This is a genomic window from Acinetobacter sp. LUNF3, assembly GCF_022699605.1.
Lineage (GTDB): Bacteria > Pseudomonadota > Gammaproteobacteria > Pseudomonadales > Moraxellaceae > Acinetobacter > Acinetobacter johnsonii.
Map to the genome: position 1 here is coordinate 3,112,031 of NZ_CP093968.1, position 57,671 is coordinate 3,169,701.

47 protein-coding genes, 3 pseudogenes and 1 riboswitch (2 of these 51 running past the window's edge) are annotated in these 57,671 nt (G+C 43.0%); of the genes and pseudogenes, 18 read left to right on the top strand and 32 right to left on the bottom strand.

Annotated features, from left to right (window positions below; all coding sequences use genetic code 11):
- On the top strand, positions 1-184 hold the end of the coding sequence (omp33-36, locus tag MN200_RS15235; protein WP_058870480.1) for a porin Omp33-36. It extends 701 nt beyond the left edge of the window; only the last 184 of its 885 coding nucleotides appear in the window; its start codon lies beyond the left edge, outside the window; it ends in the stop codon at positions 182-184.
- Between the two features lie 50 nt (positions 185-234).
- Here the strand turns inward: omp33-36 and betT are convergent, their stop codons facing one another.
- From betT to MN200_RS15255, 4 genes are all read right to left on the bottom strand, one after another.
- Complete coding sequence (gene betT / locus MN200_RS15240) at positions 235-2,202, bottom strand: choline BCCT transporter BetT (RefSeq protein ID WP_058870481.1); 1,968 nt, start codon at positions 2,200-2,202, stop codon at positions 235-237.
- A 157-nt stretch (positions 2,203-2,359) separates the two neighbouring features.
- Positions 2,360-3,049, bottom strand: a complete 690-nt coding sequence (locus MN200_RS15245; RefSeq protein WP_004691682.1) for an ion channel — start codon at positions 3,047-3,049, stop codon at positions 2,360-2,362.
- A 252-nt stretch (positions 3,050-3,301) separates the two neighbouring features.
- Positions 3,302-5,017, bottom strand: a complete 1,716-nt coding sequence (locus tag MN200_RS15250; RefSeq protein ID WP_058870482.1) for a cation acetate symporter — start codon at positions 5,015-5,017, stop codon at positions 3,302-3,304.
- Positions 5,017-5,349 carry a DUF485 domain-containing protein gene (locus tag MN200_RS15255; RefSeq protein ID WP_058870483.1) on the bottom strand — a complete coding sequence of 111 codons (333 nt, stop codon included), beginning with the start codon at positions 5,347-5,349 and terminating at the stop codon, positions 5,017-5,019. The genes MN200_RS15250 and MN200_RS15255 overlap by 1 nt, the downstream gene beginning before the upstream one ends.
- Positions 5,350-5,535: 186 nt before the next feature.
- On the opposite strand from MN200_RS15255, the gene MN200_RS15260 reads away from it, so the two are divergent.
- Together MN200_RS15260 and MN200_RS15265 are read left to right on the top strand one after the other, a co-directional pair.
- Positions 5,536-9,033, top strand: coding sequence for a PAS domain-containing hybrid sensor histidine kinase/response regulator (locus MN200_RS15260; RefSeq protein WP_058870593.1), 3,498 nt, complete (start codon positions 5,536-5,538; stop codon positions 9,031-9,033).
- A 403-nt stretch (positions 9,034-9,436) separates the two neighbouring features.
- Positions 9,437-10,204 (top strand): hypothetical protein, encoded by a 768-nt coding sequence (locus MN200_RS15265; protein ID WP_058870484.1) that lies wholly within the window; start codon positions 9,437-9,439, stop codon positions 10,202-10,204.
- Positions 10,205-10,263: 59 nt separating this feature from the next.
- Here the strand turns inward: MN200_RS15265 and MN200_RS15270 are convergent, their stop codons facing one another.
- Positions 10,264-10,914 (bottom strand): response regulator transcription factor, encoded by a 651-nt coding sequence (locus MN200_RS15270; RefSeq protein ID WP_004691689.1) that lies wholly within the window; start codon positions 10,912-10,914, stop codon positions 10,264-10,266.
- A 377-nt stretch (positions 10,915-11,291) separates the two neighbouring features.
- On the opposite strand from MN200_RS15270, the gene msuE reads away from it, so the two are divergent.
- The 5 genes and pseudogenes from msuE to MN200_RS15295 all read left to right on the top strand — a co-directional run bounded on the left by msuE (position 11,292) and on the right by MN200_RS15295 (position 15,198).
- A complete protein-coding gene (gene msuE / locus MN200_RS15275; RefSeq protein WP_058870485.1) occupies positions 11,292-12,020 on the top strand; it encodes an FMN reductase in 729 nt (242 codons plus the stop codon).
- 26 nt (positions 12,021-12,046) lie between these two features.
- The gene (gene sfnG / locus MN200_RS15280; RefSeq protein ID WP_242759803.1) at positions 12,047-13,153 is read left to right on the top strand and encodes a dimethylsulfone monooxygenase SfnG; all 1,107 of its coding nucleotides are present in this window, start codon (positions 12,047-12,049) and stop codon (positions 13,151-13,153) included.
- Positions 13,154-13,280: 127 nt separating this feature from the next.
- Positions 13,281-13,691 carry a DoxX-like family protein gene (locus MN200_RS15285; RefSeq protein ID WP_058870487.1) on the top strand — a complete coding sequence of 137 codons (411 nt, stop codon included), beginning with the start codon at positions 13,281-13,283 and terminating at the stop codon, positions 13,689-13,691.
- Positions 13,688-14,521 carry an SDR family oxidoreductase gene (locus MN200_RS15290; RefSeq protein ID WP_058870488.1) on the top strand — a complete coding sequence of 278 codons (834 nt, stop codon included), beginning with the start codon at positions 13,688-13,690 and terminating at the stop codon, positions 14,519-14,521. Before MN200_RS15285 ends, MN200_RS15290 begins: the two co-directional genes overlap by 4 nt.
- Before the next feature lie 61 nt (positions 14,522-14,582).
- Positions 14,583-15,198: pseudogene (locus MN200_RS15295) on the top strand (riboflavin synthase).
- Positions 15,199-15,314: 116 nt separating this feature from the next.
- Here MN200_RS15295 and acs read toward each other — a convergent pair.
- Positions 15,315-17,258 (bottom strand): acetate--CoA ligase, encoded by a 1,944-nt coding sequence (acs, locus tag MN200_RS15300; protein ID WP_242759805.1) that lies wholly within the window; start codon positions 17,256-17,258, stop codon positions 15,315-15,317.
- A 453-nt stretch (positions 17,259-17,711) separates the two neighbouring features.
- Here acs and MN200_RS15305 point away from each other — a divergent pair, with 453 nt between their 5' ends.
- On the top strand, positions 17,712-18,683 hold the full coding sequence (locus tag MN200_RS15305; protein WP_058870491.1) for a mechanosensitive ion channel family protein: 972 nt from the start codon (positions 17,712-17,714) through the stop codon (positions 18,681-18,683).
- On the opposite strand, the gene MN200_RS15310 is transcribed toward MN200_RS15305, so the two are convergent.
- The 5 genes from MN200_RS15310 to prfB all read right to left on the bottom strand — a co-directional run bounded on the left by MN200_RS15310 (position 18,669) and on the right by prfB (position 23,615).
- Positions 18,669-19,379, bottom strand: coding sequence for a 16S rRNA (uracil(1498)-N(3))-methyltransferase (locus tag MN200_RS15310; protein WP_058870492.1), 711 nt, complete (start codon positions 19,377-19,379; stop codon positions 18,669-18,671). The genes MN200_RS15305 and MN200_RS15310 overlap by 15 nt on opposite strands.
- Before the next feature lie 213 nt (positions 19,380-19,592).
- The gene (locus tag MN200_RS15315) at positions 19,593-20,873 is read right to left on the bottom strand and encodes a 3-deoxy-D-manno-octulosonic acid transferase (RefSeq protein WP_242759807.1); all 1,281 of its coding nucleotides are present in this window, start codon (positions 20,871-20,873) and stop codon (positions 19,593-19,595) included.
- A gap of 99 nt (positions 20,874-20,972) precedes the next feature.
- Complete coding sequence (locus MN200_RS15320; RefSeq protein WP_242759809.1) at positions 20,973-22,052, bottom strand: alkene reductase; 1,080 nt, start codon at positions 22,050-22,052, stop codon at positions 20,973-20,975.
- Positions 22,053-22,079: 27 nt separating this feature from the next.
- Positions 22,080-22,379, bottom strand: a complete 300-nt coding sequence (locus MN200_RS15325; protein WP_004691709.1) for a metalloregulator ArsR/SmtB family transcription factor — start codon at positions 22,377-22,379, stop codon at positions 22,080-22,082.
- 140 nt (positions 22,380-22,519) lie between these two features.
- Positions 22,520-23,615 (bottom strand): peptide chain release factor 2 gene (gene prfB, locus MN200_RS15330; protein WP_100222790.1). Its coding sequence is split into 2 segments (ribosomal slippage): positions 22,520-23,542 and positions 23,544-23,615, totalling 1,095 coding nucleotides; the frame shifts between segments, so codons are not numbered across the junction.
- A gap of 480 nt (positions 23,616-24,095) precedes the next feature.
- Here prfB and MN200_RS15335 point away from each other — a divergent pair.
- From MN200_RS15335 to MN200_RS15350, 4 genes and pseudogenes are all read left to right on the top strand, one after another.
- Positions 24,096-24,878 (top strand): putative porin, encoded by a 783-nt coding sequence (locus MN200_RS15335; RefSeq protein WP_242759810.1) that lies wholly within the window; start codon positions 24,096-24,098, stop codon positions 24,876-24,878.
- Between the two features lie 174 nt (positions 24,879-25,052).
- Positions 25,053-25,313: pseudogene (locus tag MN200_RS15340) on the top strand (putative porin); the annotation flags it as partial.
- A gap of 94 nt (positions 25,314-25,407) precedes the next feature.
- Positions 25,408-26,567, top strand: a protein-coding gene (locus tag MN200_RS15345) for an IS3 family transposase (RefSeq protein ID WP_087514482.1) whose coding sequence is annotated in 2 segments (ribosomal slippage) — positions 25,408-25,642 and positions 25,642-26,567 — 1,161 coding nt in all. Because the reading frame shifts where the segments join, the coding sequence is not laid out codon by codon here.
- A 5-nt stretch (positions 26,568-26,572) separates the two neighbouring features.
- Positions 26,573-27,172 (top strand): annotated as a pseudogene (locus MN200_RS15350) (putative porin); the annotation flags it as partial.
- Positions 27,173-27,217: 45 nt separating this feature from the next.
- On the opposite strand, the gene recJ reads toward MN200_RS15350, so the two are convergent.
- The 12 genes from recJ to MN200_RS15410 all read right to left on the bottom strand — a co-directional run bounded on the left by recJ (position 27,218) and on the right by MN200_RS15410 (position 42,623).
- A complete protein-coding gene (recJ, locus tag MN200_RS15355) occupies positions 27,218-28,924 on the bottom strand; it encodes a single-stranded-DNA-specific exonuclease RecJ (protein WP_242759811.1) in 1,707 nt (568 codons plus the stop codon).
- 437 nt (positions 28,925-29,361) lie between these two features.
- Positions 29,362-30,113, bottom strand: a protein-coding gene (locus tag MN200_RS15360; protein ID WP_149931241.1) for an IS5 family transposase whose coding sequence is annotated in 2 segments (ribosomal slippage) — positions 29,362-29,777 and positions 29,777-30,113 — 753 coding nt in all. Because the reading frame shifts where the segments join, the coding sequence is not laid out codon by codon here.
- A 250-nt stretch (positions 30,114-30,363) separates the two neighbouring features.
- Positions 30,364-30,603: a hypothetical protein gene (locus MN200_RS15365; RefSeq protein WP_058870499.1), complete on the bottom strand. Its 240-nt coding sequence runs from the start codon at positions 30,601-30,603 to the stop codon at positions 30,364-30,366.
- 200 nt (positions 30,604-30,803) lie between these two features.
- Complete coding sequence (gene pdxH, locus MN200_RS15370) at positions 30,804-31,460, bottom strand: pyridoxamine 5'-phosphate oxidase (protein WP_242759812.1); 657 nt, start codon at positions 31,458-31,460, stop codon at positions 30,804-30,806.
- Between the two features lie 14 nt (positions 31,461-31,474).
- Positions 31,475-32,806 carry a phosphoglucosamine mutase gene (gene glmM / locus MN200_RS15375; RefSeq protein ID WP_242759813.1) on the bottom strand — a complete coding sequence of 444 codons (1,332 nt, stop codon included), beginning with the start codon at positions 32,804-32,806 and terminating at the stop codon, positions 31,475-31,477.
- 121 nt (positions 32,807-32,927) lie between these two features.
- Positions 32,928-34,394, bottom strand: a complete 1,467-nt coding sequence (guaB, locus tag MN200_RS15380) for an IMP dehydrogenase (protein WP_004691717.1) — start codon at positions 34,392-34,394, stop codon at positions 32,928-32,930.
- Positions 34,395-34,619: 225 nt separating this feature from the next.
- A complete protein-coding gene (locus MN200_RS15385) occupies positions 34,620-34,985 on the bottom strand; it encodes a YkgJ family cysteine cluster protein (protein WP_078388319.1) in 366 nt (121 codons plus the stop codon).
- 94 nt (positions 34,986-35,079) lie between these two features.
- Positions 35,080-35,877 carry an MBL fold metallo-hydrolase gene (locus MN200_RS15390; RefSeq protein ID WP_004691719.1) on the bottom strand — a complete coding sequence of 266 codons (798 nt, stop codon included), beginning with the start codon at positions 35,875-35,877 and terminating at the stop codon, positions 35,080-35,082.
- 182 nt (positions 35,878-36,059) lie between these two features.
- Positions 36,060-36,635 (bottom strand): TMEM165/GDT1 family protein, encoded by a 576-nt coding sequence (locus MN200_RS15395; RefSeq protein WP_004691720.1) that lies wholly within the window; start codon positions 36,633-36,635, stop codon positions 36,060-36,062.
- A gap of 75 nt (positions 36,636-36,710) precedes the next feature.
- Positions 36,711-36,849: riboswitch (yybP-ykoY riboswitch) on the bottom strand.
- Between the two features lie 149 nt (positions 36,850-36,998).
- Complete coding sequence (locus MN200_RS15400; protein WP_058870503.1) at positions 36,999-38,957, bottom strand: 2-oxo acid dehydrogenase subunit E2; 1,959 nt, start codon at positions 38,955-38,957, stop codon at positions 36,999-37,001.
- A 2-nt stretch (positions 38,958-38,959) separates the two neighbouring features.
- Positions 38,960-41,662 (bottom strand): pyruvate dehydrogenase (acetyl-transferring), homodimeric type, encoded by a 2,703-nt coding sequence (aceE, locus tag MN200_RS15405; RefSeq protein WP_058870504.1) that lies wholly within the window; start codon positions 41,660-41,662, stop codon positions 38,960-38,962.
- Between the two features lie 277 nt (positions 41,663-41,939).
- Positions 41,940-42,623, bottom strand: a complete 684-nt coding sequence (locus tag MN200_RS15410) for a M23 family metallopeptidase (protein WP_058870505.1) — start codon at positions 42,621-42,623, stop codon at positions 41,940-41,942.
- A 108-nt stretch (positions 42,624-42,731) separates the two neighbouring features.
- On the opposite strand from MN200_RS15410, the gene MN200_RS15415 reads away from it, so the two are divergent.
- Positions 42,732-43,172 (top strand): hypothetical protein, encoded by a 441-nt coding sequence (locus MN200_RS15415; protein WP_058870506.1) that lies wholly within the window; start codon positions 42,732-42,734, stop codon positions 43,170-43,172.
- 97 nt (positions 43,173-43,269) lie between these two features.
- Here the strand turns inward: MN200_RS15415 and lpxC are convergent, their stop codons facing one another.
- From lpxC to MN200_RS15460, 9 genes are all read right to left on the bottom strand, one after another.
- Complete coding sequence (gene lpxC / locus MN200_RS15420; protein WP_004691725.1) at positions 43,270-44,172, bottom strand: UDP-3-O-acyl-N-acetylglucosamine deacetylase; 903 nt, start codon at positions 44,170-44,172, stop codon at positions 43,270-43,272.
- A 123-nt stretch (positions 44,173-44,295) separates the two neighbouring features.
- Positions 44,296-45,492, bottom strand: a complete 1,197-nt coding sequence (gene ftsZ, locus MN200_RS15425; RefSeq protein ID WP_004691726.1) for a cell division protein FtsZ — start codon at positions 45,490-45,492, stop codon at positions 44,296-44,298.
- 163 nt (positions 45,493-45,655) lie between these two features.
- Entirely contained in the window at positions 45,656-46,918 is a 1,263-nt protein-coding gene (gene ftsA / locus MN200_RS15430) for a cell division protein FtsA (RefSeq protein ID WP_058870507.1), read from the bottom strand.
- A gap of 66 nt (positions 46,919-46,984) precedes the next feature.
- Positions 46,985-47,839 (bottom strand): cell division protein FtsQ/DivIB, encoded by an 855-nt coding sequence (locus MN200_RS15435; protein WP_058870508.1) that lies wholly within the window; start codon positions 47,837-47,839, stop codon positions 46,985-46,987.
- Positions 47,840-48,769, bottom strand: coding sequence for a D-alanine--D-alanine ligase (locus MN200_RS15440; RefSeq protein WP_242759814.1), 930 nt, complete (start codon positions 48,767-48,769; stop codon positions 47,840-47,842).
- Between the two features lie 56 nt (positions 48,770-48,825).
- Positions 48,826-50,274 (bottom strand): UDP-N-acetylmuramate--L-alanine ligase, encoded by a 1,449-nt coding sequence (gene murC, locus MN200_RS15445; protein ID WP_242759815.1) that lies wholly within the window; start codon positions 50,272-50,274, stop codon positions 48,826-48,828.
- Between the two features lie 12 nt (positions 50,275-50,286).
- On the bottom strand, positions 50,287-51,384 hold the full coding sequence (murG, locus tag MN200_RS15450) for an undecaprenyldiphospho-muramoylpentapeptide beta-N-acetylglucosaminyltransferase (protein ID WP_242759817.1): 1,098 nt from the start codon (positions 51,382-51,384) through the stop codon (positions 50,287-50,289).
- 482 nt (positions 51,385-51,866) lie between these two features.
- Positions 51,867-52,811 (bottom strand): glutathione synthase, encoded by a 945-nt coding sequence (gene gshB, locus MN200_RS15455; RefSeq protein ID WP_183173468.1) that lies wholly within the window; start codon positions 52,809-52,811, stop codon positions 51,867-51,869.
- Between the two features lie 216 nt (positions 52,812-53,027).
- Positions 53,028-53,510 carry a glutathione peroxidase gene (locus MN200_RS15460; RefSeq protein WP_114392646.1) on the bottom strand — a complete coding sequence of 161 codons (483 nt, stop codon included), beginning with the start codon at positions 53,508-53,510 and terminating at the stop codon, positions 53,028-53,030.
- 181 nt (positions 53,511-53,691) lie between these two features.
- On the opposite strand from MN200_RS15460, the gene MN200_RS15465 reads away from it, so the two are divergent.
- The 4 genes from MN200_RS15465 to MN200_RS15480 all read left to right on the top strand — a co-directional run.
- Positions 53,692-54,144, top strand: a complete 453-nt coding sequence (locus MN200_RS15465; RefSeq protein ID WP_062031940.1) for a MarR family transcriptional regulator — start codon at positions 53,692-53,694, stop codon at positions 54,142-54,144.
- Complete coding sequence (locus MN200_RS15470; protein WP_087526674.1) at positions 54,145-54,342, top strand: DUF3565 domain-containing protein; 198 nt, start codon at positions 54,145-54,147, stop codon at positions 54,340-54,342.
- A gap of 197 nt (positions 54,343-54,539) precedes the next feature.
- Positions 54,540-56,777, top strand: a complete 2,238-nt coding sequence (locus tag MN200_RS15475) for a TonB-dependent siderophore receptor (RefSeq protein ID WP_242759819.1) — start codon at positions 54,540-54,542, stop codon at positions 56,775-56,777.
- 188 nt (positions 56,778-56,965) lie between these two features.
- Positions 56,966-57,671, top strand: partial view of a methylated-DNA--[protein]-cysteine S-methyltransferase gene (locus MN200_RS15480; RefSeq protein WP_159152745.1) — the 5' portion only. 143 nt of this gene lie beyond the right edge of the window; 706 of the gene's 849 nt are visible here — the first part of the coding sequence; it begins with the start codon at positions 56,966-56,968; the stop codon falls past the right edge of the window.

A 57,671-nucleotide genomic window follows, 5' to 3' on the forward strand; every position in this document is an offset into this window, starting at 1 on the left:
TGGCGCTTCTTATGTTGAATCAAGCTTTGCTGGTACTCCAGATTCAGCTTGGGGTGCAAACGTTAACTACTTCATCACTCCAGCAGTTGCTGTAGGCGCAAGCTATGTAAATGCTAACGCTAAAGACAATACTGAGAATCTTGATACTCAAACTGTTGGCGTAAACGCTAAATTCCGCTTCTAATTTCATTTAGAAACTGAATATAAAAAAGGACGCTTTTAAGCGTCCTTTTTTTAGTTTGTGGCTCTGACTAAATTTAAGAAATGTAAATGACGCTCATATTGGTCAATAATATCTTGCAAGAGATCATCTAAAGTCCAATCCATCACATCATAATTCTGTCCACCTTCTCTTAAGAAAACTTCAGCTTGATAAAACTGCTGTTCTTCGAGTCGATCCGCCATAAAACTGGGTGGCTGGGTTTCACGGGCAACCACCTGATAGATGAAGTTAATTTCATTATGGTGATCCACGCGTAACTGCAAGCCATGCTCAATCGGTTGAATAGTCACGTCTAGCTGACGGCGCTGAAATTCCTTTTGTACTGCTGAAAAAGCATGTTGTACCTGCTGGCCAATGAACTCTTCGACCTCAGACTGGGTATGCGGATAATGCATAATCAGACCTAGACGCTGTTGCCAACTGCGTGGATTTTGAATCGCACGTGGCGTGATTCGCGCATCTTGTAGTGCACGCATTTTGGTGACATCCAAACGCAATGCTTTCAGTAAGCCCCAACAGACCAGTAACATAATCAGAGTAAAGGGCAAGGCACTCATAATTGTGGCCGATTGCAAGGCTGAAAGTCCGCCTGCCATCAGTAAGATAATCGACAGTAACGCAATCAAAATGGTCCAAAATAGCCGTTGCCACAAAGGTGAGTTTTCTGTTTCTGCGGTTAAGTAATCAATCACCAATGAGCCTGAGTCGGCTGAAGTCACAAAGAATAGCACCACCAGAACGGTCGCAATCAGGCTCGATATTTGAGAGAAAGGTAAATGGGTCAAAAATTCAAACAGTGCGACGGATGAATCTTGTTGTACCGCTGAGATTAAAGAAGTGTGCCCATCTTGAATAATACTCAACAGCGCTGCATTCCCCATGAAGCCCATCCAAATCAGGGTAAAACCTGTTGGAATGAACAACACCCCGACAATGAACTCGCGAATGGTTCGACCTTTAGACACTCGGGCAATAAACATTCCAACAAAAGGCGACCACGAAATCCACCAGGCCCAATACATAATGGTCCAACCACCAATCCAACCATTGGGTTGATAGGCATAGAGGTTGAAAGTCATCGTGAACAGATTGGATACGTATTGCCCTGCGTTTTGAATGCTGGTTTGTAAAATATAAATAGAAGAACTAGCAAAAAACACAAATAACAGTAAAACCACTGCCAGCACTAAGTTCAATTCAGACAGCCGTTTAATACCTTTGTCCAAACCAAACCCGACTGAGAGCGAAGCTAGAAAAGTGACAAAAATAATCAGCCCGACCTGAATACCAATACTTTGCTGAATGCCAAAAAGATAATTCAGTCCCGAATTAATTTGGGTCACCCCAAAACCAAGTGTGGTCGCAACCCCGAAAATGGTGCCTAAGGTTGCAAAGGTATCAACCGCATCTCCCGTTGCACCATAGATTTTTTTGCCCACCAAAGGATATAAAGCGGAGCGAACCTTTAAAGGCAAATTATGTCGGAAAGAGAAATAGGCGAGTGACAAGCCCACAAGTGCATAAATGGCCCATGCATGTAATCCCCAGTGGAAAAAGGTGATCCGCATCGCTTGTTGTGCGGCATCTAAGGTTTGCCCTTCCCCTGTTGGCGGGTTGACATAATGCATCACGGGTTCAGCGACACCGAAGAACATCAAACCAATCCCCATCCCTGCGGTAAACAGCATGGCGAACCAAGAACCACTGCTATATTCAGGCAGACTATGATCAGGGCCGAGTTTGATTTTACCCATATCGGAGAGTGCAATAAAGATCAGTAAGATCAGAAATAACGCGACAGATAAAACGTAAAACCAGCTAAATGAGTCAATAATCCATTGATTTAAATGTTTGGTTAAAGCCTCAAAACCACTTGGGTCAAAAAGAATCAAGGCCAGAAAAAGCACCAGAATCACGACAGTGCTGAGAAATACATTCTGTTTGATGTTTGCAAACAGCGATGGCTTTATGGAAGGCATAATTCCCCCAGAAAATTATTTTTAGTACAAAGATATAACCAAAATGGTTAATTAGACGAGTCTAATAAAGAGTGAAGAATGAATAGCTTAAAATTTAACGATTCTGTTCCATCATAATTTATGTTTAAAAATAAGGCAGTGCGAATCCTGTAACAGTTTAATTTTCTTTATGATCATTGGGTCGGTGCTGAATATACTGCAAGGCAATCAAGCGTGAGACGACTAAAGCCAAATACATCACCCCACAAAACATCTGCAACATTGCAATCATACGGGCCAGCGGTGTCAGTGGCATTAAATCGGACAAACCTGTCGCCGACTGCAAACTAAAGCTTAAAAATAATAAATCGAGCCATGACTGTGCGCCTGCCACATTAGGATTTAAAAAGCTATTGGGTTCTAAAATCTGACAAATGCTATATAAAAAGGCAAAACCCCATGCAATAAGCGTAAACACTGCCCCGGCAGCAAATAGCTCATCCTTAGTCAAATAACGGTCTGCAAACATATAGCGCAGCAAGCCATAGGCCGCAATAAAATAGGCCATCGCCTCAAAGGCATGACTAATCACCAACAGCATTGGATCTCGCGCACCCAGCAAAATCAGTAAGGAAAAGAACAATGCCCCACCAACAAAACTCAAGCCGAGAATGGTGAACACGGGGGTTTGGCGAATGACCTTGGCAATGAGCAACAGGACCAAAACACCTAAGCCCCAAACCAATACACGTAAGGACAGGCTATGGCCGCTCAACAGCGCCAAAATCAGCATAATAAATTGCAACAGCAGTAACCATGCTGAAGGCAGTAGACGGAAGCCTTTCCAAAATTCGACAAATACTTGCATATGCAGCCTGTTGTTTTTAAAGCCAAGTTTGATTGGTTCTTGTTCTAGCTTTTTTAACTTAGCATAAATGGCCACTGAAACCGATGCTTTTTATTCGTGTCAGTCGATTCATTTTGCCCAAAAATTTGAGTACTGCTTGAGTACTAAATAGCACAATCTAGGTCTTTCAGCATTCAAAGCCAACACAGTTAAGAGCGTCAACACCATAAAAAAAAGCCCCGATGAAGGGGCTTTTTTTATTTCAGGTTCAGATTAGTGATCTGAAGCACCTGAGATACCAATACCTGTTTGCGAACGTACATACTGCGCATCAAATGCTTTACGTTCTGCTTGTGCACGTGCTGAGTTATCAGTCACAGAGAACAACCAGCAGCAGAAGAACGCCAATGGCATTGCAAAGATTGCTGGACCATTGAATGGATTCACTGGGGTTTCAGAAATACCCAATGTATCGACCCAAACGGCTTTAGATAAGATAATGAGTACCACCGCAGTCGTTAGACCAATCACACCACCAATCACCGCACCACGTGTGGTTAAACCTTTCCAGAACATTGACAGTACAAGTACTGGGAAGTTCGCACATGCTGCTACAGAGAATGCTAAACCGACCATGAAGGCAACATTTTGTTTCTCGAACAGAATCCCTAAAATCATTGCAAAAATAGCAAGACCTAAAGTCGCGATTTTAGACATACGAAGTTCAGATTCAGGAGTCGTTTGACCTTTCTTGAATACGTTTGCGTACAAGTCATGCGAGATTGCTGAAGCACCTGACAAGGTCAGACCTGCAACAACAGCAAGAATCGTTGCGAACGCCACTGCTGAAATGAAGCCCATGAACAAGTCACCGCCCAATGCATCAGACAAGTGAACCGCTGCCATGTTGTTACCACCAACAAGCTCTAGCTTGCCAGTTACTGCCATTTTCGCGACATCAATGAACTGTGGGTTATTCGATACATAAAGGATCGCACCAAAACCAATGATGAAAGTTAAAAGGTAGAAGTAACCAATGAAACCTGTTGCAACAACCACTGATTTACGTGCTTCTTTAGCATCTTTAACGGTAAAGAAACGCATTAAGATGTGTGGTAAACCCGCTGTACCGAACATTAATGCCAAACCTAAAGAAATGGCATCAATTGGGTTCGCTGCAAGTTTACCTGGGCCCATGATATTGCCCGCTTCGGCTAAAGAAATGTCATGTACTTTAGAGAAAACTTGAATTGACTGCGTGAACATTTCAGAGAAGCTGAAGCCCACGCCTTTCATCACCATGAAAGCCATGAATGTCGCGCCAGACAAAAGCATTACAGCTTTAATAATCTGTACCCAAGTCGTTGCCAACATTCCACCGAAGATCACGTAAGCCATCATCAGAAGACCAACAATTACTACAGCAATGTTGTAGTTCAAACCAAATAACAGTTTGATCAGCTGACCTGCACCCACCATCTGAGCGATCAGATAGAATGCAACGACAACCAATGAACTTACTGCTGCAAGCGTACGTACTGGTTTTTCCGCTAAACGGAATGACACTACGTCAGATAAGTTGAACTTACCTAAGTTACGTAGACGTTCAGCCACCAAGAACAATACGATTGGCCAACCAACCATGAAACCCAATGAATACAGCAAGCCGTCGAAGCCTGAACTGAAAACCATTGCGGAAATTCCCAAGAATGACGCTGCGGACATATAGTCACCCGCAATCGCTAAACCATTTTGGAAACCTGAAATCCCGCCACCTGCTGTGTAGAAGTCAGCAGTGTTGGTGGTTTGTTTTGCTGCCCATTTGGTGATGAGCAAAGTAAATCCGACAAAGATACCAAACATGATAATGGCATGCCAGTTTGTCGCTTGTTGTTGAGCCTCACCCAAATCTGGGCCTGCAAGTGCTAGGCTCGAAGCCAACAGTGCTGTAGCAGCGACTGTAAGCGCTTTCAATGAATTCCATTTCATTAGTGCTGTCCTTTCTCTTGCGCAATGGCTTCGACTTCACGCATTGCTTCTTCATTTAATGCGTCGAGTTTGTTATTCGAGATATACGAATACACACCACATAAAAGGAAAGACAATACAATAATGCTTAGACCCAATGGCATGCCAATCGTGGTCACCCCACCACTGACTGAAGTCATTAAAAATTCTTTGTTGTAGCCGACCAACAACATGAAACCAACGTATACAACCAACATAATAGTTGTCAGTGTCCAGCTCAGTTTACTTTTACGACTAACCATTTCCTTGAATTTGGGATTTTGTAGAATCTGTTCTACTTGTCTCTCATCCATAACCATACTCCTGTGCGTATCCAACCGTAGATACAATTTTTTAATTCGAATTATTACATTTGCTAAAGTAGCAAGCTTCTGTATGGGTTGTAATTTAGACTTTGGTCTGTAAATTTTAAACAAGCTCAGCAGCCTCTATCCCAGATGCGCTATGATGGCCGAGATGATGGAAAAACTTTAGGTAAAATGAACAGCTGGCTCATTATCGGGGTATTGGCCCTCTATATCGTCTTACTCTTTATCTGCGCCTTTTTTGGTGAGAAACACGCCAGCCGCCTGAGCACGCGTGGGCGCATGCTATTGTTTAGTTTAACTTTAGGGGTCTACTGTTCATCTTGGACCTTTTATGGCGCAACAGGTGCAGCAGTTCGTGAAGGCATTATCTTTCTGCCGATCTACCTTGGCCCACTACTTTTCGTCGCACTGGGCTATGACATTTGGCGTCGTTTAGGCCGCGTCCGTCAGCACCATGCTATTTCATCGATTGCCGATTTTGTCGCTGCACGCTATGGTAAAAGTGGGCCTTTGGCCTCAATGGTGACTATCCTCGCCGTCATTGCGATTATTCCTTACTTAGCCCTGCAGCTACGTGCCATTGCACTCAGTGCCGCGGTGATTTTAGAACCTACCGCAGGCAGCATCGCCTCAACCACCAACGGCGTGCTATTCCTCACTGGTATTTTGGCCATTTTAGCCATGATTTTCGGGACCAGACAGATTGCCAATACAGAACAGCATGGCGGTCTGATGTTGGCGGTTGCCTTCGAGTCTTTTGTCAAACTGTTTGCTTTGCTGTGTGTCGCGCTCTTTTTCGTGTTTGCTGCACCTGAAAACATCCATCAAATCTCTAAGGATGTTGCAGAGACTTTCCATCAAGTACAACTCATTGGTGTACCCGATACATTTTGGATTCAAACCTTGTTGGCTGGACTTGCGATCATTTGCTTACCGCGTCAGTTCCACGTCGCTGTGGTCGAATTACGTGATGAAAAACATATTCGTGGGGCACGGCGCTGGTTCGCAGTTTATTTAGTTTTAACCATCATTGCTATTATCCCGATTGCCAGTTGGGCACTGCATGCAACGCCAGGTTACTTAGCGATCCCCGATGTCGCGGTTTTGTCTTTGCCTTTAAGTTATGGCCAAGACTGGTTAACCCTATTGGCCTTTTTAGGCGGCTTCTCTGCCTCTACGGGTATGCTGTTGGTGTCTTCAGTGGCCCTGTCGATCATGCTCAGTAATGACTTGATCATGCCTGCCTTATGGCGTACCAATTTACTGTCCCGCCATGATAAACGCTTACCCTTGGTGCTTAAATTTACCCGCCGGGTCTGTATTTTAGCCGTCATGCTACTGGGCTTTTTGTTCTTCCATTTTTTTAATGACATTGACCAACTTTCAGTCTTTGGCTTGTTGGCCTTTAGTGCGGTGGCTCAGTTCTCACCTGCCCTCATTGGTGGTCTATACTGGCGTGGCGGCAGTAAACAAGGCGTCTATGCAGGTTTATTGGCTGGTTTTGGCATGTGGGCCTACACACTGTTGTTACCGACTGTGCTGCGCAGTTTGCCTACTGAATATTCACACTTTACCGAAAGTTTTCTTAATGTCGGGCCCATGGGCATTAACTGGTTACGTCCTGAAGCCCTGCTCGGTTTTGAATCCTTTGCCGCACTCACTCATGGGGTGGTATGGGCACTCGGTCTGAATATTATTTTATACATTTGGATTTCCCGCGTTTTCCGCCCCAGCGTGGCCGAACAAATTCAAGCAGAAAGCTTTTTCTATTATGAAACTAAGCCACTGCCGACACAGAGCACGTCTACAGACATCAACTACATTCATCACGATGTTGCACGTTTAAAAGTTGGTGATTTAATCACCTTAGCCAAACGGATTACTGGTGATGGTGCAACTATGCGCGCTTTCCAACAGTTCTGTGCCCAGAACAATGTAGTGCTGAATGAAAACAGCAATGCCAACGGCATGTGGTGGCGTTTTACCGAACAATATTTGGCAGGCACTATTGGTGCTGCATCGGCGCGTACCCTGCTCACCACCGCAATGGTCAACAATGGCCTCGCTTTGGGGCAAGTGGCAAACATTCTAGACCAAGCCTCACAGTGGCAACGTTTTAATCAAAACCTGATCATGACCATGATTGACCACATGACCCAAGGGGTGAGTGTGGTCGATGAAAATATGTGTTTGGTGGCATGGAATAACCAATATTTAAAACTGTTTGATTATCCAAAAGACATTGTCTATGTCGGTTGTCCGATTTCGGATTTGATTCGGTATAACGCAGAGCGCGGCGAATGTGGCCCGGGTTCGGTCGAAGAACATGTACGGAAACGGATGCACTGGATGCAAGTCGGTAGTGCGCACGAGTTTGAACGCATTCGTAAAGATGGTCGTGTCATTCAAATGCGTGGCAATCCAATTGAAGGCGGCGGCTTTGTCACCACCTTCGCCGACATTACCGCCTTCCGTGAAAATGAAGCCATGCTGGAGGCGCGTGTCCAAGACCGAACTCAACAGTTAGCAGATGCATTGACTGAACAACAACTGGCACGTGAACAAGCCGATAAAGCCAATATGTCGAAAAGCCGCTTTATTGCCGCGGCCAGTCATGACTTATTGCAACCGATGCATGCTGCGCGTCTGTTCAGTACAGCTTTAGAACAAAGCGTACAAAGTGAAGAAGACCGTAAAACCTTACAACAGCTTGATCGTGCCTTACACGGTGCAGAAAGTATGTTGTCTGCCCTGTTGGATATTGCCCGTCTTGAAGGTGGCACCATTCAACCCAACCGTCAGGCTTATCCGCTGCATGATTTACTCAGTGACCTCGAATTGCAGTTTAAATCCATTGCCGCACAGCGCGGTATTCGTTTTAGCGTACATGATGCTCAGTTCTGGATAGATACCGACCCACAATGGATTCGCCGTATTATTCAGAACTTTGTCAGTAATGCCCTACGCTACACTGCCAAAGGCAAAGTGGTGGTGGGCGTACTCCGCTCCACGGACAAACCACGCCATATTCGAATTGGAGTGTGGGATACAGGACCCGGGATTGCAGAAGAACAACGAATCAAACTATTCCAAGAGTTTGAGCGCTGTGGCCATACCTCACCGTGGGGTGAGCAAGGGCTTGGCTTAGGCTTAGCCATCGTACAACGGATGACCAGCCTGCTCGACTACCCAGTGCATGTCTATTCAGAGTATGGCAAAGGGTCATGCTTTATGATTGAAGTACCAATCATTGACCCACCAAAAGTCGTGGCAGCGCCTGTACAAGCGGTTCCACTCAAAACCAAAGCCTATAAAATTTTGTGCTTGGACAATGACGAAACCATTTTAGAAGGGATGTCGACTTTACTGACCAAATGGGGCTATCAAGTGTTTAAGGCAACTGAACCTGAACAGGCTTTTGAGATGATTCAACAAGAAAATATTCAGGTTTGGTTGGTTGATCAGCACTTAAACCATGACAAAATTGGCTTGGACTTTATTTTAGCCAATCGTCAAGAAAATGTCCCCGTCGCTTTGATTACCGCAGACTCAGATCCTGAACTGCCACAACGGGTCAAAGATATGAATATCGTGCTTTTGAAAAAACCATTAAAACCTGCTTCTTTACGAGCATGGTTATCGGGTTTAAAAATTTCAAATCCTGAATAAATTCACTACATTTACTCACAAAACCCAAGCCATATGACTTGGGTTTTTGTCTTTTTTAGGCCCTGTATATACGGCAAACTGACTAAAGTTTTAAAGGTTTCGACCAAAGTGCTCATTTTCAGCTCTTTGAAGCCCAATAATATTGACTAAAAATTACACATCCATTTTTACTATGGCAAAATACACCACTTACATTAGTGAACACTTGTATACTTAGTTACAATTTTTCAAGTATTTGTTTTATTTAAACTAAATATGCATAAAAACACAAAATACGACTTTAGTCGTATTCATCTCCACAGGGGATTGGCAGATAACTAGGACTAAGAAAAGATCAGTTTTTCTACCTATATACCTCTTCCTTCGCTGAAGAAACTGATCATCCTTCTCTTGGAGTTTTATGATGAACATTTCTAAAGCAATGCCACATGGCTCAGATCAATCACAACAATTTTTGCGCCAGTATAGTGCCAATGCCTTTTTACCCAGTATTGACTGGGTCGAACTCTTTAAACAAAGTAGACTCAAAGAGACTCATGTTCAGGCCTTAGATACGCTGTATCACACCGCTATTCCCCTCGCATTACAAGTGTTTGAACAACTCGACTTTGATGTGTTTCGCCCCGCGGCTTACCAACCGCAAGGTTTAGGTCTATTTGAAAAACTTCAGCAACAAGAAGACCCGTTCTTGCTGGCATTGGAAGCCGAATCCAGCGGACTCAGTGCAGATGTGCGCCATCAAATTTGGAGCATGCTCCTTCGCGGCGGTGCAGTTTTGGTGTTTAAAGCATGGCTCGGTAAAGTCAAAACCGATCAGGATCAACTCGACACCACCCAGTTTGACCAATTGTCGGATCTGCTCTTTATTAAAACACCACCGCAAGTCTTGGCGGATCGCTTAAGTATTGATGCGCAAGGAACACAAGACCATATTTTCCTCATGTATGACAACGAAATCTACTTAGACCGTTTCAACAGCTTGGAAACGGCGGCTTTATTTGTCGATCTTGGCGTGTATGACGCAGCTTTTTTAAGTCTGCGCGATGACCGCGTTGCCGCTTATTTGAAACAACAGGGCTATGTCTCTGAAGAGCAAATTGATGACTTGCAATGCGCTTTAAATCCTTTATTTTGTACCGATGTCACCAGCAAACAAAACTGCTTGGCTTAAACTTAAGACCGAAAAAAAGCGCTGATGATTCAGCGCTTTTTTTAATTCAATAGATCAGCTTACATGCGTTTTTCTTCAATATTTAAAGCATTGATCGCAAGGACCGCTTGAGTTCGGTTCTGTACTCCAAGCTTACGGAAAATCGCAGTCACGTGCGCTTTAATCGTCGCTTCTGAAACATCAAGTTCATAAGCAATCTGCTTATTCAGCAAACCTTCTGCCACCATCATCAAAACACGGAACTGCTGCGGTGTTAAGGATTGAATTCGCTCAGCCAGTGCAGTTTCATCGGCAGCACGTGGGTCAAAGTTCATGTTAGCGGGTAAATTTGGTGGCAACCAAATTTCACCATCTAAGACTTCGCGAATTGCTTCGCCAATATGACTTGGATGTGCCGACTTTGGAATATACCCCATCGCTCCATGCGCAATTGAACGCTGAATGATCGACGTCTCTTCATGCGCTGAAACGACAATGATCGGTAATGATGGATACTGGGCACGAACGTGTACCAATGCAGAAAAACCTGAAGCACCTGGTAAGTTTAAGTCCAATAGCACCAAATCAGGTTCAGGACCTTTTTCAAGGCGTTCATAAAACTCGTTTACTGCGGCTGTTTCATGAATTTGAGCTTGCGGTAAGCTATAACGAACAGCTTGGATTAACGCATGGCGAAACAGCGGATGGTCATCAACGATTAATATATTCATAAGCAACGAGAGATTTCGAGTGCACTAGTCTTGACTATTCTAACCATACAAGTGCCGATAAGGATATGCAAAGTCTAACTTTTTTTCACTTTATCACGCTTTATTCAGAAAAATAGCCTCAATTCCAAGTCGATCTTGAAATATAAATAACTAATCACATTTTGATATAAAATTTATCAGCACATCGAAAAAGGTTATTTAATTTAAATATATATAAAAAATACAACCATTTAATAAAAATTTAGATAGTCTTTTTCAGCATCAACAGATATATCTGAAAATCAGATAACTTAACTCTATTTCTTTATTTTACAGCCTTCATTCAGATATTAGATAAATAAGCCCATTCCGAGATACAACACTTTAGGGCTTTCCTTATGTCTACTTTACTGCAAAAACCACTCAATATTGTCGCTGTGTCAGGCGGTTTAAATACCCCGTCTAAAACTGAGGCATTGGTACAAGAAATATTAAATGAACTGGGCGATGCAACCCCAATCAATGTACATTTCATTAAATTTAGCGAAATTGGCCATTTACTCGGTGGCGCGATTTACCGCAACCAACTGCCACAACGTGTGCAAGATGACTTAGCAGCGGTCGAAGCTGCCGATGCGTTGATTGTTGGAACACCAGTTTACCGTGCTTCATTTACTGGTTTATTCAAACACTTTTTCGACTTTGTTGAGCAAACGGCGCTGGTCGATGTACCGGTACTACTTGCAGCCTCAGGCGGCAGTGAGCGTCATGCGTTGGTACTGGAGCATCAACTTCGCCCACTATTTAGTTTCTTCCAAGCGCAAACTTTACCTATTGGAGTCTATGCCACAGACAAAGACTTTACACCCGCGTATACCATCCAAAGTGAATTATTACGAGATCGGATTACTCTTGCGGTAGCTCGTGCTTTACCCATCCTAGAATGGGCACCTGCGAAAGGTCAGCGTGCAGAAGTGGTGAAAGAAAAGACCCAACTTGCGAATCAGAACTTGGGTATCAACACGCAAATTGAACAAGACGATGTACTGCCTTCAGCGGCAGTTCCAAATTTAGATGCAGCCGAGTCTCGCTTGCATCAGAAAAAAGCCAAACCACAAGTCGCTTAACGCAAAAGCATTGAGAGGGTTTTCACATGTCACAACAGAATAAAAATATTACGTTTGCTTATTGGGTACCCAATGTCAGCGGTGGCTTAGTGGTGAGTAATATTGAGCAGCGCACAGACTGGAGTTATGACTATAACGTCCGTTTAGCACAGGCTGCGGAAAAAAATGGCTTTGACTATGCTTTAACTCAGATTCGTTTTACTGCGGGTTATAACGCAGAAAACCAACATGAGTCGGTCAGCTTTAGTCACGGTATCTTAGCCAAAACCAGCAAACTCAAAGTGATTGCCGCTATTTTACCTGGCCCGTGGAAACCCGTGCTTGCCGCAAAACAGCTTGCAACCATCGACCACTTAACCCAAGGACGTATTGCGATTAATGTGGTTAGTGGTTGGTTTCGCGGCGAATTTGATGCCATTGGTGAAGCATGGCCTGAACATGACCAACGCTATGCTCGCTCAGAAGAATTTATTCGTGCATTAAAAGGTGTTTGGACCCAAGACAACTATAGTTTTGATGGAAAATACTACCAGTTCAAAGACTACACCTTGTCCCCCAAACCTGTGCAAAAGCCGCATATTGAAATTTTCCAAGGCGGCAGTTCGCGCGCTGCACGAGATATGGCATCACGGGTTTCAGACTGGTATTTTACCAATGGCAATACCCCTGATGAACTCAAAAAACAGATTGATGATATTCGTGCAAAAGCTCAACAGAATGGCCATCAGGTCAAAATTGGGGTGAATGCTTTTATCATTGCCCGAGATACCGAGGAAGAAGCGAAAACGGTTCTGCAAGAAATTATTCATAAAGCCAATATTCAAGCGGTTCATGCCTTTGGCGAGGCCACCCGTGAAGCGGGTGCAGCAACACTGGAAGGTGAAGGCAATTGGGCCAAATCGAGCTTTGAAGATTTGGTTCAATACAATGATGGCTTTAAAACCAATTTGATTGGTACACCACGCCAAATTGCTGAACGTATTGTGGAATTAAAAGCCGTTGGTGTGGATTTAATCCTTTCAGGTTTTTTACATTTTATCGAAGAGGTTGAATACTTCGGTGCCAAAGTGTTGCCATTGGTTCGTGAGTTGGAAGCTCAACAGCAATCCGTTGAGACTGCCAAATCTGCTTAGCTCGGTAAGCAACAGACACGAACTAAAAAATAATAATGATAGGTGACTCTATTCTTCCCTCAGGGCTCGGCTTGAGGGTTTTTTTATTGGTGTATAATCCGCACAAAGTAAAAAATAACCATTTTATATGAACAACAGCCAACCCTCTAAATTCATTAATCTTTCTTTGGCCTTTTTATGGGGCTATCAAGGTCTAATTCCTAAAATCCTCTTTATCAATCCCGATGAGATTACCATTTGGCAAACTTTTGGACTTTCCTATGCACAGGCCCAACTGGCAGGTCAGGGCTCAGGTGTGCTTGAGTGTGTTTTTGCTTTATTGTTCCTATTTAGCTCCAGTAAATATCTGCATTACCTCAGTATCTTTAGCTTAGTGTTTTTATTCACACTGGTCGCTTTTCTAATACCAGACAGTCTCATTCGTGCTTTTAATCCTGTGGTCATGAACCTTGCAATGATCAGTCTATCCATTTGTTATTGCATGCTTCACAACCAAGAAGCGACGTCCTTTAGTTCACAAAGTAAAGGATCCATATGAATTCAAAATCAGGTTGCATCGTCATTACAGGCAGTTCTAAAGGTATCGGCTTGGGTTTAGCTCAAGCCTTCTTGGAACAACAACAAGCTGTCGTGATTTCTGGGCGAAACAGCACAGATTTGCACAGCGCCCTGCAACAGCTACGGCATCGCTTTCCCGCTGCGCTGATTCATGCTGTCACTTGTGATGTCACGCAAATCCATGAAGTACAAACGCTTTGGGATGAAGCCATTCAACAATTTGGTGCTGTTCAGATTTGGATTAATAATGCAGGCAGTTGTACAGCGACACTAGACTTTAAAGATCTCACAGCAGCAGACATACAAACTGTAGTTCAAACCAATATTCTAGGCAGTATGTTCGGCTCACAAGTGGCCTTAAATGGCATGCTAGCACAAGGCTATGGTCAAATTTTCAATATGGAAGGTTGGGGTACTCGAGGCGAATGGAGTGCAGGCATGACCGCCTATGCCACCACCAAACGTGCCGTAGGTTACTTTAGTCTAGCCCTGTTTAAAGAAACCAAACAGACCCACATTCAAGTCGGCACACTCAGCCCTGGAATGGTGGCAACCGACCTACTGGTATCCTCTTGGCAAAATGGCAATATTCAGCACTGGAACAAAATGAAACGGCTTTTTTTGTTTATTATCGATCCTCCCGAAGTGGTCTGTCGCTATTTGGCTCAACGTATTTTAGAGAATAAGCGTCGCCATACCCGAATCGTATGGATGACGCCCTTACGTCTGTTGCTCCGATTTTTGCGACCCTATTATTGGCGTCGAAATCCAATCAAAGGTACAGCTTTAGCACATCTCAACTCAAAATAATGCCACATCGAGTGATAGATCATTTACATTAAACATCCCCCCCGAATTAGGAAGACTTCTAATGTACACAGGTATCGTACAAGGCTTAGAGAAAATTCTAGATGTCCGTCAAGGCGACGGTTTTAGCACCCTTGTGGTTTCAAATACACACAACTTTTTTTCACGATGTCTTCATCGGTGCAAGTGTAGCCATCAATGGCACCTGCTTAACTGCAACGCGCATCGATCTGACCGCCAATCAAGTCCATTTTGATGTCTCAGATTTGACTCGACGCCTGACCACTTTAGGCACTTTACAGGCAGGTGATGAGGTGAATATAGAACGTTCAGCCAAAGTCGGGATGGAAAATGGGGGGCATAACTTGTATGGACATATCGAAGGAACGGCTACAGTAAAGCATCTGAGCCATCACGGCGAGACTCTGCATGTGGATCTTCACATTCCAGAAGGCAATATCAAATACTTTTTCTTAAAAGGTTTTATTGGTCTGAATGGTTGTAGCCTCACCGTCAACCGTGTTGATCGTAACAGCCATGAAATTTCAGTTGATTTGATTCCTGAAACTTTGCGTCTGACCACGTGGGCATCGGTACAAGTCGGCGATGCCGTCAATTATGAAATTGATCAGATGACACGGACGATGGTGGATACCTTAGAAAGCATCCATCAACGTTAAGATGGTTTGATTTTTGTGCTTCCTATCATACATAACTCTCTAGCCTCATGCATGCATCAAGACTTTCCCTCAAATAAAAATACCGTCTGCTTAAGACGGTATTTTTTAGACCAATTTTAGCCGTTTGGATAAACTTCTTTAATCAACACTTCGACCACTTGTGGTTCAGCCAGCGTCGATGTATCACCCAAACTATCTAACTCGTTCGCCGCAATTTTTCTTAAAATACGGCGCATAATTTTACCTGAACGTGTTTTCGGTAAAGATGGTGCCCAATGTAAGGCATCTGGTGTCGCCACAGGACCGAGTACCTTTCTTACCCACTGAATCAGCTCTGCACGGAGTTCTTCCGTTTGCGCTGTGCCCGCTTGTAAAGTAACAAAAGAACAAATTCCCTGCCCTTTGATTTCATGTGGCATTCCTACTACTGCAGCCTCAGCAACCGCCTCATGTGCCACCAAAGCACTTTCCACTTCAGCCGTGCCTAAGCGGTGCCCTGACACATTCAGTACATCATCCACCCGACCTGTGATCCAGTAATAACCATCTTTATCACGGCGTGCACCATCGCCCGTGAAATACGTTCCCGGATAAGTTGCAAAGTACGCTTCGATAAACCGCTCAGGATCCCCCCAAATGGTTCGCATTTGTCCCGGCCATGAATCCTTAATCACCAGATTGCCTTCGGCCTCACCTTCTAACTCTTTGCCTTCAGCATCAACCAAAGCGGGTTGAATCCCAAATAAAGGACGCGTTGCAGACCCGGGTTTAAGTGGTGTCGCACCGGGAAGTGGAGAAATCAAAATCCCGCCTGTTTCGGTTTGCCACCAAGTATCCACCACTGGGCAACGGCTTTCTCCCACTACCGTGTAATACCAATTCCATGCTTCAGGATTGATCGGCTCTCCGACGGAACCAATTAAACGCAAACTGCTACGATCACTCTCACGGACAAAGGCATCCCCTTCACGCATCATGGCGCGGATCGCTGTCGGGGCAGTGTATAAAATCGTCACATTGTGTTTGTCGACAATATGTCCTGTACGTGCCCAACTTGGATACTGTGGAATCCCCTCAAACATCACCGTTGTGGTTCCATTCGACAAGGGGCCATACAGCACATAAGAATGTCCCGTAATCCAGCCTACATCTGCGGTACACCAAAACACATCATCTTGTTTTAAGTCGAACACTTCACGGAAGGTACTATTCACATAAGTTAAATAACCGCCTGTGGTATGCAGCACACCTTTGGGCTTACCGGTTGAACCTGAGGTATATAAAATAAATAGGGGGTCTTCGGCATTCATCGGTTCAGGTGGACAAATCTCGTTGACCGTCATGATTTCCATGTGATACCACAAATCACGCCCTTCTTTCAGCGTAATCGGATTGCCTGTCCGGTGCACCACAATCACGTTTTGTACCGAGTCTGTCCCAGGTAGATTCAATGCCGCGTCTACATTTTCTTTCAGCGGAATCGGTTTCCCCCCGCGCATTCCTGAGTCTGCGGTAATCACAATTTTGGCTTGACTGTCATCAATTCGGCTCGCCAATGAATCAGGTGAAAAGCCACCAAACACCACACAATGCACGGCACCGATTCGGGCACAGGCCAACATCGAAATGGCTGCTTCTGAAATCATTGGCATATATAGCACCACACGATCACCCTTCACCACACCATGCTTTTTCAGGACATTGGCAAAACGACACACTTCATCATACAGTTCAGCGAAGGAAATGATTTTATGGCGTGAGGGATGGTCACCTTCCCAAATAATGGCGGGTTTATACGGATGCTCTTTTAAGTGTCGGTCAAGGCAGTTGGCACTTAGGTTTAACTGACCATCTGCAAACCATTCAATTTTAAAATTATCTTTATCATAACTGGTGTTTTTGACTTGGCTAAAAGGCTTGATCCAATCTAGCTTCAAAGCTTGTTCAGCCCAATATTCGTCAGGTTGTTCTATCGATTTTTGATAACGTTCAAAATATTCTTGTTCATTGGTGCGCGCAGTTTTCTCAAATTCAGCAGGTACAGGATAGACTTCTTTCATATCATACTTCCTTATATTCTGACTCTCATCGCGAGAGTTCATGCCACAGTTATTGGTTTATTATTGGACTGCATAACCACAGTATGACGATTGTTTTTTAAACAGATCAACACGGCTTTGGTCGTATATTATTTCTACAATTTAAAACACATTTTATAGTGATCTTTCAATGAGATCCTGTGTTTAATCCGTAACATGAACAAAGCTGAACTCAGTAAAGTCGCTCCAGTTAGGCTTTTTAAAGCATATTGTTACACTTCAGGCTGCGCTATTTCATACATAGGAGCATGACTCAGCGCCTTCATTCCAAAACTCAAGCATTTAAAAAACAGAGAGATAGATTTTTATCCGTCTATCAATCACCCAGAATGCGATAATTTCATACGCTTTTCTCTATTAAATACACACAATTTTCAGGCAAAATATGCCAAATTTTCAGCGATTGGAGCACCAGTGTCAGAACAAACCAATACCTTGAGCGAGGTTGCTCAAGGTACGTCAGAGATGCTACATGACGCGACAGCGAAAACCACGCAAAGTGTAATTGCACATACGGCAAAATATAATGACGCCTATTCCACCATCGACAAATTTGTCGATAGTTTTTGGGAGCGTATGCCTTATTTTTGTATTGCGCTGATTACCTTCGTCATTTTTTATTTGCTCTCCAAACTGTTTAAACTTTTTGTTCGTAAAGCACTGTCTGATCGTTCTTATACCAAGCAAAACCTTGTCCTTGTCCTGAACCGTGTCGGCAGTTCGGCCATCGTCTTTATTGGCTTCCTGATTGCCATGGTGATTGCGATTCCGGGTTTCACACCCGGTCAGCTGATGAGTGCTTTAGGGATTGGCTCGGTTGCCATTGGTTTTGCATTTAAAGATATCTTCCAAAACCTACTTTCAGGGATCCTGATTTTACTGGGTGAACCGTTTAAGATTGGCGATGACATTATTGTCTCGGGTATGGAAGGCAACGTTGAAGATATTCAAATTCGTGCCACTTACTTACGTGCGCCAGATGGTCGCCGTATCGTGATCCCGAATGCGACTGTGTATACCAGTGCGGTCACTGTCAACACCGCCTATCCACGTCGTCGCTGCGAGTTCTTGGTCGGTATTGGTTATGAAGATGACATCAAAAAAGCCAAAGATATTATTTTAGGTATTTTAGACCGAGATACGACCATTTTAAGTCAACCAGGTTTTAGCGTGAACGTCGCTGCACTTGCAGATTTTTCAGTAAATCTTAAAGTTCAATGGTGGGTCAACACTACTGAAACCACGGTATCTGGCTCGATCAGCTCAGTACAAGAATATGTGGTTCAGGCCTTTGCTGAGCAAGGGATTTCTATTCCTTACCCAGTCCAAGAAGTTCGCGTCGCAAAAAATGACAGCTACCCGACAGAAACTTCAACCGCTAAATAAGCGTCCTAAAACATAAGGGATCACGGTTTCAGTCCGAATAATACGGTTGCCTAAGCTCACCGCTTGGCAGCCGTTTTTTACAAGTAATTCAACTTCGTAAGGGATAAATCCACCTTCCGGTCCAATCACAACCGTACAGGGATGCTGAATCGCAAAAGGCATTTTGGCATCGCTATAGGGATGTGCCACATAGGCAGGATAGCCGGCTGAAATCAGGCTTGGCAATTGATCTTCAACAAAAGGCTTAAAGCGTTTATAAATTTCAAGTTTCGGTGCAACCGTATCGCCTGCCTGCTCTAGCCCTAAAGTCACATATTGGTCCAACTGTTGTAAGAACGGGGTTTGCCAATAACTTTTATCGACCCGATAGCTGTGCAGCAAAATGATTTTTTCAACCCCTAAAGTCACCGCATCCATAATCAAACGACGCAGAACTTTAGGGCGTGGCATCGCGACAATTAAAGTCACTGGTAGTTTGGCTGGTACAGGTTCTTCATATAAGGGTTTTATGCGTACAGCTGTTTCGGAAACCTCAACCACTTGCGTAAGATGACGCTTTCCGTTTTGTATCCCGACTTTTAAAGTATCACCGGCTTTCAGCTCTAAATGACGATGCAAATGTTCAAGCTGGCGCTTGGCACTAATGGACCAGAGTTCAGATTCAGTTTGGCGCGGATCTAAGAGAACGATATTCATAATAAATAGAAAAAATCCAAACAGTGGAGGCCTAATCAGCACATGTCATCGTGAAAGGCAACAAGGATGTCGCCTGCTGTGCTGAGCTACAGGATGTACCTTCAGCACAGCAAAAGATTTTGTTACTTTTCATCTTTGAAAAGTAAGAACCACCTACGCAAAGCCATCCATAAAATCTACAGTATTTGTAGTAATGACAAACTCACTCAAGTTTTATAAATAAGCATCAATCACTTGAATATGCTTTTTCAAAGAGCCCGTATTTAACTGCATAATCTTTTGTGCCGCTTGATTCAGTGTATTCGCCTGCTCAGTATCCTCTAACAGTGTCATCAACACCGCGGCAGCTTGTTCAGCATCCTCAACAACTTTCACTGCATCGGCCTGTACAAATTCATCGACAATGGTTTGGAAATTAAAATAGTTTTTGCCCAAAACCGTCGGCACATTTAACGCAATCGGCTCTAAAATATTATGCCCGCCACCCGGTTCATTCAGCGAGCCGCCGACATAACACGCCTGACTCAAGGCATACCATAACCACATCTCCCCCATCGAATCGGCTAAATAGAGTTGGGTATCCGCCTGTATGCTTTGTCCCGTACTTCTGCGAGTGGTATTTAAATTTAAACTTTGTGCAACAGCAAAGACCTCATCAAAACGCTCTGGATGACGTGGTACAACAATGCACAACAATTCAGGTTGTGCATCCAAATATGGCTTAAACGCGCTTAACAGTTTTTGTTCTTCGGGTGCATGAGTACTGGCAATGGTGATGATCTTACGCCCAGCGAGTGACCATTCTTGCTTGAGCTGAGCTGCCTGTTTGACAGCCGATTCTGGCGCATGAATATCAAACTTAATACTTCCCACCACCTGTGTTACTGATGGCGCTGCACCGAGCTGAATAAAGCGTTCTGCAGTTGCCTGATCTTGTGCCAAGAGCTGATCTAGTCCGTGTAACATCGGCTGCGTCAGGCTAGACACTTTGGCATAGCCTTTGGCTGATTTTTCAGAGAGGCGCGCATTAATCAAGATACATGGCACCTGACTCTGCCCCGCTTGGGCAATTAAATTCGGCCAGAGTTCCGTTTCAACCAAAGCCAAAAGTTTGGGCTGATACAATGCAAAAAACTGACGAACTAAAGGCTTTTGATCTGCAGGTAAATATACAGCTTGGAACAGGTCTAAATAAGGTGCTTTTAAAAATAGGGATTTGGCCCGCGCCTGACCCGTTTTGGTGGTGTTGGTCACCAAGACTGGATGACCCGCTTTTAAATAATACTCGATTAACGGCTGCGCTGCATTGGTTTCACCCACCGACACCACATGGAACCAAATCGCTTGGTGATTTTTAACCGGTTGAAACGGTCCGAAACGTTCGAGACATTCTTGTTGAAATTGTTCTGTACTCTCTGCACGTTTTTTTATTTTAGACTTATACAGCGGTTTGATCAGCGCAAGTGCTGCGTTATACCAAAAAGGAGTAGCCAAATACGTGCTCCAAAAATCAATGCAAAAATAAAACAGCGCAACTCATATTATCCCATGAATTGCGCTGTTATCTTGTCGCGAATTTAACGGAAAAGCAATTTAAACCGCAGCAGTTTCCATTTCAGCTAAAGTCGGATAGTCCACATAGCCGGCCGCGACATCCGTTCCAATCATATTTTCTAGTTTCAGTTCATTCAGTGGTGCATCTTGCAGTAAACGCTCATACAAGTCTGGATTGGCAATATACGCCTTACCAAAAGACACCGCATCAGCCTTGCCTGATGCCAACAGCTGAATCGCATCTTCACGACTCAGTTGCATATTGGCAATATAAGGCACTCCACCAGAACGCTCTTTCATATATTCAGAAATACTGTCTTCAGCCAGATATTCACGGGTAAAGAAGAACGCAATCTGACGCTGACCCAGCTGCTCCATGGCATAACCAAAGGTTTCACGTGGATCATCATCGCCCATGTCATGCTCATCACCACGTGGAGCTAAATGCACCCCAACACGACCTGCACCCCAGACTTCAATCAGCACATCCACCACTTCAAGCAATAAACGCGCACGGTTTTCTACACTGCCACCGTATTGGTCTTCACGTAGATTGGTTGAGCTTTGTAAAAACTGGTCAATCAAATAACCATTGGCCGCATGCAACTCTACTCCGTCAAATCCTGCCTCTTTGGCACGGATCGCGGCTTGTTTATATTGCTCAGTAATGGCGTGGATTTCTGCAATTTCTAAAGCACGTGGCAATACATAAGGACGTTTTGGACGTAGTAAGCTGACATGACCCGCCTGTTGTACTGCACTTGCAGAGACTGGTGTTTCACCATTTAACAGATCCGGATGCGATACACGACCGACATGCCATAACTGCGCCACAATTAAGCCCGCTTGGTCATGTACAGCTTGAGTGACCTGTTTCCAGCCTTCAACTTGAGCTTCATTAAATAGCCCTGGTGTATTCAAATAGCCATTGGCTTCTTCAGAAATCACGGTCGCTTCAGAAATGATCAAACCTGCACTTGCACGTTGTGCATAATACTCCGCCATCATGGCTGTTGGCACACGGTCTGCCGTTGCACGACTTCGTGTTAAAGGAGCCATAATGACACGGTTTTTTAAGTGTAGATCACCTAAAGTTAAAGGAGTATTCAGTTCAGCCATAGTCGCCTCGATCGCCACTTTTTTCAATTAAAGTGAACGTTGCAAATGTTCGATATATTGCTGAATCAACGCTTCATTGCGAGAAAAATAAGACCATTGTCCATATTTTTCGACTTGAATTAAACCAGCCTGCTGTAACACAGACAAATGGTTCGACATCGTCGATTGCGATACATTTCCCAACCGTTCGATATGACCTGCACATACGCCCCGTCTAAAGTCACCACATTCGTCACTCGATAAAAATTGTTCCGGTTTTTTTAACCATTCCAAAATTTGGCGACGCGTTGGATTAGCCAAGGCTTTAAAAATTAAATCTATATCCATACTCAAGACACGTTTAATGGGCAGCAAAGCGTTGTCAGCTTGTTTTACTTAATATATCGCATTTTTTCGATTTTAATATCGATTTTTTTAGATATATTGTAAAATAACTGATAACCCTTTGCTTTCATTCATCATTTAAATTACAAACCTTGTTTTAAGCTTGCTTCAATAAACTTATCAAGGTCACCATCTAGTACTGCACCGGTGTTGGAGTTTTCAACACCCGTACGTAAGTCTTTAATACGCGAGTCATCCAATACATAAGAACGAATCTGACTGCCCCAACCAATATCCGACTTCGAGTCTTCAAGTGCTTGCGCTGCTTCGTTACGTTTGCTCATTTCCAACTCATACAACTTCGCACGTAACTGTTTCCACGCATGGTCACGGTTGGCATGTTGTGAACGTTGGTTCTGACATGCCACCACAATGCCTGTTGGCGCGTGGGTTAAACGTACCGCAGAGTCTGTTTTGTTAATGTGCTGACCACCTGCACCAGAAGCACGATAGGTATCGGTACGCACGTCAGATGGGTTGATATCAATTTCAATGTTGTCATCGACTTCTGGCGAGACAAACACAGCAGAGAATGAGGTATGACGGCGGTTACCCGAGTCAAATGGCGATTTACGCACTAAGCGATGCACACCCGATTCGGTACGCAACCAGCCATAGGCATACTCACCTTCCACACGAATCGTTGCTGACTTAATCCCAGCCACATCGCCGTCTGACTCTTCCATCAATTCAGCTTTAAAACCATGACGTTCAATCCAGCGCATATACATACGCAGTAGCATTGAAGCCCAGTCTTGTGCTTCTGTCCCACCTGAACCGGCTTGAATTTCCACATAACATGGATTTGGGTCCATTGGGTTACTGAACATACGGCGGAATTCAAGCTTCGCTAACTCTTCTTCTGCAGAAGTCAATTCAGCTTGGACATCAGCCAACAGACTTTCATCATCTGCTTCGACTGCCAAATCAAGCATCGCTTGCGCATCTTCAAGCTGCGTTGCCAAACCATCTAACACATTTAAGACGTTTTCAAGTTCGCCTTTTTCTTTGGCCATGGCTTGTGCACGGCTTTGATCATTCCAAATCGCTGGATCTTCTAATTCACGGAGAACCTCTTCTAAACGCTCTTTTTTCAGATCGTAGTCAAAGATACCCCCGTAATGTGAGACCACGGTCGTTTAAGTCTTTTAATTGGTTTAGATACGGATTAATTTCCACGTGAATTACTCTCAATCAATAAAGCGAAAAATAGCCGCTGATTATATCACAGTCGACGGCTGGGATTATTCATCTCAAATTCGACAAAATCACACCCTTCTTCCTAGAGCTTAAAATTTTTTAGCCTCCCAAAAAGTATTCACTTGATCCAAAATCAAGCTGCATACAAATGCGAACCATCCAAAAAAAATACGTCTGAGAAGCTTTCTCAACAGACGAACGGACTAAACATTTTGAGTTAAAATTGGTTAAAATGGCGTCAAAAATTATGAAATCCACATAATCTACACAATTTTAATAAAACAAAACATTATAAATTTATAATTTATTATCAATCATTTAAATTTAAAAAATTACACGATGTAACCTTAGATACAGAGCATTAACTTTCCTTTGGTTGACGCTTTTTTATTTTGCCCTAGACTGAACTTGTAACAAAAAATTAATGAAATACAGTTCCACTTACGAGGGGTACATACCATGAAAAAATTAGCAATTGCTTCAGCATTACTTTCCGCTCTAGCGATCACAGGTACTGCACATGCATACCAAGCAGAGGTGGGTGCTTCAGCTGGCCTAATTGATCCAGACAACGGTAGTTCAAGCGGCTCTTTTGGCGTAGATGGCACTTATTACTTTAACCCTGTACAAACCCGTAATGCACCTTTGGCAGAAGCAGCGTTCCTTGATCGTGCTAGCAACGTAAATGCCAAATACCAATATGACGAAGTTGGCGACAATGAAGCGCATACTTATGGCGTAGGTGCAGAGTACTTTGTACCGAACTCAGACTTTTATTTAAGTGGTAATGTGAGCGGTCATGACTTGAAAGATAATGATGACCTAAACAATGATTTAACCACCTATGGTGCAGAAGTGGGTTATTTACCAGCGCCAGGCTTGTTAATTGCCGCAGGTCTTAAAGGTTGGGATAATGACCGTGATGATGGTGTAGACCCGACTTTACGTGCCAAATATGTAACTACACTTTCGAATGGTAAAGACATCAACCTTGAAGCAGGTGCTGCTTTTGGTGATCTCGATGAATACAATCTTGCTGCAGATTACTTCATCGATAAAACCTTAAGCCTAGGTGTAGACTACTACAGTAAAGACCGTGACTATGGTGATACTAACGAATTTGGTATCAATGCACGTAAATTCTTTACCCCGCAAGTCAGTTTGGAAGGTCGTGTAGGCTTTGGTGAAGTTGGTAATGCTGACTACAACCGCTTTGGTGTCGCTGCGAAATATCGCTTCTAAGCTTAAGTCTAATTCCTTACTCAAATAGCACCCTTCTTCGGAAGGGTGCTTTTTTATACCCTAAAATAAAGCAGTTAGGTAGAAATAGTGCATTGACTGTATGTTTGTTTTCCGTACAATCAGCAATAACTGTAACAAAACAGTTATATTTCTACAACAGAGGGAATCTCAATAATGTTTAAAAAACTCGCGCTTGCAACTGCTCTTCTTGCTGGTTTAAGTACTGCTCATGCGTATCAATTTGAAATCAATGGGGGCTATGAAAATACTGACTTTGAAAATAATCTAGATGGATTTGAACTTGACTCTGATGGGGATTTATTTTTTGTTAACGGTAAATACTACTTAAATACCGTAAATACTAAAAATGCTCCTCTAGCTGAAGCTGCCTTTTTAAATAAAGCTAGTAATATTGGTTTAGGATACGTTAATGCTCAAAATGAATTGAGCGAAGCTTGATCCTAGACAAAATAATGGACAGCACGTCCCTCTAAAGATAACGTAACTTTAATCTTTGGAGATTCAAGAAATGGCTAAACGTTTTAGTCCCGAATTTAAACAGCAAGCGATTGATTATGCACTTTCAAACTCACACGAGTCTGTAGCTGCAATCGCCCAGAAATTAGGTGTGGGTTATTCAACATTAGATAAATGGATTCGTGAAACCAATCCGGCAGGTTCAAGCAAACGTCAACTTTCACCAGAACAACAGCGGATCGTGGAATTAGAGAAAGAAGTCAAACAGCTCAAGGAAGCCAATGACATCTTAAAAAAAGCGCATGTGTACTTTCTAACAGATCATGCCAAGAAAAGTACACGGTAATTCAAGATCTAGATATGAATGAAGTCACCGTATCTTCTGCCTGTAAATACCTAGGTGTCAGCACTTCAGGCTATTATGCCTGGCGAAAACGTCAAGCCAATACGGCACAGAAATATAATGACTTAAAAGCCGTATATTGGCAGCATCATGCACGATTGGGTGCACCTTCATTAGTACATGACATGCATGATTTAGGTTACAACATGAGCGAACGTACTATTGGAAGGATGCTAAAAAAGCTTGGTTTACGTAGCAGGATTGCACGTAAATACAAGCATACGACTGATTCAACCCATCGTTTGCCTACAGCACCCAACTTGTTGGATCGCCAATTTACAGTTACTCAGCCTAATAAAGTCTGGACAACAGACATTACCTATATCCGCACTAAAGAAGGTTGGTTGTATTTATGTGTGATGCTAGATTTATTTAGCCGTCGTATCGTGGGGTGGCAAACCAGCCATCGAATAGACCGCCAGTTGGTGTGTGATACGTTTAACTATGCAATGGCTCGTCAGGGTTATCCAACTGGTGTTATGGTTCATTCGGACCAAGGCTCACAGTACTGTAGTCGTGATTTTAGAGCGCTGTTACTGAAAAATGATTGTACTCAGAGTATGTCTAGACGTGGAAACTGTTGGGATAATGCAGTGACTGAAAGCTTCTTTCATACATTAAAAGGTCATGTGGTACATGGCAGTGTGTTTTCGACTCGAAAAGAAGCGAATGCTGTCTTGTTTGACTATATTGAAATTTATTACAATCGGGTCAGAAGACATTCTGCAAACGGCTGGTTAAGTCCAGAAGCCTTTGAACAGAAATATATTAAAAGTTTAGAGGGGCTGGTTGTCCACGATACTGTCTAGGATCAGCTGGTATTAATGCAGAAGAAGAGTTTGAGATTATTGGTGTTAATGGTGAATTCTTTATTCCTAACTCTCAATTTTATATTTCTGGTAGTTTAAACCAAGTGGATTATACAGCTAGCGCACGTGCTCCTGGGTTTACTTATGATGAATCTGATGACACTACTGGCTATTCTTTAGAAGCTGGTTACTTACCAGTTAATGGGTTATTGTTGGCTCTAGGAGTTGCTAAAGAAAGTGTAGATCCTATGCTTGCTTCTAAAATTGGATTTGCTAGCACCCTTGGTTACGGTGTAGCTGTAGGTGAAGACACCGCTGTTTCTTTGCGAGCTAAATATGTGACTCAAATTGGTAATCATTTTACTAATTTCGAGGGAGTAACATATTTCGGTGATGAAACTGCTTATCGTTTAGCTGCTGATCTTTATATTGATCCTACACTTAGCGTTGGTGTTTCTTTTGCTGACTCTACTGCTGATGAATCAGATACTATTTTTAGTGTTCGTACTCAAAAATTCTTTACCCCAGCATTTGCTGTAGGTGTTAATTACACAACAACTGATGGTGCGGACTCTTACGGCATCAATGGTACATTCCGCTTCTAATCCCTTGCATTAAAAGTAAAAAAACCGCTCTATAGAGCGGTTTTTTTAGTGTTGTTCTAAATGCAAAATGCGAAGTTGTACGCTTACATTGCCACGAAATTCATTTTTATCCAGCTCATAGACCAAACGAATTTGATGGTTCATCTCATTGAACTGGTATTTGTCTGCTGCATTAAAAGCGATGGCATCCACGACCTGTCCATTGTCTAAAGCTATACGTAATTTTAAATGCACTTCTTTCAGCCAGCGGAAATCTAAAATTTGAAAGTTTCCTTCAAAAATAGGCGCTGGAAACTTTTGCCCCCATGGACTAATCTGCTGCAGTAGATCAACCGTTTCAACCTGAATATTTTCTGCTGCTAACTCACCATCGGTCCATAAAGTCGCCGTAAATAAACCTTCATCCTGAGCTGCCATCAGTGCTTCAAAGGCCTGCTTAAACTCTTCAAAATGAGCTTTTTGAATGGTTAAACCCGCTGCCGCAGCATGCCCACCAAAGTGGCTGACCAAATGTGGATATTGCTCAGCAACGCACTCAATGGCATCGCGGATATGCACTCCTTCAATCGAACGGGCAGAACCTTTGATATGTACCCCATCTTCATCTGCAGCAAACACAATACTCGGACGATGAAACTGTTCTTTTAAGCGTCCCGCAACAATGCCAATCACACCTTGATGCCAATGCGGCTCGAACATAATTAAAGCCGCAGGTAAGACCGTATCATCCAGTTGAATTTGATCCAAGGCTATTAAAGCCTCTTGTTTCATCGTCGCTTCAACCTGACGACGTTCCACATTCAACTGATTCAGTTGTTCTGCCAATGGATAGGCAGAGGCAAAGTCCTGTGCCAATAGACATTCAATCCCGATATCCATGGTTTCCATGCGACCTGCCGCATTAATACGTGGTCCCAGTACAAACCCCAAATCTTGCGCTTTTAAAGTTGCAGCCTCTCGACCTGCAATCTCCAGTAGAGCACTGATACCAGGGCGGCATAAATGCTGTTGAATGCGCTTCAGGCCAACATCGACCAAGATGCGATTGTTATAGTCAAGACTGGCAACATCGGCATAAGTGCCTAAGGCCACCAAATCCAAATACTGACTCATGAGTGCCGAAGACTTATTTAGTTTTTTACGATAGCTCGATAAGTTGGCTAAAACATAAAAGGCAACCCCCACACCAGCCAAAGCTTTACTTGGAAAATCACAGCCCAACTGGTTTGGATTGACTACCGCTTCAGCATTCGGTGTGGGTTTAGTGGTCAAGTGATGATCGGTAATAATCACTTGCATACCATGATCTTGCGCTTGTTTCACACCGTCATGGCTGGAAATACCATTATCAACCGTAATCAATAAATCAGGTGTAAAGGTGGTAAATGCCAAATCTGCAATCGCTGGGGTTAAGCCATAACCATATTTAAAGCGGTCTGGAACCAGATACTCTACCTGTGCCCCCATCTCACGCAAAGCCAAGACCATCAAGGCCGTACTGGTTGCACCATCTGCATCATAATCGCCGACAATGACGATTTTATGATGCTGATCCATTGCAGTATCTATCAACTGAATCGCTTCGTTTAAGCCTTTCATATTAGGTGCTAGTAGATGCTTAAGCTTTAATTCCAGTTCTTGTGCTGACGCTACACCACGACGGGCTAAAATTTCTGCAATAAACGCAGGAACGTCCTGAAATAATTCAGGACGGGTCAGTAAGGGTCGTTGTTGAATTTGAATAGCAGTCATTTATAAAATGAATAACCTTTAACTGACAAAAAATTGACTCACATGAAGCGAATGAGGTGCGGAAACTAAATTAATATCAAATTTTAGTGGGGTTCATAACCATTAGAAAATTTCTTATTTTAATATCCAATTAATAAAATTCCCTTTAATGGCAAATGTAGCCGATTAGAAATATAAAGGGTTTCTAAGAAAGTATAGATGATTTCAAAATCCTTATGACCTCTATAAATATTTCTCACAGCAATAACAAGATATTCTACTTCAAACATCATACAAGCTTGAAAGATATCTTTTAAAAATTGGTTATTTTCTGTCGCCCTTCCAGCTTCTATTTCAATGACTATCTTTCCATCACTACTTACAGCATCGGCATTAAAACATTTGTCAATTTTATTATCATATCCGAATAGAACGGGTACACTAGGGTCTGTTGAGAATTACCGAGAGTTAATTAAACTCGCGCACAATTGAATCATGGCTTCAAAACTCGTATCTGTTTTACAACTACGCATCGCTATACGTTTAAATTCTTTTAACTTACAGAAATAGTTTTCAATGAGATGACGCCATTTATACATAATCGTATCAAAGGCTCTCATTACTTTTCGATTAGATTTGGGTGGGATCACCACTTTCACTTTACGTTCATTGAGTTCTTGGATGAGCCAATCTGCATCAAATGCTTTATCCGCTAGTAATGCTTGAAAATCAACATCTTCAATTAAAGGTTTGGTTTCTACTAAATCGTGATATTGACCAGGCATTAATCGAAACTTAATGAGGTTGCCTAGACTATCCACTAAGGCAAGAATTTTACAAGTCATTCCACCTCGAGATTTACCTATAGACTGTTTGAAGGTCCCCCTTTTGCACCTTGGCCATGTCGATGAACTTTAACAATCGTTCCATCAATCATGGCGTATTCCAAATCAACATCTTCATTTACAGATGCAAAAATAGTTTCAAATACACCAGCTTTCACCCAATCACGGTATCTTTTAAAGACGGTATTCCATTTACCAAAATGAGCAGGTAGATCACGCCATGGACTGCCTGTACGGGCAATCCATAGGACTGCTTCTAAAAATAATCGATTATCTTTTCCACTACGACCTCGATCGGTCACTTTACCTAGGCAAAAAGGTTCCATTTTTGCCCATTGGGCATCAGTAAGTATGTATCTATCCATAGTACTATTATAAATTAATCAGTAGCCTTTGTTAATTCTCAACAAGCCCTAATTTTCTTTTCTTTTGACTTCCCAGTTTCACATATGAAATTTATTTTTTCTAAGTGTGGGCGGACAATATCTAAAACTTCATTGCTCGAATAATTAAAATCTGGCGATTTTATATTATCAACCTCTACCTCAAAACAAGAAATGATATCTTGTATTGGTTTAACTATTCCTTGAGATCTTGGAAAAAATTGAAATCTAATCATAGTGTTTGCATCAAAACCAAATTTGATAATTCTGAGTCTGATAAGACCATCTCACGTTCTTCGACAAAGTAATAAATTTTCTCATCAATATTCGAAGCTTCAATAGAACGATACCTACCACCATTTATCATTAAAACTTTATTTAAAGCTGTAGTGGAAATAAGCACATTACCTACTTTAGGCAAGGTAATTTCTCTTATTGGATAATTAATATTTTGAAAACAAATTTCTTCCATTTTAAAAACCAACTAAATAATAGATTTTACAAAATTTTTTCTATTTTTAGAAAAATAGCCATTCTTTCACGCGCCAATACTTATAGTTGAAAACTAACTTAATAATCTAACTATTATAGCTAAATTACAATCCAAAACAGAACCACCCACGACGTTTCGTGTCGTGGAAAAAATCTTTACTGAATTTGAATATTGATCATTTAAGGCATCAAGCGTTGAATCGTCCAACGTCCATCCTGTTTTTCATAACGCAAACGATCATGCAATCGGTTGGGTCGACCCTGCCAAAACTCATAATAATCCGCTTCTAGGCGATACCCCCCCCAAAACTCAGGTTTAGCCAATTGCGCTTGCTCGGCAGAACGTTTTTGCAAGTCCTGAAAGCGTTGTTGCAACAATTCACGACTTTCAATAATGCCACTTTGTGGTGTACTGATATGTGCTGCAATTTGACTATCTCGTGGACGCTTATGATAGTAGTCAGTCGATTCTGCTTCAGAAATTTTGACTACTTTACCGCCAATGCGAATCTGACGTTCCTGCTCTTGCCAATAGAACAGTAACTCTGCATATGGGTTTTCTGCCAAATCATTGCCTTTTTGGCTGTCATAATTGGTATAAAAATCATACCCTACTTCGGTTGCACCGCGTAGCAATACTGTTCGCACATGTGGGCGACCCTGCGCACTTGCTGTCGCCAATGACATAGCATAAGGTTCGTGTAGTTGTGCTTCTAGGGCATGATTAAACCAAAGCAAGAACTGAGCATGTGGATTGGCTTCCACTTGATCTTCACGCAGCTCGCCTTTTTGGTAACTTAAACGAAGTTCGCTGAGATCTTTAATTAAATCACTCATTTCTTCACTCCCTATTAAGCTGCATTCGCACGTACAGCATCAGCCAATGTATGGGCTAAACTGCTGACTTCATCGAGGTCATCCCCTTCCACCATGACACGAATCACAGGCTCAGTACCTGATTTACGAATCAACAAACGACCACGACCTTTAAGTTGTTGCTCGGCTTTATCAAATTCAGCCACCAAAGCAGGCACCGTATAAGGGTCAAACATCGCCTCTAAACGTACATTCACCAACACATTCGGTAAAAGCTTAAAGTCAGCAACCAATTCATGCAGCGCTTTCTTCTGCTCGACCATCACGGTAAGCACTTGTAGGGCCGCAATAATGGCATCACCCGTGGTACTTTTATCCAAGGTTAAGATGTGTCCTGATGGCTCACCGCCAATGACCCAACCTCTTTCTTCGAGACCTTGTAGGACATAACGATCACCCACTTTGGCACGTAATAACGCCACACCCGATTTTTCCAAAGCCAGTTCCAAAGCCATGTTTGACATTAAGGTACCGACTATTCCAGCAGGCTTTTTAGCGCTCTGTGTCGCCAAGATATATAAAATATGGTCGCCATCAATCAGCTTGCCATCTTTATCCACCAAAATAACGCGGTCTGCATCCCCATCAAAAGCGATGCCCAAATCTGCACCATTTTCAACCACAGCTTGTTGCAAACTTTCAGGGTGTGTTGAACCACATTGCTCATTGATATTTACACCGTTAGGCTCATTATGAATGGCAATGACCTTGGCGCCGAGCTCACGAAAGACCGATGGACCCACGTTATATGCAGCACCATTTGCACAATCCACCACAATGGTTAAATCATTCAAGTCTAAATGGTATGGAAATGTGGATTTACAAAACTCGATGTAACGCCCATTGGCATCTTTTACGCGGACACTTTTACCCAAGTTTGCCGTGTCTTCAATCACTAATTCTTTTTCAAGTTCTTGATTAATTTCTTCTTGAATAGCATCTGGTAGTTTCTTACCTTCACTGGAAAAGAACTTTATCCCATTATCAAAATAAGGATTATGTGATGCTGAAATCACAATACCCAAACTTGCATGTAAAGCACGGGTCAAATGTGCAATCGCTGGGGTTGGCAATGGGCCTAGTAAATGTACATACACCCCTGCTGCGTTTAAACCCGCTTGTAATGCTGACTCTAAAATATAACCCGATAAACGTGTGTCTTTACCGAGTACCACCAATGGTTTTGATTTTTTACTGTGGCGTTTTAAAACTTTCCCTGCGGCAAAGCCTAACTTAAGGGCAAATTCAGGGGTAATAGGGAGGACGCCAAACTTACCGCGAATACCATCGGTACCAAAATAACTCATATTTTACTCACTTCTTAATGGTGATCTAAATCATCACTTTTTACTGACATCACTTTACACCAAAACGAAAAAGCCGTCATAAAAATGACGGCTTTTACTTTGAACAATTGGTATAGCTGAATTAGCCCACGCGATAGTTCGGCGCTTCTTTGGTAATCGTTACGTCATGAACATGTGACTCAGACATACCTGCCGAAGTAATTTTCACAAACTTCGCATTTTGACGAAGATCTTCAATCACAGATGAACCCGTATAACCCATAGAAGAACGTAAACCGCCCATCATTTGGTGCACAATGTTACCCATTGGCCCTTTGTATGGCACACGACCTTCGATCCCTTCAGGAACAAGTTTCTCAGCACCTGCTTTAGAGTCTTGGAAATAACGATCCGCAGAACCTGTTGCTCCTGCCATCGCGCCCAATGACCCCATACCACGATACGCTTTATAGTAACGACCTTGGAAGAATTCCACTTCACCTGGCGCTTCTTCAGTCCCGGCAAGGAGTGAACCGACCATAATCGTACTCGCACCCGCGCCAATCGCTTTCGCCATATCGCCAGAGAAACGAATACCACCATCGGCGATCAATGGAATTTGATCTTTCAGTGCATTAGCCACACTGTCAATCGCAGAAATCTGCGGCATACCAATACCCGCCACAATACGCGTGGTACAAATTGAACCTGGGCCGATACCGACTTTGACCGCATCTGCACCTGCATCAAGGAGTGCCAATGCGGCATCACCAGTTGCAATGTTACCGCCAATCACTTGGACCTGTGGGTAATTCGCTTTCACCCAACGTACACGCTCGATCACACCCGCAGAGTGACCATGCGCCGTATCCACGACAATTGCATCAACACCCGCTTCAACCAAAGCTTCTACACGGCTTGGTGTTTCCACACCTGTACCGACGGCAGCACCCACGCGTAAGCGACCAAGATCATCTTTACAGCTACTTGGATAGCTTTCCGCTTTACGGAAGTCAGTGACTGTAATTAAACCTTTGAGTTCGTTGTGTTCACCAACGACCAAAACTTTTTCAATGCGATGCTTTTGTAGCAATGCTTGAATATTTTCTTTCGATTCACCTTCACGAACAGTCACAAGGCGGTCTTGGCCGGTCATGATGTTGCTTACAGGTTGCTCAAGATTGGTTTCAAAGCGTGTATCACGACCTGTGACAATACCGACCACTTTGCCATCTTTCACAACAGGTACACCGCTGATGTTGTTGGCTTGAGTAATCGAGATCAATTCGCGCACTGTAGTTTCAGGTGTCACAGTAATTGGATCTTTCACCATCCCTGCTTCAAATTTTTTCACACGACGGACTTCTGCAGCTTGTGCAGCAATATCCATGTTCTTGTGCAAAATACCAATACCACCGTTTTGCGCCATCGCAATCGCCATACGTGATTCAGTCACCGTATCCATTGCTGCTGAAACAAGGGGGATATTTAAATTAATGCCGCGCGTGAATCGTGTCTTTAATGAGACATCTTTTGGGAGAACAGTAGAATAGGCAGGGAGTAATAGGACATCATCAAAAGTTAACGCGTCTTGAACGATGGTCAACATGGCAGTCTCACTGGTAATTTCCGTGCGCTATTATAAACAAATATGAACTTAAATTTCATTTCAATTGAAAATTTATTTTTTTATCTTAGAAAATAAAGTGATAAAACCTATATTTTATTTGAACTCTTCATTTTCACCTTTATTTTTTTATTTCTTGTTTTGAGATGGATTTTATTTACTTTAAAAAAACTCAAAAAAGCAGAGCCTTAACTCTGCTTCTAACGATTAACAGACTTGATCAAAACCTTCATCGTTGACGGCAATGCTCGCTTCCAATTGCACAAATGGAATCATATTGTGCGCACGTCGCGCTTTGTTGCATTGATCATCAGCGATTTGAACTTCTTTACATGAAGAGCTACGCTGTTCATACATCCCACAACTAACTTGCTCACCAATGGTACCTTGCAGTGCAATACAGCGTGGGCTGGCTTGATTGGTTCCAGCCATGCATGAATACACAGCCGTCACTGGCTCTGTGTAATGTTCAGGCATGGATATGCCTTCAGCCCAGTAAAATGAGACTCTAAAAAAGGCACAACATGCCCCGCAGCTTAAACAGGCATCTTCCGTTGGAACTTGAGACAACATCCTTTATATTCTCATTTTCAAAAACTTTTTTTGGAAGAAAATATTAAAAAAATTGTGGTTGCCAAACAAGCAAAATTTACGACTATTTTGTCACTCAAGTTGGGCAGGTAAAAACACTCTCATCCATCAAGTCTGTACCGCACTCCAAAGTCTCAATCCAGTCTAAAAATTGATGAATCTGCTCTTGCCCAATAAACGGTGTCCCATGCTGCGGTACAATCATTTCAACATCCATCGTGCGGACCATATTGACCCATAAACGAATCACTTTGTTATTGCACATATAGCGCTGGTGAAACCCTTTCATTTTAGGAATATGCGCAGCAAAGTTTTCCAAAGGTTTTGAGGCATCATCCACCATCGATGCTCCCATATCGCCTGAAAATAGAATCTTGGCAATTGGGTCATAAAACTGAAAATTGCCTACCGAATGTAGAAAATGGGCAGGCACAGCAATAATGGAGGATTGTCCCAAAGTGATGACTTGACCGTGATCAGGTAATTCCACCAATCGGTCCAACCAGTTGCCTTTCATCCGCTCACTCATAAAGGCAGAGTTCAAGTGAGGTAAAAAGCGTGCCCAAAGTTTAGAAGCCACCACTTTCGCTTCGGTATAGACCAACCAACGCGGCATTGAGGTAATAATGTCAGGGTCTTGATGTGAGGCCATCACAAAATCAAGATTGGTCAAACGGGTATATTTATTCAACTCCATGGTCAACGGTACATAAGTTAAATCACCACCGGGATCTAAGACCGCTGCACGCTCATGATCAATAATTAAAAACTGATTTGCCTGTACACCCTCGCCTTTGACCAAGCTGGTAAAGCTAATACACTTATGTGTGCCATCATCATATAAAACCTGTGACGTTGTACGGTCAAATGCCATGCCCATCCCCTCAAAATGCTGTTTTTCTTAAAAGACTTTTTAATACCTACAACATATATGGATTTACACAAACTTACAATGCATTTGCGACCAATATCATTTGATATATCAATAAATTGAAAATCATTTTTCAATAAAAAATCCCGATTTTTTAAGTCGGGATTCCTATTTTTTACGGTAAATTAGAAGAAATAATGCTGTACAAGTGTTGCAACACCAATGACCAAGAAAATGGCCGCACCAATTTTATGAATTAAGGCAATTGGCAACTTGGTCGCCAACTTATCACCAATAAAGACCGCTGGCGCATTAGCCAACATCATCCCTAAAGTCGTACCCAACATCACCCAAACTATACTGTCAAAACGTGCCGCTAAAGCCACTGTCGCAATTTGGGTTTTATCACCAATTTCGGCCAAAAAGAACAACACAAACGTTGCGCCAAATACCCCTAGTTTCTGCCATTTCTTAATGCTGCCTGACTCATCATCCAACTGATCAGGAATCAACATCCAACCCGCCATAGCAATGAAACCAATCGAGAGAATCCAGATCAGCGCATCAGGACTTAAAACTGTGGTGATCCATTGACCTAAAACGGCAGAGACGCCATGGTTAATAATGGTTGCCAGCAAAATAGCCAATAGAATTGGGACGGGTTTACGGAAACGTGCAGCAAGTAACAATGCAAGCAGTTGGGTCTTATCGCCCATTTCAGCTAAAGCCACGATGGCTGTGGAGAGGAGGAATTCATACATGATGTCTTTCTCTGGCTAGCATAACAAATACCAATGACTCACCTCTCCTGCTAGCCAAAATCTGCAGAGTGGTAAATCAAAGGTCTTGCCAACAAAAGAAAGCTCTTTAGAAGCTCATTTGGTTCTTTGCTATGATGACCATGCTCGTTTTAGAGCAAATATGTTGATCATCACCTGTTCTTAGGAACAGCGGCTACTCCCCAATGAAGTAACACAATGTTAGGCGAAAATACGTTTTTTGGCAATCTCTAAATACAAAAGACCCTGCCGAAGCAGAGTCTTTATTGAAGTATTTTTGCAGTGCTTCCAGCCGCTATTTTTCTCTTTTGAGAAGAGAAACCTACAGGCCAAAAAACCAGATCATCAGATCAGCAAAGTACGGATGTCTTTCAGCAACTTGGTCAGCTTATTGGTAAAGCGCGCAGCATCGGCCCCATTGATCACACGGTGATCATAAGACAGTGACAACGGTAACATCAGTTTCGGATCAAAACCTTGACCATTCCATACTGGTTGCATCGTCGCTGGAGAAATCCCCAAAATCGCGACTTGTGGCCAGTTCACCAATGGTGTAAATGCCGTACCACCAATTGCACCTAAGCTTGAAATCGTGAAGTTTGCACCTTGTAGATCTTTCGGCGAAAGCTTCTTATCACGTGCTTTCTGACCCAATACACCGAGCTCCACCGCAATGTCTTTAATCGATTTCTGGTCTGGATTACGGAGTACAGGAACGGTTAAACCATCTGGTGTTGCTACAGCAATGCCCATATGGATTTCGTTCCGCAAGAGCACAGACTTGCCATCATCAGCCAAGTGACTGGCAAAATCACGCTCTTCTTTCAGCAAATGCGCAACAGCTTTAATAATGAAAGCCATAATGGTCAAACTAATACCATCTTTCTTAAAGTTACCTTTAAGGTCATTACGCCAAGCTTCAAGCTCAGTAATATCCGCCAAATCAAACTGAGTTACTTGCGGAATATAGTTGTTTAAAGACAACTGCGGAATAGAGACTTGTTGCAGACGTGTCAGCACTTTCTCTTCTACACCACCAAACGCTGTGAAATCCGGAAGCTTTGGCAAGCCAGAAACTTGAGCAGCAGCCTGAGCGGCTGGAGCAGCCTGAGGCGCAGTTAAACGCGCTTTGACAAATGCTTTCAGGTCTTCCTTCATGACACGCGCATGCGGGCCAGATGCGCTTACTTCAGACAATACGACGCCTAATTCACGCGCCAGCTTGCGTACAGCTGGGCCTGCATAGACTTTCGCATTGGCGTCATTCTGCGCTTTCGTCAGCTTGTCTGCACCCTGTTCTGACACAGGAGCCGCAACTGACTGTGCTGCTGGCGCAGGCTGCGCTTTAACTTCAGCTTTAGGCGCTGGAGCAGAAGCCGCCGCAGGTGCTAATGAAGATTCACCTTCAATGGTCACCAAAGCCACACCTTCCGATACATTTTGTCCCAATGCAACATGAATGGCTTTAATCACACCTGCTGTTGTACTTGGTACTTCAACCGTTGCTTTGTCTGATTCAACCACGATGATACTTTGGTCTTTTTCAACCGTATCACCTACTGACACCAAAATTTCAGCAACAGCCGCTTTGTCTACACCCAAGTCAGGCACTGCAATTTCAACCGCACCTGCAGGCGCAGCAGCAACTTGTGGCGCCGCTTCAGCAGGCTGAGTTTCAGTGGCTTGAGGTGCTGCAACTTGCGTAGGCTCAGCAGTCACTGGTGCAACTGAAGCTGCTGTTTTTACAGTCAGAATCACTACGCCTTCTTTAACACTGTCACCAACTTGAACGCTAATTGATTGCACTGTGCCTGAAATCGTACTCGGTACTTCCACAGTCGCTTTGTCTGACTCAACCACAAGGATGCTTTGATCGACGTCAATTTGATCGCCAACCGACACCAAAATTTCACCAACGGTTGCTTTTTCCACACCAATGTCTGGTACTTGCACATCAATCACTTGTGATGCTGTAGTCGCAGCGGGTGCAACCGTTTCAGCAACAGCAGCGGGTGCAGTCTTTTCTTCAGCTTGTACAACGTCAACCTGAGCTTGTACTGCTGGCGCTTCAGTTTGTCCCTCGGCTTCCAGCTCAATCAGCGCTGCACCTTCAGCAACCGAGTCACCTAAGTTTACTAAAATGCTTTTAACAACGCCTGCTGAAGTGCTAGGCACTTCAACAGATGCTTTGTCTGATTCTAATAGAACGACACTGTCATCAACCGCAATGGTGTCGCCAACTTTGACCAAAATTTCAGCAACAACGGCTTTATCTACACCAATATCAGGAGTTGTAATTTGCATACTTATTTCTCCTCTTTGTAGTCAGCTACAGCGTGTACAGATGGCGTTGCTTGTGGCGCCCATGCCACTGGACGATCCGTATCTAATTCAAATGTAGAGATGGCATCTTTCACTAAGCGTGCATCCACTTCACCTTCATCAGCCAATTTTTTCAGTGTAGCAACAACAATGTGCGCTGCATCTACACCAAAGTAGCTACGTAATTTAGCACGTGAATCTGAACGACCATAACCATCTGTACCCAATGCTACGAATGGACGGTTGTCTGGAAGATATGCACGAATTTGTTCGCTATAAGCACGCATATGATCTGTTGCAGAAACTACGATCCCTTCTGTGCCGCGCAGTTGCTCAGTCACCCAAGCTTCTTTCACATTCTCGCTCATTGGATGCAAGCGGTTATATTCTTCACATGCCATACCATCACGTGCAAGTTCATTGAAACTTGTTACGCTAAATACATTTGAATGGATTTGGTATTCATCACGTAAGATTTGAGCAGCTTTAATGACTTCACGCAGAATTACACCTGAACCCATCAACTGAACAGTGGCTTTTTCATCTTTTTGAAGTAAGTACATACCACGTTTAATGCCTTCTTCAGCACCTTGTGGCATTTCAGGATGCTCGTAGTTTTCGTTCATTACCGTTAAGTAATAGAAAATACGCTCTTGGTTCACATACATGCGTTGTAAACCATCATGCACAATAACTGCTAATTCATAACCAAAACATGGGTCATACGACACACAGTTCGGAATTGTATTTGCAAGAATATGTGAGTGACCATCTTGGTGTTGTAAGCCTTCGCCATTTAGCGTGGTACGGCCTGCTGTTGCACCCAATAAGAAACCTTGTGCTTGTGCATCACCTGCAGCCCATGCAATGTCGCCAATACGTTGGAAACCAAACATAGAGTAGTACATGTACATTGGAATCATTGGTAAGTTATTGGTTGAATAACTGGTTGCCAACGCTGCCCAAGCGCTCATTGCACCTGCTTCGTTAATGCCTTCTTGAAGCATATGACCATCTTTTGCTTCACGGTAATGCATCAACTGTTCTTGGTCTTCAGGCGTGTAATGCTGACCATTGGCTGCATAAATACCCAATTGACGGAACATACCTTCTAAACCAAAAGTACGTGCTTCATCTGGAACAATAGGAACAACACGGTCTTTAATGGCTTTTTCTTTTAACAATGCAGCGATTAAACGAACCATCACCATGGTGGTTGATTGTTCTTTGCCTTGTGAGCCTTTTAAGACTGCATCAAAGACAGAAAGTTCTGGAATAGCCAACTGTTCACTTTCTTTACGACGTGCAGGTAAGTAACCACCTAGTGCTTCACGACGTGCCTTCATATATTTCAATTCAGGTGAGTTTTCGCTTGGACGATAGAAAGGCACTTCTTCTAATTGCTCATCGTTAAATGGCAAATTGAAGCGATCACGTACATATTTTAAAGATTCGATTTGCATCTTTTTGATTTGATGCGTTTTGTTTACTGCTTCAATTTCATCAGACAAGCCATAACCTTTAACAGTTTTCGCTAAGATTACAGTTGGTTGACCTTTGGCTGTACATGCTTCTGCATAGGCTGCAAAAACTTTGTACGGGTCATGACCACCACGATTTAGATTATCAATATCTTCATCGCTTAAGTCTTTAATCAACTCAGCCGCTTCTGGGTATTTACCAAAGAACTTTTCGCGTGCATATGCACCGCCCTTCACTTGTAAGCGTTGGTATTCGCCATCCAGTGTTTCTTCCATAACCGACTTTAAAGCACCAGTTTTGTCTTTAGCCAGTAGTGGGTCCCAATGACGGCCCCAAACCACTTTAATGACACGCCAGCCCGCACCACGGAATAAAGATTCTAATTCTTGAATAATTTTACCGTTACCACGTACTGGACCGTCTAGACGCTGTAAGTTACAGTTTACAACCCAAATGAGATTGTCTAATTTTTCACGACCCGCAAGTGAAATTGCACCTGTGCTTTCTGGCTCATCCATCTCGCCATCACCAAGGTATGCCCAAACTTTGCGATTTTCTTCTTTAATCAAACCACGATTCATCAAATATTTTTGAATATGTGCTTGGTAAATCGACATGATTGGGCCAAGACCCATCGATACGGTTGGGAACTGCCAATAATCAGGCATTAAGTATGGATGCGGATAAGAAGGTAAGCCAACACCGTCCACTTCGCGACGGAAATTGTTTAGATGCTCTTCAGTCAAACGACCTTCAAGAAATGAACGCGCATAGATTCCTGGCGCACAGTGACCTTGATAATAGATCATGTCACCGCCAAAGCTATCACTATTCGCACGGAAGAAATGGTTAAAACCCACATCATATAATGTTGCTGAAGATGCAAAACTTGCCAAGTGACCACCTAAGTCATCACCCGTTTTATTGGCACGGAGTACCATCGCTAAGGCGTTCCAACGAATCAACGCACGGATACGACGCTCCATGTCTTGATCGCCTGGCATTGCAGGTTCTTCAGCCACTGAAATTGTATTTAAATAAGGCGTGTTTAAACGCTGAATAGGGACATGTTTAGCGATTGCTTGTTGATACAGTTTTTCTAGTAGAAAAGCTGCACGCTCAGTCCCCATGTGTTGTAAAACGGAGTCAAACGCATCTTGCCATTCTTGCGTTTCTTGCGCGTCAGTATCACCATAAAACGCCATAATTCACCTATTTCGATATCCTAATCTTATACGCTAATATGTATCATACTTTCGTCCTATAAGAGTATCGCTACAGCTGAATATGGCTGAGCCCTACTATTTAGCAACTAAATAGTCATTGACTATTCGTTACCCAAAATAACAAAAAACCGCCAATTTAGGCGGTTTTTTATACATTTAATGCTGTTTTTTGATGCTAACTTAGATTCCGTCAGAGCTGTATTCCTTTTTCAAGCATCAGACCAATGGTAAGTTCGGATCATCCGATCAAATCGGATTAAGGCAACATTGCTAGATAAGTCGATGGGTTTTTGCGTTGACCATCTTTAACTACTTCATAGTGTAAATGTGGGCCAGTACAACGACCTGTACAACCAACATTAGCAATATGTTCACCCGCGTCTACACGGTCGCCAACACGAGCAATTAAACGTGATGCATGGGCATAGCGCGTGATGTAACCATTGCCATGGTTAATTTCAACGTATTGACCATAGCCCGTACCCCAACCTGACTTGGTCACAATCCCTGGACCTGTCGCATAAATCGGTGTACCGCTTGGCGCAGCAAGATCTAGACCTGAGTGACGCTCAGCACGACCATTCATGGTACGGCCGCCATAACTTGAGCTAACACGTGCGCTTGGAAGTGGGTGTATCACTAACCACGAATATGGATTATTTGAAAAACTTTTTGCAGAGGATTCCGAACCGTATTTTTTCGCCAGTGAAGCGTTGTTGAGTTCAACCGTCTTTTCACGGAGCTGAACGGTCATTTTCGTTTCGGCAGGAACATCAATATCATTTGATTCAGTATAAGCGCCTTCTGATAAAGTGCGTGTCAATTGCTCAATTCGATCCGAAGATGCATTATTTGTATTGAGTTCTACCAAATCAGCGAAGGCTACTGAAGCAGCCGATGCCGCAAAAGAAAAAGCCAACAAAATACGTCGCATATGCATAAAAAACCTCTTAAAACTGTTCTTACGAATGTTTCTTGCGTGATCTCGTCCTTGATATCTACCGAAAGAAGCGCATAAGATTAAGACATTAACATGAAGGAAATATGTATGTCCGAACCAGTGAATCTCTTTCAACAAACCAGAAAACACATAAAAACAGGAAACTTAACGTTTCTCTCAAAGCAAGTAACTGCATGGCAGAAACTTACAAAACTGATTCAACCTATCCTACCGCAACCAGAGCAGTGGCAGGTTGTTTGTTATCAATATGGTATTTTGACGATTACCGGCGAAAATCAAGCGATGATTAGTCAACTTGGTTACCTTCAAAAACAATATATTGCACAACTGTCGGAACTTGATGAGTTTAAAGACCTACAAAAACTCCAAGTTCGTTTGAGAATCCCCTCTCAAACACCCGCAAAGATACAATCTATTTCAAGATCGTTAAGCACAGAAACTCAAGACTTAATTCGAGGTGCTGCTGACTTTGTGAGCGACCCTAAGCTTAGCCAAGCAATGCGCCGTTTGGCAAGCAAAAAAAAGTAACCTCGTCTCGACTAGCTTCAGAATTGCATTTTTAAAATGATAAATTCATCACATTTATACTTGTTACAATATAACATCACATAATAAAGACAATGACTTAAGTCACACTCACATAAGGAATTGGACACTGATCTTCGTCATCAAATGTTACAATTTCATAGCTGCTTGGATCACTTTGGACATTGCGCAATAATTGATTATTCAAAGCATGCCCAGACTTATATCCATCAAATTTGGCAATAATTTGGTGGCCGAGCAAGTAAAGATCCCCCACCGCATCTAATATTTTGTGACGAACAAACTCATCTGAGAAGCGTAAACCTTCTTCATTTACCACCCCGGTTTCATCAACGCCAATGGCATTGTCTAAACTTGCCCCCAAAGCGAGATTATTGGCTTTAAGATAATCCAAATCTTTCATGAAACCAAAAGTACGGGCTTCGCTGACTTCATAAACAAAGGTTTCGGTTGAAAAATCGATAGTAGCAGACTGATATTCTTTCTTAAAAGCGGGATGATCGAAGTCAATGGTGAAGTTGAGTTGGAAACCCTCATGCGGGCGGAAAATGGCGCGTTTGTCGTCGATGAGAGCTTCAACAGGTTTGAGTATTTTAATAAATTTTTTAGGGGCATCCAGTTCTTTGAGGCCACCTTGCATCAGTAAGTAAATAAACGGACCCGCACTGCCATCCATAATCGGCACTTCAGAGGCAGACACTTCAATGATCAAATTATCAATACCCAGACCTGCAATTGCACTCATAACATGTTCAATCGTACCGACTTTGGCATCTTCTTGAACTAGGTTTGAACACATGAAGGCTTCTTGGATCAACATCGCATTTGCACGAATGTCGACGGGTGGATTGAGATCGATACGACGAAAAACAATTCCTCCGTCCGCATGATGTGGCACAAAGTTAATTAAGACTTTTTGACCACTATGCAAACCAATGCCGCTTGCTTTAACGACACGTTGTAGAGTTCTTTGTTTCAACATGTTTCATATCATCTCACCACTAAACCGCTATACGTTAGCATATTTAGCCATTGATAAAAAACAAAAAGGTAGTCAGAGACTACCTTTTCTTCATCACATGTAGTTAAACCACATAGACAAATACTACTTACGTTGTTGATTTTTCAAGTAATCTTGAATACTCATAGGTGTTGGACGTGCAGCACTCACTGTCGATGCAGAACTCGCTGCAGCAGCCACGTCTTGGTTCTGACGCTGGATTGCAGGCACATCATCATCTTCAACAACCGCTTGCGTTGCATGCCCATGTTGTGCTACCTGCACATGTGCATTTGGACGCTTCACTGGCTCAGCAGAATCTGCTGAATTTCGAGTCAAACCTGTTGCAATGACAGTGACACTGATTTCATCGCGCGCATCTGGATCAAATACGGTGCCATAGAAGACTTGGCCTTCATCTAGATCGACAATTTGGTTCACAACGTCGGTAATTTCTTCGATTTCGCCAAACGTAACGTCATCACCACCCGTCACATTAATCAGAATCCCTTTGGCATTCATAATGGTGACATTATCTAGCAATGGACTACGGATCGCTTGTTCAGCTGCTTGGCGTGCACGGTTTTCACCACGACCTAAACCCGCACCCATCATGGCATAACCACGTGTGCTCATCGCAGTTTTTAAGTCAGCAAAGTCAAGGTTAATATGACCTGGGCGTACCACCAAATCAAAAATACTACGCACCGCATTTAACAAGACATCATCTGCTTTTTTGTAGGCATCTTTCATTGAGATGTCACGGAAAACTTTTAACAAGCGTTGGTTTGGAATGATGATTAACGAATCAACATGCGCTTCTAATGCTTCAATGCCCTGCTCCGCAGACTGAAGACGACGTTTACCTTCAAAATTAAACGGTGTCGTTACCACGCCTACAGTTAAAATGCCCATTTCTTTAGCAATTTCAGCAACTACCGGCGCAGCACCTGTACCTGTACCACCACCCATACCGGCAGTGACAAACACCATGTCAGTGCCTTCAAGGTGTTGACGAATCAAGTCACGACTTTCTTCAGCCGCTGCTTGACCGACATTTGGATTGGCACCTGCACCCAAGCCACGGGTACTTTGCTCACCCAACTGGATTTTGAATTGTGCATTCATACGGTCTAGCGCTTGCTTGTCCGTATTGGCACATACAAATTTTACACCTTGAATATCTGACTCAAGCATGTGTTGTACGGCGTTACCACCTGCACCACCAACACCAAACACAGTAAAACGGGCTTGACCGTTGCTATCGGTTTGATCATCTTCTAAAAATTCAAATGAGGCCATGACCTATAGATTTCCTAATTCGTTATTGGCAGTCACTTAAGCCCGTATACTGCCTTGATCTTAATAAACAAAATTGCTTTTAAGCATGCTGTGCAAGCCATAGCTTGTCAAGTTTAAGCGATGCGTTGTACAACTTCTTAACAATATTCCAAAAAAATTCAACTTAAAAAACAGATTTCAGCTTTTCATTGAGTCCAGACCAAGCACGTCCAACGCGTTTAATCAGAGACAGTTTTTCTGTATCTTCTGGTTCCACTATGGTGTCTTGTGTTTCGCTCTGACTAAACATCAACAAACCTGCGGCAGTGGCATACTGAGAGCGACGCAGTGCGGCAATATTCTGCTCATCTGCTGTCACTTGCACAGGTGGATTACCCAAATGCGCAGACACACCCAACATACGACGGGTCAACGTCACCATACCTTCGATTTGACTGGCATCACCAGTTAACACCACACCATGATACAAACCATGAATCGCACCATTACGCTCTAGCTCTTGGCGAACTTGGCCTAAGATTTCTTCATAACGCGCAATCACGATTTCAGTCAGCTCAATACGACTAATCGTTTGCGGACCATCAATCCCTTGGATCTGAATCATATGGTCCGGTTTAACCGACTTAATGTCGACACACCCATAGAGTAATTTAATTCGCTCTGCTTCTTCAGTGGTGGTTTGTAACACAGCAGCAATATCACGGGTGACATGTTCGCCACCACGCTGCAAAGTATGTGTCAACGCCAAACGACCATCCAAATACACCGCAATGTTGGTGGTACCTGCACCAATATCGACTAAACAAACGCCATACTCTTTTTCATCTTTGAGTAGGCTCGCTTCTGCCGTTGCCAGACAAGACACCACCAGTTTCTCCACCCCGATGTTCGCACCTTTTAAGGCCCGATCAAGGTTTTGCATGGTGCTAATCGGTAACATCATCAACTGATAATGACCAATCATGCTGTGGGCAGACATTCGTATTGGGTTTTGTACCCACTCAGTGGAGTCATCCAGCTCAAAGCCCAGTGGAACAGCACTAACCAAATAATGATCCGAGGTCATGTGGCTGGCTTTGGCCAACTCTAATGCACGAACCACTTCACTTGTTGTAATTGTATGGTCAGTATTTTCAACTGGCGTTCGTCCTGATGCATAAAAGCTTTTTAACTCGGCACTTGGGATTGAGACCCACGCGGAATGGACACGGCATTCAGCCATATCTTCTGCTTCTTGCACGGCATTTTTTATCGCTGTAATGACTTTATCAAGACTTACAATTTTTCCTTTATTCATGCCTCGGTTACGAGCAGTTGCCATTCCTATCACTTGGATATTATCTGGCGCATGTACCTTACCAATCAAAACTGAAACTTTGTGCGTCCCAATGTCAATCGCAACAACTGAGGGAACCGCTTCATTCATTATTTACTACTACCATCACATGTTTGTTTAATTTATGGCTTTATGCCTCTGTTTTAAAGCCAAGTATTATGGCTTTGCTGCTGCTCCACCTGCAATGCTTGTGTCATCAATCGTTACAACAAAATGACCATTTGCTATCTTTGGTGCGGCAGCATTCTTCCATTGGATGGCCAAGCCATTCCGATAACGCAAATCAATGGCAGATACTTTGGCCCAAACTGGCTTCAAATCACTTTGAGCCAAATAACTCAAACGTTGCAGCTTACTCATGGTTTGATCCTGATCTACGATAACACGTAAACCCGAATCGAACTGCATAAACCAAGTCATACGCTCTGTTAAATATAATTCTTTTAAACGGAGATTGACTGGCTGGAATAATTGATTAATTTCATTATAACGGCGCATCATCATTTTAGATTGACTGATTGGGCCATGTAATAAAGGCAAATTCTGATTATTTTTCGGTGTCACTTCGCTAAATACGTCACCACTGTCACTTAAGAGACGCCCTGTCCCCCAACGTGCGATTGCATGCCGAGGCATGACGCGAACGCGAATCGCATTCGGCCATGCGCGCGAAACCACCACACGATCGACCCAAGCCAGCTCTAAAGTGCGATCACGAATTTCTTCTAAATCTGAGGTGAAATAATTATGAGTAATGGCTGGTGAAACATGTCCCATCACCTGATTTTTTTCTGCCTCAGAACGTACGCCTACCACATCAAGTTCGGCCACACGTGCATCTGTCATGACTTGATATAAGCCATAAATACCAACCAACAGCACCGCCACGGCAACGACCAACATCACCCAACCACCGAAGTTGGCAAGCTTTTCCTTACGCGTCGGTGGTTTATCATGTATCGAAGTAATCGCTGCGCGTTTACGGCGCATAGAAGCGGGTAATTGCGCCATTTAGTGAGCCGCACCTGTCAGTGTTTGCTCTAAAATTTGGACACAAAGCGCATCAAAGCTATAACCCACTGCATTTGCTGCTTTTGGTACCAAAGAGTGACTGGTCATCCCAGGTACGGTGTTCACCTCTAGCAACCAGAAATTGCCTTGCTCATCTTGCATCGCATCTATACGGCCCCAACCACTTGCACCCACCGCTTGGAATGCACGGAGGCAAAGCGCTTGCAACTTTTGCTCTTCTTCAGTACTTAAGCCACACGGAATTCCGTATTCCACATCATTACGTTGATATTTCGCTTCATAATCATAAAAAGCCACATCTGCAGGCGGTTGTAGGCGAATCACAGGTAGCGGTTCACCATTTAAAAATGAAATCGTGAATTCACGTCCCGTAATCCATTTTTCAGCCATCACCACAGCATCGTGTTGGGTCGCTTTGGCAATTGCCGCTGCCAAATCTTCTGCTTTTTCGACTTTACTCATGCCGACACTTGAACCTTCGTGTACTGGCTTGATAATCAGTGGAAGACCCAAATTCGCTACCACTTCAGCCAAATCTGACTCTTGGCCAATGATACGATAGGGTGCTGTTGGTAAGCCTGAACCCTGCCAAATTTGCTTGGTTTTAACTTTATCCATACCAATGGCAGAACCCTGTACGCCTGTTCCGGTATACGGGATGTTGAGCCACTCCAAGACCCCTTGGATTTGACCGTCTTCTCCACCACGACCATGCAACACAATAAACGCACGGTCATAACCGACCAATTCGGTCACACTACGCTCTTTCGGGTCAAAAGCTTCTGCATTTACACCAGAACGAACCAATGCTTCAAGTACAGCTGCACCACTATCTAGAGAAACCTCACGCTCAGCAGACTTACCACCAAGCAACACCGCTACTTTGCCGAATTTTGAAGCATTTGACACGTTGATATCCTTAAACTTTATGACTGTTTTATTCATTGAGTAATCACAAAACGTGATTATTTTAAATATAAATGATTGCTTGCAAGCTCAACCGAGATAGCCCCCACATTACCTGCGCCTTGCGTCAATAACAAGTCATCCGCTTGTAACACTTTTTTCAACGCATGCTGCAAATTACCTTCGACTGGATCGATCAAAATCGGCTCTACATCGCCACGTAAACGAATACTACGTGCCAATGAACGACTGTCTGCCCCCACAATCGGCTTTTCGCCCGCAGGATAGACTTCGAGCAGCAACAACTGATCGACATGTGACAATACATCCACAAAGTCATCGAAACAGTCACGGGTACGGCTAAAACGGTGCGGCTGGAACATCATCACTAAACGACGGTCTGGATGGCTTGCTCGTGCAGCTTTAATGGTCGCTTCAACTTCTTTTGGATGGTGACCATAGTCATCCACCAATTTCACATTACCACCTTCGATGTCAAATTCGCCCTGTACTTGGAAACGACGACCTACACCGCTGAAACTTTCTAACGCACGAGCAATCGCAGCATCAGATACCCCTTCATCGGTTGCAATACCAATCGCCGCAAGTGCATTTAAAATATTATGTAAACCTGGCAAATTGATGGTTAAACGCAAAGGCTCACTATCTTTACGCAATACGGTAAAGTGCGACTGCATACCTTCTTGTTCAATATCCACTGCACGAATGTCATTGTCTTCGTTAAAACCATACGTGATCAATGGACGACCAATGCGCGGCATGATTTCACGAATGTTAGCATCATCTCCACATACCACAGCCAAGCCGTAAAACGGTAGTTTTTGTAAGAACTGCACAAAGGTATCTTTTAAGACATCGAAACTACCACCATAGGTGTCCATGTGGTCTGCATCAATATTGGTCACGATGGTAGCCATCGGTTGCAAATGCAGGAATGATGCATCTGACTCATCTGCCTCTGCCACGATAAAACGACTCGCACCCAGCGCAGCATTCACACCGGTACGGTTCAGCAACCCACCAATCACATAAGTTGGATCGAGATTTTCTTCTGCCAACATGCACGTGACTAGACTTGTGGTCGTGGTTTTACCATGTGTTCCCGCAACTGCAATCCCATGACGGTAGCGCATCAGCTCACCCAGCATTTCTGCACGGCGCACCACAGGTGTACGCGTTTCAATAGCCGCTTTAATTTCTGGGTTTTCTGCATCAATTGCAGTCGACACCACAATCACGTTTGCCCCTTGAATATTTTCAGCCGTATGCCCGATATAGACTTTGATGCCGTTTTCTTCAAGCTGAGCCGTAGTTTTTGATGCCTTGATATCTGAACCTGAGACTTTATAACCTTGGTTCTTGAGCACTTCAGCAATACCACACATACCTGCACCACCAATCCCAATAAAATGGATGTGCTTAATACGGCGCATTTCTGGCACTTTAATTAACTTTTTTGCTTGATCAGCAGGCGTAGATGGCGACATAAAATACTCGGTTTACAATGCTTGAATTAAACGAACCACATGTTGGGTTGCATCGGGTTGTGCTTGCTGACGTGCTTTCACTGCCATTTCAGACAATAACTGACGGTTCATCAAGGGTAATAATAATGCTTTTAAACTCTCGGGCGTCATGCTTGCTTGCGGGCAAATTTTGGCTGCACCGATATTGGCTAAAAACTTTGCATTGGCCGTTTGGTGATCATCCACTGCACTTGGCAGCGGAACAAAAACCGCAGCCACACCAGCAGTCGCAATCTCGGTCACGGTTAACGCCCCAGCACGGCAAATAATTAAATCGGCATCGCTATAAGCTTGGGCCATATCTTCAATAAAAGGGTGAACTTCAACCTGAAGCTGTTCAGGGGCATCGGCATAACGCGCTTGGGTCGCATCTGCATGGTTTTGACCACACTGATGGTAAACGCTTAACGGCACATTCAATTGCTTCAATGCTTCAGGAACACGCTCATTTAACGCTTGTGCACCCAACGAGCCACCCACAATTAAAACTCGAAGCGTAGCTCCAGCTTTTTCACGTTCTTGATAACGCCAAGACGGATTTAAAATTTCCGTAATCTCTTTGCGGACGGGATTACCAGTGGTCACAATTTTATCTTGTGTCGCAAAGGTGTTTGGAAAAGCCTGACACACTGTTTTGGCAATACGTGATAACTGCGTATTGGTAAAACCCGCAATCGCATTCTGCTCATGAATAATCACAGGAATACCCAGTGCGCGCGCAGCCAATCCACCAGGCCCAGCGACATACCCCCCAAAGCCCGCGACGGCATCGACTTTGAGCTGCTTCATGTAACGCATTGCACTTAAAGTGGCTTTTAAAATTTTAAAGGGTGCCAATACTTTGCGGACTAAGCCATTGCCGCGCACACCTTGAATATCAATTTGATAAATTGGGATATCATGATTTTTAAGCAGGCGATTTTCCATACCTGTAGGCGTAGCAAGCCACGAGACTTGGCAGCCTTGTTGCTGTAATTCCTTAGCCACAGCAAGTGCTGGAAAAACATGCCCGCCCGTTCCGGCAGCCATCATCATTACATGTTTCGGCTTTGTTTGTGTTGCTTCGGTCACAGTCTAATTCTTCAATTCTAAAAATATGGAAACAAAATTCAATTTTAAGCGATCAATTGTAATCACAAACGCATAGTCGCGAAAGATTATTTACTTTTTTTCAACAGGCATTTGATTGTTTTTTTCTACTGATTTTCAAGTTTAAACTAGATTTGTTATCAGATGTGCATTTTTACTCAAACTACAGCACACAATCAGGCTCGACAGCGCAATTGGTTAGATTTAAAAATAAAACATTGAAGATGATTTTAATCAATTATTTAATATAACTCTAAAAGAATGGGAACCTCATTTTTAGCAAATAGAAATACCCTCTGAGCTGAAACATTTGAACAGAATGAAAATTTGTAATGCCATGTAGCACTGTGTGATTTATCTTCAACCCAATTGATACACTTTGCGGTAAGCCATGTCCTTATTTCAAAACTTCCCTATTCATTGAAATAAAAAAGGAACCTTTTCAGGTTCCTCTTTCTGTCGATTTAGCTGGCTTTACCTGCTTCCAAGACATCAAATAAAGTATCGGCAATCGAAGTACCAAATTGTGCATCAATCTCACGAATACAGGTTGGACTAGTGACATTAATCTCGGTCACATAATTGCCAATCACATCAAGTCCGACAAAAACCAAACCTTTTTCACGTAAGAAGGGTCCCACTTTTGCAGCAATGGCCTTGTCGTTTTCAGTCAACGGACGTGCTTGACCCAAACCACCTGCGGCCAAATTCCCACGCACTTCACCGTTTTGTGGAATACGCGCCAAGCAGTACGGAATCGGTTCGCCATTGACCAGCAAAATACGTTTATCCCCTTCCACAATTTCAGGAATATAACGCTGCGCCATAATCGGACGTGTGCCCATTTCCGTCAACATTTCCAAAGTTGAGCCAATGTTTACACCATCTTGATATAAACGGAAAATTCCCATGCCACCCATCCCATCGAGAGGCTTCACAATCACATCACCATGTTCTTTGATAAATTCACGGATCAGGCTTTGTTGTGAAGTCACCAATGTAGGGACTTGGAGTTCTGGGAACTGCGTGGCAAACAGTTTTTCATTACAGTCACGTAAGGACTGTGGTTTATTGATAATCCACGCGCCTTCACGTTCCGCTTGTTCCAAGATATAGGTGGTGTAGACAAAGTTCATGTCGAACGGTGGATCTTTACGCATCAAGATCACATCGTAATCGGCCAAGGACTCTTTTTGCTGTTCACCCAACTCAAAATAATGATCGTAGTCTTCAAACACTTTTAAGGGAGAAATCAGACCAAAGGCTTTGCCTTGATCGATATATAAATCGTGTTGTAATGCATAACCCAGCTCATGTCCGCGACGGTTTGCTGCCCATAACATGGCCATGGTGGAATCTTTTTTCAGATTCACCGTTTCAATCGGGTCCATCACTACCAGTACACGCATAATTCTCACGCTCATATTTTTTAAACTTGGCGAAAAGTATAGCGAAGTTTTCAGGTTTGGGTGCAACAAGTTGTGTAATAATTAAAGATTAAAAAATCTATTTTATTCAAATAACTACAACATATTTCAGCAACCACTTAGTTGCTAACTGCGCGATGCAACAAAGGAAAGTATGCATCTATTACCAAGCGACAGCTCCTTTCCACACCTTCTCTATTAAGCCAAAAGACGTTGAATATCCTTGGCAATTTTTTCAGGTTTAACAATTGGCGCATAGCGTTTCACCACCTGCCCTTTTTGGTTAATGAGAAACTTAGTGAAATTCCATTTGATGCTTTGGCTACCTAAAATGCCTTTAGCTTCAGTGGTTAAATACTGATACAGCGGATGCGCTGTAGGCCCATTCACGTCAACTTTGGCAAACATTGGGAAAGAGACTCCATAGTTACGCTGACAAAAGCTGCCGATCTCTTCATTACTCGCAGGGTCTTGCTGCGCAAATTGGTTGCAGGGAAAGCCTAAAACCAACAGACCTTGCTGTTGATAGTCCTGATATAACTTTTCCAAGCCTTCAAATTGCGGGGTTAAACCACATTGGCTGGCGGTATTCACCACCAATAAAACCTTGCCCTGATAATCGGCCAGATTTTTTTGCTCGCCTTCTAACAGTTCAGCCTGAAAATCATAAATTGTGTTCATTACATCTCTTCCATTTATCAAAATGTCATTAATTAAAGTCGCTTCAAGCACTGAACCGACTTCATCCGCAAAATAATATCGCACACAATTAACTTGCGCACAATATTATTATGCGCAATATACTTTCATCCCTATTTCATTTATACTGCTTTACAGACATTAACACCCAAGGACATGCAATATGGCGGACACCCCACTTTTAGAAAACCGCGTGTGTTTTGCCATGTATTCCGCAACCAATGCCATGGTTCGTCAATACCGTCCACGCTTACAGGTTTACGATCTGACCTATCCGCAATTTATTGTTTTGTTGGCTTTATACGAGCAGGACAATGTGACGCTGACCGAGATTGGACAAAAAACTTTTTTTGACTCAGGCACCTTAACCCCGATTATTAAAAAACTAGAAGAAAAACAGTTTTTAAAGCGTGTTGCTGTCAAAGAAGATGAACGTATGAAAAAAGTCGTTCTGCTGGAAAAAGCACTCTTAGCCAAAGATAAAATTATGGCCATTCCATTTGAGCTGGCGTGTTCTTTAGGTCTAGATCCCGATGATTTGGTAGCCATCCATCAACTGTGTCAGCGTTTTTTAAACGGCTTAGAACAGCCTCAACACGTCAGTCGAGATACTTAAGTGCAACAAGCGATTGTCGGTTTTCATCTCGATGCTGAACAGCATTGGGTGGCTGAGCTTGCTTGTGGCCACACACAGCATGTCCGCCATACGCCACCATGGCAAAACCGTCCTTGGGTACAAACTGAGCAAGGACGCCAAGAAAAAATAGGCGTTCTTTTAAACTGTAAAAAATGCGTGGAAAATGCACAAAAATAATTCTTTTGCATTTTTTTCAAAATTTTAATTATTATTTATCAACTTCTTATAAAGATTAAAAAGCCTGTGCAGCTGTACTTTTCAACCAAGTAAAAGTATGTAGAAAAAATGAATATTACCGTAAGTCTTGTTCATTTTTAGTAAATGATTATACTTCTCATTTTTATTAGTAATTCAGTCTCTCCGAGCCTTAAATCATGATGAAATTTTCACCACAGCCGCTTTGTGGTTCTAACCTATTCAAATATAGCCTTCTCAGCTTTATGATTTTAAATGCGCATGCAGCCTATGCGGATGAAGCGACACTACAAAATAATGAGAACCCCTCCTCTCAAGCGACGACAAACAAATCGAACACAACAGCAGTTCTGCCTACCTTGAAAATTGAGGCAATGAGTGAACTTGATCCAATCAAAAGCTATGTCGATTATGATCAGGCCAATGTCACACGAAATGGGTTAAAGAAAAAAGATATTCCTCAAACCATCGATACCATCGATGTACAGAAATATAAAATCTATGGCTCTAACGACCTCAGTGTGATGCTACAAGGCACACCGGGAGTATCCACCAGCTACGATACGCGTGGTGATGGCATCACCCTCCGTGGTTTCTCTGCCGACTCGGGTGATATTTACCGTGATGGTATTCGTGAAAGTGGCCAAGTACGTCGCAGCACATCCAACATTGAACGGATCGAAATTTTAAAAGGCCCTGCCTCGGTACTTTACGGTCGTAGTGCTGGCGGTGGTGTGATCAATATGGTGAGTAAATACGCCAACTTTGACTCGAAAAGTTCCGTCAGTACTTACGTAGGCTCATATGATAACTACGGTGCAACAGCAGATATTAACCAAGTGTTGAATGACAATTGGGCTGTCCGTTTAACAGGTGAATACGGTGAAGCGGATAGTTTCCGTTCAGGCATTGATAGTAAAATTGAAATGATCTCGCCAAGTTTCACTTATAAAAATGATGATGAAACCCTCACGTGGACCACACAATATACTTATGACAAATTAAATCGAACCCCTGACCGCGGGCCTTCTTATAGTAACTTACCCGCGGGTGTTTCAATCAAGACTGGCTTTGCTCAAGAAGGCGATTTTATTGAAGATGAATTACAAGTTATTCGTACTGATGTGAAATATCAATATGCGCCAAATTGGAATTTCCACTGGGCGCTCAGTTATCGCCAAGCTTATCAGAACTTTGACAACTTCTTTGGTGGTACCTATTGCAACAATAATCTCACTTTAGAAACAACGCCGAAAGCATGTACTTGGAATGGTTACGTACGTCAAAGCTATGCATGGCAAGAAACCATGAATAAGACCATTACCAATACTTTTGATATTTCTGGCTCATTCAAAACTGGAGCTATAGAACATCAGCTCCTCGTCGGTGCAGATGTCAGCCGTGAAGACCGTTCACCAAAACTAGGAAATTACTCAAGTGGTAAAGGTGTTCCTCGCTACTATGGTTTTATTAACCCTTACAATCCAGCAGACCAATATAATACGTTACCAAGCTCAGAACGTCTCCCTGTAACCTCTGATAATCATCACGTAGGTGAGTCAATGGGGTTCTTTGCTCAAGATTTAATTAGCCTGACACCTAAACTTAAAATGATGTTAGGTATGCGCTATGATCAGTACAATTTCAAATCGACCAATCATATCCAGAACCTTTCAAAACAATATGATGATACGACCTTCAGCCCTAATATTGGCTTTGTATGGCAACCATCAGAACAACACAGTTTTTATACTTCATACAATAAAAGCTTCGCCCCTTATGGAGGTCGTGGCAATATTTCTGTTGATGTCAATACTGATCCAAGCCTGTATGATGCTGAACCGCAATACAATGAACAATATGAAATTGGAGTTAAGAGTGATTGGTTAGACCAACGCCTAAATACTCAACTTTCAGTATATGACATTCGTAAAAAGAATATTCGTTATCAACCTGATGCCAAAGAGCAGCCCTTCCTTTGGTCTGTAGGTGGTGAGCATCAAGCCAAAGGTTTAGAGTTTAGTTTTATCGGTCGTGTACTGGACAACGTATTTGTCCGTGGTGGTTATGGTTATACCGATACTGAAGTGAAAAAGGATAAGGAAAAACCAGAGAATGTAGGGAATGCATTAGCAAATGCCTCTAAAAATACAGGCAACCTGTTTGTGCGCTACTTACCTACAGAAAAACTCTATGGTGAAGTTGGCGTGACTTATGTCGGCTCTTACTATCCAAACATCAATAACTTGACCAAAATGGATGGTTTCAATCGTGTCGATGCTGCCATTGGTTATAGTGCTGATCCATGGAACGTGACTTTAGCTGTCAGTAACTTGACCAATAAAGAATACTGGCGTTCAGACTCTATGCCAGGTACACCACGTAGCTTCCTCATGCGTTTGAACTACCAGTTCTAAACCCTTTCAGTTAAAACGCCATCTCCAGCGGAACAGGTCACTGTTCCGCTTTTTTATGCTTAGCAATGGATGACTAAGCCAATCAATAAACGCTTCGAACCTTTTGTTATAAAGCGCAAGAAACGGATTTTCAGGCCTCGCTGGATTTGTTAGTGTTTTCTTAAGTTAAATGATTTCCGCGAGTAATCATGACAGAACATAGCAATTACGCACGTGTGGCAAAGGCAATTGAATACATTGAACAAAACTTCAAACAGCAACCCAGTTTGGCTGAGATTGCAGAACACGTTCATTTAAGTCCTACACATTTTCAGCGTATCTTTAGCGAATGGGCAGGCATTAGCCCGAAGAAATTTCTACAATATATTAGTGTGGAATATGCAAAGTCGGTTTTGAAAAATCACACAGAAAATAATATTTTTGCAGCAACTTTTGACACTGGCCTTTCCAGTACCAGCCGATTGCATGATTTATTTGTCCAAATCGAAGGTATGACGCCCGCAGAATATAAACAGGGCGGTGAAGCACTCCACATTCACTATAGTTTTGCCGAAACCATTTTTGGCTCCGTCATTATTGCCTCGACCCCTAAAGGGATTTGTCATATGGCCTTTACCGAAGTAGATCGGGATGCATTGGTCTATCTGAAAAAACAGTTCCCACGTGCGACATTTATTGAAGATCAGGATGAATTACAACGCAAAGCACTCGCGATTTTTCAGCAAGATCAAAACAGCTTATCAGAGATTAAACTGCATCTGAAAGGCACCGACTTTCAGCTCAAGGTCTGGCAAAGTCTGCTCAAAATTCCCATGGGACAGCTCAGCAGTTATGCACATATTGCTCAAGAGATTGGGCAAAAGCGTGCCTCACGAGCGGTCGGAACAGCAATTG

Bases quoted from the DNA above. Each gene is read 5' to 3' on its own strand.
- betT (WP_058870481.1), bottom strand. From the start codon at position 2,202: ATGCCTTCCATAAAGCCATCGCTGTTTGCAAACATCAAACAGAATGTA.
- MN200_RS15245 (WP_004691682.1), bottom strand. From the start codon at position 3,049: ATGCAAGTATTTGTCGAATTTTGGAAAGGCTTCCGTCTACTGCCTTCA.
- MN200_RS15250 (WP_058870482.1), bottom strand. From the start codon at position 5,017: ATGAAATGGAATTCATTGAAAGCGCTTACAGTCGCTGCTACAGCACTG.
- MN200_RS15255 (WP_058870483.1), bottom strand. From the start codon at position 5,349: ATGGATGAGAGACAAGTAGAACAGATTCTACAAAATCCCAAATTCAAG.
- MN200_RS15260 (WP_058870593.1), top strand. From the start codon at position 5,536: ATGAACAGCTGGCTCATTATCGGGGTATTGGCCCTCTATATCGTCTTA.
- MN200_RS15265 (WP_058870484.1), top strand. From the start codon at position 9,437: ATGAACATTTCTAAAGCAATGCCACATGGCTCAGATCAATCACAACAA.
- MN200_RS15270 (WP_004691689.1), bottom strand. From the start codon at position 10,914: ATGAATATATTAATCGTTGATGACCATCCGCTGTTTCGCCATGCGTTA.
- msuE (WP_058870485.1), top strand. From the start codon at position 11,292: ATGTCTACTTTACTGCAAAAACCACTCAATATTGTCGCTGTGTCAGGC.
- sfnG (WP_242759803.1), top strand. From the start codon at position 12,047: ATGTCACAACAGAATAAAAATATTACGTTTGCTTATTGGGTACCCAAT.
- MN200_RS15285 (WP_058870487.1), top strand. From the start codon at position 13,281: ATGAACAACAGCCAACCCTCTAAATTCATTAATCTTTCTTTGGCCTTT.
- MN200_RS15290 (WP_058870488.1), top strand. From the start codon at position 13,688: ATGAATTCAAAATCAGGTTGCATCGTCATTACAGGCAGTTCTAAAGGT.
- acs (WP_242759805.1), bottom strand. From the start codon at position 17,258: ATGAAAGAAGTCTATCCTGTACCTGCTGAATTTGAGAAAACTGCGCGC.
- MN200_RS15310 (WP_058870492.1), bottom strand. From the start codon at position 19,379: ATGAATATCGTTCTCTTAGATCCGCGCCAAACTGAATCTGAACTCTGG.
- MN200_RS15320 (WP_242759809.1), bottom strand. From the start codon at position 22,052: ATGGCTGAACTGAATACTCCTTTAACTTTAGGTGATCTACACTTAAAA.
- MN200_RS15325 (WP_004691709.1), bottom strand. From the start codon at position 22,379: ATGGATATAGATTTAATTTTTAAAGCCTTGGCTAATCCAACGCGTCGC.
- MN200_RS15335 (WP_242759810.1), top strand. From the start codon at position 24,096: ATGAAAAAATTAGCAATTGCTTCAGCATTACTTTCCGCTCTAGCGATC.
- recJ (WP_242759811.1), bottom strand. From the start codon at position 28,924: ATGACTGCTATTCAAATTCAACAACGACCCTTACTGACCCGTCCTGAA.
- MN200_RS15365 (WP_058870499.1), bottom strand. From the start codon at position 30,603: ATGGAAGAAATTTGTTTTCAAAATATTAATTATCCAATAAGAGAAATT.
- pdxH (WP_242759812.1), bottom strand. From the start codon at position 31,460: ATGAGTGATTTAATTAAAGATCTCAGCGAACTTCGTTTAAGTTACCAA.
- glmM (WP_242759813.1), bottom strand. From the start codon at position 32,806: ATGAGTTATTTTGGTACCGATGGTATTCGCGGTAAGTTTGGCGTCCTC.
- guaB (WP_004691717.1), bottom strand. From the start codon at position 34,394: ATGTTGACCATCGTTCAAGACGCGTTAACTTTTGATGATGTCCTATTA.
- MN200_RS15385 (WP_078388319.1), bottom strand. From the start codon at position 34,985: ATGTTGTCTCAAGTTCCAACGGAAGATGCCTGTTTAAGCTGCGGGGCA.
- MN200_RS15390 (WP_004691719.1), bottom strand. From the start codon at position 35,877: ATGGCATTTGACCGTACAACGTCACAGGTTTTATATGATGATGGCACA.
- MN200_RS15395 (WP_004691720.1), bottom strand. From the start codon at position 36,635: ATGTATGAATTCCTCCTCTCCACAGCCATCGTGGCTTTAGCTGAAATG.
- MN200_RS15400 (WP_058870503.1), bottom strand. From the start codon at position 38,957: ATGCAAATTACAACTCCTGATATTGGTGTAGATAAAGCCGTTGTTGCT.
- aceE (WP_058870504.1), bottom strand. From the start codon at position 41,662: ATGGCGTTTTATGGTGATACTGACGCGCAAGAAACGCAAGAATGGCAA.
- MN200_RS15410 (WP_058870505.1), bottom strand. From the start codon at position 42,623: ATGCATATGCGACGTATTTTGTTGGCTTTTTCTTTTGCGGCATCGGCT.
- MN200_RS15415 (WP_058870506.1), top strand. From the start codon at position 42,732: ATGTCCGAACCAGTGAATCTCTTTCAACAAACCAGAAAACACATAAAA.
- lpxC (WP_004691725.1), bottom strand. From the start codon at position 44,172: ATGTTGAAACAAAGAACTCTACAACGTGTCGTTAAAGCAAGCGGCATT.
- ftsZ (WP_004691726.1), bottom strand. From the start codon at position 45,492: ATGGCCTCATTTGAATTTTTAGAAGATGATCAAACCGATAGCAACGGT.
- ftsA (WP_058870507.1), bottom strand. From the start codon at position 46,918: ATGAATGAAGCGGTTCCCTCAGTTGTTGCGATTGACATTGGGACGCAC.
- MN200_RS15435 (WP_058870508.1), bottom strand. From the start codon at position 47,839: ATGGCGCAATTACCCGCTTCTATGCGCCGTAAACGCGCAGCGATTACT.
- murC (WP_242759815.1), bottom strand. From the start codon at position 50,274: ATGTCGCCATCTACGCCTGCTGATCAAGCAAAAAAGTTAATTAAAGTG.
- gshB (WP_183173468.1), bottom strand. From the start codon at position 52,811: ATGCGTGTACTGGTAGTGATGGACCCGATTGAAACGGTGAATCTGAAA.
- MN200_RS15460 (WP_114392646.1), bottom strand. From the start codon at position 53,510: ATGAACACAATTTATGATTTTCAGGCTGAACTGTTAGAAGGCGAGCAA.
- MN200_RS15465 (WP_062031940.1), top strand. From the start codon at position 53,692: ATGGCGGACACCCCACTTTTAGAAAACCGCGTGTGTTTTGCCATGTAT.
- MN200_RS15475 (WP_242759819.1), top strand. From the start codon at position 54,540: ATGATGAAATTTTCACCACAGCCGCTTTGTGGTTCTAACCTATTCAAA.